At 65.0% G+C, this 57078-nt stretch carries 55 protein-coding genes (2 of these 55 only partly in view); 24 read left to right on the top strand and 31 right to left on the bottom strand.

The features are described 5' to 3' along the window. A protein-coding gene (locus tag M2432_RS07180; protein ID WP_348536295.1) for an RND family transporter crosses the window boundary here: on the bottom strand, positions 1 to 1806 show its 5' portion. 1089 nt of this gene lie to the left of the window's left edge; the window shows 1806 of its 2895 coding nt (coding positions 1-1806); it begins with the start codon at positions 1804 to 1806; the stop codon falls past the left edge of the window. A gap of 134 nt (positions 1807 to 1940) precedes the next feature. Here M2432_RS07180 and M2432_RS07175 point away from each other — a divergent pair, with 134 nt between their 5' ends. Both M2432_RS07175 and M2432_RS07170 read left to right on the top strand, forming a co-directional pair. Next, the gene (locus tag M2432_RS07175; protein ID WP_280826063.1) at positions 1941 to 3167 is read left to right on the top strand and encodes a histidine kinase; all 1227 of its coding nucleotides are present in this window, start codon (positions 1941 to 1943) and stop codon (positions 3165 to 3167) included. Continuing rightward, a complete protein-coding gene (locus M2432_RS07170; RefSeq protein ID WP_280826062.1) occupies positions 3160 to 3810 on the top strand; it encodes a response regulator transcription factor in 651 nt (216 codons plus the stop codon). The genes M2432_RS07175 and M2432_RS07170 overlap by 8 nt, the downstream gene beginning before the upstream one ends. 26 nt (positions 3811 to 3836) lie before the next feature. Here M2432_RS07170 and M2432_RS07165 read toward each other — a convergent pair whose 3' ends face one another. Continuing rightward, positions 3837 to 4664, bottom strand: a complete 828-nt coding sequence (locus M2432_RS07165; RefSeq protein WP_280826184.1) for an SDR family oxidoreductase — start codon at positions 4662 to 4664, stop codon at positions 3837 to 3839. Between the two features lie 285 nt (positions 4665 to 4949). Between M2432_RS07165 and M2432_RS07160 the strand changes: the two genes are divergently transcribed. From M2432_RS07160 to M2432_RS07150, 3 genes are read left to right on the top strand one after another with little or no spacing between them, the layout of a single operon-like run. After that, positions 4950 to 5294, top strand: coding sequence for an intersectin-EH binding protein Ibp1 (locus tag M2432_RS07160; protein ID WP_280826061.1), 345 nt, complete (start codon positions 4950 to 4952; stop codon positions 5292 to 5294). Between the two features lie 46 nt (positions 5295 to 5340). Then, the gene (locus M2432_RS07155; protein WP_280826060.1) at positions 5341 to 5505 is read left to right on the top strand and encodes a hypothetical protein; all 165 of its coding nucleotides are present in this window, start codon (positions 5341 to 5343) and stop codon (positions 5503 to 5505) included. Continuing rightward, positions 5502 to 6947, top strand: coding sequence for a trehalose-6-phosphate synthase (locus tag M2432_RS07150; protein ID WP_280826059.1), 1446 nt, complete (start codon positions 5502 to 5504; stop codon positions 6945 to 6947). Before M2432_RS07155 ends, M2432_RS07150 begins: the two co-directional genes overlap by 4 nt. 23 nt (positions 6948 to 6970) lie before the next feature. Here the strand turns inward: M2432_RS07150 and M2432_RS07145 are convergent, their stop codons facing one another. The 12 genes from M2432_RS07145 to M2432_RS07090 all read right to left on the bottom strand — a co-directional run bounded on the left by M2432_RS07145 (position 6971) and on the right by M2432_RS07090 (position 18888). Continuing rightward, positions 6971 to 7453, bottom strand: coding sequence for a mammalian cell entry protein (locus M2432_RS07145; protein ID WP_280826058.1), 483 nt, complete (start codon positions 7451 to 7453; stop codon positions 6971 to 6973). An 11-nt stretch (positions 7454 to 7464) separates the two neighbouring features. Continuing rightward, the gene (locus M2432_RS07140; protein ID WP_280826057.1) at positions 7465 to 8178 is read right to left on the bottom strand and encodes a mammalian cell entry protein; all 714 of its coding nucleotides are present in this window, start codon (positions 8176 to 8178) and stop codon (positions 7465 to 7467) included. After that, positions 8178 to 9830, bottom strand: coding sequence for an MCE family protein (locus M2432_RS07135; protein WP_280826056.1), 1653 nt, complete (start codon positions 9828 to 9830; stop codon positions 8178 to 8180). Before M2432_RS07135 ends, M2432_RS07140 begins: the two co-directional genes overlap by 1 nt. Beyond that, a complete protein-coding gene (locus tag M2432_RS07130) occupies positions 9830 to 11023 on the bottom strand; it encodes an MCE family protein (protein ID WP_280826055.1) in 1194 nt (397 codons plus the stop codon). Before M2432_RS07130 ends, M2432_RS07135 begins: the two co-directional genes overlap by 1 nt. Beyond that, complete coding sequence (locus M2432_RS07125) at positions 11023 to 12495, bottom strand: MCE family protein (RefSeq protein ID WP_280826054.1); 1473 nt, start codon at positions 12493 to 12495, stop codon at positions 11023 to 11025. The genes M2432_RS07130 and M2432_RS07125 overlap by 1 nt, the downstream gene beginning before the upstream one ends. Continuing rightward, entirely contained in the window at positions 12492 to 13547 is a 1056-nt protein-coding gene (locus M2432_RS07120) for an MCE family protein (protein WP_280826053.1), read from the bottom strand. The genes M2432_RS07125 and M2432_RS07120 overlap by 4 nt, the downstream gene beginning before the upstream one ends. Next, a complete protein-coding gene (locus M2432_RS07115; RefSeq protein ID WP_280826052.1) occupies positions 13540 to 14574 on the bottom strand; it encodes an MCE family protein in 1035 nt (344 codons plus the stop codon). Before M2432_RS07115 ends, M2432_RS07120 begins: the two co-directional genes overlap by 8 nt. A gap of 25 nt (positions 14575 to 14599) precedes the next feature. After that, complete coding sequence (locus M2432_RS07110) at positions 14600 to 15811, bottom strand: MCE family protein (protein ID WP_280826051.1); 1212 nt, start codon at positions 15809 to 15811, stop codon at positions 14600 to 14602. 13 nt (positions 15812 to 15824) lie between these two features. Then, positions 15825 to 16667 carry an ABC transporter permease gene (locus tag M2432_RS07105; RefSeq protein WP_280826050.1) on the bottom strand — a complete coding sequence of 281 codons (843 nt, stop codon included), beginning with the start codon at positions 16665 to 16667 and terminating at the stop codon, positions 15825 to 15827. Positions 16668 to 16674: 7 nt separating this feature from the next. Continuing rightward, positions 16675 to 17439, bottom strand: a complete 765-nt coding sequence (locus tag M2432_RS07100; RefSeq protein WP_280826049.1) for an ABC transporter permease — start codon at positions 17437 to 17439, stop codon at positions 16675 to 16677. Positions 17440 to 17730: 291 nt separating this feature from the next. Next, positions 17731 to 18657 carry a 3-oxoacyl-ACP reductase gene (locus tag M2432_RS07095; protein WP_280826048.1) on the bottom strand — a complete coding sequence of 309 codons (927 nt, stop codon included), beginning with the start codon at positions 18655 to 18657 and terminating at the stop codon, positions 17731 to 17733. A gap of 39 nt (positions 18658 to 18696) precedes the next feature. Next, entirely contained in the window at positions 18697 to 18888 is a 192-nt protein-coding gene (locus M2432_RS07090) for a ferredoxin (RefSeq protein WP_280826047.1), read from the bottom strand. A gap of 196 nt (positions 18889 to 19084) precedes the next feature. Here M2432_RS07090 and M2432_RS07085 point away from each other — a divergent pair, with 196 nt between their 5' ends. The 6 genes from M2432_RS07085 to M2432_RS07060 all read left to right on the top strand — a co-directional run bounded on the left by M2432_RS07085 (position 19085) and on the right by M2432_RS07060 (position 25845). Beyond that, positions 19085 to 20266 carry an acyl-CoA dehydrogenase family protein gene (locus tag M2432_RS07085; protein ID WP_280826046.1) on the top strand — a complete coding sequence of 394 codons (1182 nt, stop codon included), beginning with the start codon at positions 19085 to 19087 and terminating at the stop codon, positions 20264 to 20266. Between the two features lie 14 nt (positions 20267 to 20280). Continuing rightward, positions 20281 to 21381, top strand: a complete 1101-nt coding sequence (locus tag M2432_RS07080) for an acyl-CoA dehydrogenase family protein (protein WP_280826045.1) — start codon at positions 20281 to 20283, stop codon at positions 21379 to 21381. A gap of 8 nt (positions 21382 to 21389) precedes the next feature. Further along, entirely contained in the window at positions 21390 to 22931 is a 1542-nt protein-coding gene (gene fadD17 / locus M2432_RS07075) for a long-chain-fatty-acid--CoA ligase FadD17 (protein ID WP_280826044.1), read from the top strand. A gap of 26 nt (positions 22932 to 22957) precedes the next feature. Continuing rightward, a complete protein-coding gene (locus M2432_RS07070) occupies positions 22958 to 23767 on the top strand; it encodes an SDR family oxidoreductase (RefSeq protein WP_280826043.1) in 810 nt (269 codons plus the stop codon). A gap of 68 nt (positions 23768 to 23835) precedes the next feature. After that, a complete protein-coding gene (locus M2432_RS07065; RefSeq protein WP_280826042.1) occupies positions 23836 to 24516 on the top strand; it encodes an LpqN/LpqT family lipoprotein in 681 nt (226 codons plus the stop codon). 60 nt (positions 24517 to 24576) lie between these two features. Continuing rightward, positions 24577 to 25845: a helix-turn-helix domain-containing protein gene (locus M2432_RS07060; protein ID WP_280826041.1), complete on the top strand. Its 1269-nt coding sequence runs from the start codon at positions 24577 to 24579 to the stop codon at positions 25843 to 25845. Here M2432_RS07060 and M2432_RS07055 read toward each other — a convergent pair. The 3 genes from M2432_RS07055 to M2432_RS07045 form a co-directional block, all read right to left on the bottom strand. Beyond that, entirely contained in the window at positions 25807 to 27801 is a 1995-nt protein-coding gene (locus M2432_RS07055) for a GMC family oxidoreductase N-terminal domain-containing protein (protein ID WP_280826040.1), read from the bottom strand. The two genes, M2432_RS07060 and M2432_RS07055, sit on opposite strands and share 39 nt — an antisense overlap. A 185-nt stretch (positions 27802 to 27986) precedes the next feature. Then, complete coding sequence (locus M2432_RS07050) at positions 27987 to 29108, bottom strand: nitronate monooxygenase family protein (protein ID WP_280826039.1); 1122 nt, start codon at positions 29106 to 29108, stop codon at positions 27987 to 27989. 13 nt (positions 29109 to 29121) lie between these two features. After that, entirely contained in the window at positions 29122 to 30774 is a 1653-nt protein-coding gene (locus M2432_RS07045; RefSeq protein ID WP_280826038.1) for an acyl-CoA synthetase, read from the bottom strand. Positions 30775 to 30844: 70 nt separating this feature from the next. Here M2432_RS07045 and M2432_RS07040 point away from each other — a divergent pair, with 70 nt between their 5' ends. The 3 genes from M2432_RS07040 to M2432_RS07030 all read left to right on the top strand — a co-directional run bounded on the left by M2432_RS07040 (position 30845) and on the right by M2432_RS07030 (position 33947). Beyond that, positions 30845 to 31645 carry a crotonase/enoyl-CoA hydratase family protein gene (locus M2432_RS07040; RefSeq protein WP_280826037.1) on the top strand — a complete coding sequence of 267 codons (801 nt, stop codon included), beginning with the start codon at positions 30845 to 30847 and terminating at the stop codon, positions 31643 to 31645. After that, complete coding sequence (locus M2432_RS07035; protein WP_280826036.1) at positions 31645 to 32613, top strand: NAD-dependent epimerase/dehydratase family protein; 969 nt, start codon at positions 31645 to 31647, stop codon at positions 32611 to 32613. Before M2432_RS07040 ends, M2432_RS07035 begins: the two co-directional genes overlap by 1 nt. An 86-nt stretch (positions 32614 to 32699) precedes the next feature. Next, entirely contained in the window at positions 32700 to 33947 is a 1248-nt protein-coding gene (locus M2432_RS07030; protein WP_280826035.1) for an ATP-binding protein, read from the top strand. A gap of 26 nt (positions 33948 to 33973) precedes the next feature. On the opposite strand, the gene M2432_RS07025 is transcribed toward M2432_RS07030, so the two are convergent. The 4 genes from M2432_RS07025 to M2432_RS07010 form a co-directional block, all read right to left on the bottom strand. Further along, positions 33974 to 34876: a hypothetical protein gene (locus tag M2432_RS07025; protein ID WP_348536297.1), complete on the bottom strand. Its 903-nt coding sequence runs from the start codon at positions 34874 to 34876 to the stop codon at positions 33974 to 33976. Positions 34877 to 34969: 93 nt separating this feature from the next. Continuing rightward, a complete protein-coding gene (locus M2432_RS07020) occupies positions 34970 to 35611 on the bottom strand; it encodes a vWA domain-containing protein (protein ID WP_280826034.1) in 642 nt (213 codons plus the stop codon). A 21-nt stretch (positions 35612 to 35632) separates the two neighbouring features. Further along, positions 35633 to 36013 carry a hypothetical protein gene (locus tag M2432_RS07015; protein WP_280826033.1) on the bottom strand — a complete coding sequence of 127 codons (381 nt, stop codon included), beginning with the start codon at positions 36011 to 36013 and terminating at the stop codon, positions 35633 to 35635. A gap of 503 nt (positions 36014 to 36516) precedes the next feature. Next, entirely contained in the window at positions 36517 to 37722 is a 1206-nt protein-coding gene (locus M2432_RS07010; protein WP_280826032.1) for a cytochrome P450, read from the bottom strand. A 41-nt stretch (positions 37723 to 37763) separates the two neighbouring features. Here M2432_RS07010 and M2432_RS07005 point away from each other — a divergent pair, with 41 nt between their 5' ends. Then, on the top strand, positions 37764 to 38486 hold the full coding sequence (locus M2432_RS07005) for an acetoacetate decarboxylase family protein (protein ID WP_280826031.1): 723 nt from the start codon (positions 37764 to 37766) through the stop codon (positions 38484 to 38486). An 86-nt stretch (positions 38487 to 38572) separates the two neighbouring features. On the opposite strand, the gene M2432_RS07000 is transcribed toward M2432_RS07005, so the two are convergent. Beyond that, complete coding sequence (locus M2432_RS07000; RefSeq protein WP_280826030.1) at positions 38573 to 39604, bottom strand: LLM class F420-dependent oxidoreductase; 1032 nt, start codon at positions 39602 to 39604, stop codon at positions 38573 to 38575. A 71-nt stretch (positions 39605 to 39675) separates the two neighbouring features. Here M2432_RS07000 and M2432_RS06995 point away from each other — a divergent pair, with 71 nt between their 5' ends. From M2432_RS06995 to M2432_RS06975, 5 genes are read left to right on the top strand one after another with little or no spacing between them, the layout of a single operon-like run. Next, on the top strand, positions 39676 to 40686 hold the full coding sequence (locus tag M2432_RS06995; protein ID WP_280826029.1) for an OB-fold nucleic acid binding domain-containing protein: 1011 nt from the start codon (positions 39676 to 39678) through the stop codon (positions 40684 to 40686). A 10-nt stretch (positions 40687 to 40696) separates the two neighbouring features. Continuing rightward, positions 40697 to 41758 carry a thiolase domain-containing protein gene (locus M2432_RS06990; protein ID WP_280826028.1) on the top strand — a complete coding sequence of 354 codons (1062 nt, stop codon included), beginning with the start codon at positions 40697 to 40699 and terminating at the stop codon, positions 41756 to 41758. Then, entirely contained in the window at positions 41758 to 42930 is a 1173-nt protein-coding gene (locus M2432_RS06985) for a thiolase domain-containing protein (protein ID WP_280826027.1), read from the top strand. The genes M2432_RS06990 and M2432_RS06985 overlap by 1 nt, the downstream gene beginning before the upstream one ends. Before the next feature lie 13 nt (positions 42931 to 42943). Then, positions 42944 to 43822 carry a TIGR03619 family F420-dependent LLM class oxidoreductase gene (locus M2432_RS06980; protein WP_280826182.1) on the top strand — a complete coding sequence of 293 codons (879 nt, stop codon included), beginning with the start codon at positions 42944 to 42946 and terminating at the stop codon, positions 43820 to 43822. Position 43823: 1 nt separating this feature from the next. Next, a complete protein-coding gene (locus M2432_RS06975) occupies positions 43824 to 44219 on the top strand; it encodes a nuclear transport factor 2 family protein (RefSeq protein ID WP_280826026.1) in 396 nt (131 codons plus the stop codon). A gap of 82 nt (positions 44220 to 44301) precedes the next feature. Here M2432_RS06975 and M2432_RS06970 read toward each other — a convergent pair whose 3' ends face one another. Then, complete coding sequence (locus M2432_RS06970) at positions 44302 to 44823, bottom strand: hypothetical protein (protein WP_280826025.1); 522 nt, start codon at positions 44821 to 44823, stop codon at positions 44302 to 44304. Between the two features lie 191 nt (positions 44824 to 45014). Between M2432_RS06970 and M2432_RS06965 the strand changes: the two genes are divergently transcribed. Then, positions 45015 to 46169 (top strand): Rieske 2Fe-2S domain-containing protein, encoded by a 1155-nt coding sequence (locus M2432_RS06965; RefSeq protein ID WP_280826024.1) that lies wholly within the window; start codon positions 45015 to 45017, stop codon positions 46167 to 46169. Beyond that, on the top strand, positions 46169 to 46648 hold the full coding sequence (locus M2432_RS06960; protein WP_280826023.1) for a hypothetical protein: 480 nt from the start codon (positions 46169 to 46171) through the stop codon (positions 46646 to 46648). Before M2432_RS06965 ends, M2432_RS06960 begins: the two co-directional genes overlap by 1 nt. Before the next feature lie 91 nt (positions 46649 to 46739). On the opposite strand, the gene M2432_RS06955 is transcribed toward M2432_RS06960, so the two are convergent. The 3 genes from M2432_RS06955 to M2432_RS06945 are packed head-to-tail and all read right to left on the bottom strand — an operon-like array spanning position 46740 to position 49826. Continuing rightward, on the bottom strand, positions 46740 to 47888 hold the full coding sequence (locus M2432_RS06955) for a sulfotransferase (protein WP_280826022.1): 1149 nt from the start codon (positions 47886 to 47888) through the stop codon (positions 46740 to 46742). Between the two features lie 25 nt (positions 47889 to 47913). Beyond that, positions 47914 to 48696, bottom strand: a complete 783-nt coding sequence (locus M2432_RS06950; RefSeq protein WP_280826021.1) for an SDR family oxidoreductase — start codon at positions 48694 to 48696, stop codon at positions 47914 to 47916. 2 nt (positions 48697 to 48698) lie between these two features. Then, entirely contained in the window at positions 48699 to 49826 is a 1128-nt protein-coding gene (locus M2432_RS06945) for a hypothetical protein (RefSeq protein WP_280826020.1), read from the bottom strand. A gap of 118 nt (positions 49827 to 49944) precedes the next feature. Here M2432_RS06945 and M2432_RS06940 point away from each other — a divergent pair, with 118 nt between their 5' ends. Beyond that, complete coding sequence (locus M2432_RS06940) at positions 49945 to 50868, top strand: helix-turn-helix domain-containing protein (RefSeq protein ID WP_280826019.1); 924 nt, start codon at positions 49945 to 49947, stop codon at positions 50866 to 50868. Here M2432_RS06940 and M2432_RS06935 read toward each other — a convergent pair. The 5 genes from M2432_RS06935 to M2432_RS06915 all read right to left on the bottom strand — a co-directional run bounded on the left by M2432_RS06935 (position 50861) and on the right by M2432_RS06915 (position 56412). Continuing rightward, positions 50861 to 52969, bottom strand: a complete 2109-nt coding sequence (locus M2432_RS06935) for a RecQ family ATP-dependent DNA helicase (protein WP_280826018.1) — start codon at positions 52967 to 52969, stop codon at positions 50861 to 50863. The two genes, M2432_RS06940 and M2432_RS06935, sit on opposite strands and share 8 nt — an antisense overlap. Continuing rightward, positions 52959 to 53624, bottom strand: coding sequence for a TIGR03943 family protein (locus tag M2432_RS06930; RefSeq protein WP_280826017.1), 666 nt, complete (start codon positions 53622 to 53624; stop codon positions 52959 to 52961). The genes M2432_RS06935 and M2432_RS06930 overlap by 11 nt, the downstream gene beginning before the upstream one ends. Further along, the gene (locus M2432_RS06925; protein WP_280826016.1) at positions 53621 to 54607 is read right to left on the bottom strand and encodes a permease; all 987 of its coding nucleotides are present in this window, start codon (positions 54605 to 54607) and stop codon (positions 53621 to 53623) included. The genes M2432_RS06930 and M2432_RS06925 overlap by 4 nt, the downstream gene beginning before the upstream one ends. A 75-nt stretch (positions 54608 to 54682) precedes the next feature. After that, entirely contained in the window at positions 54683 to 55480 is a 798-nt protein-coding gene (locus M2432_RS06920; protein ID WP_280826015.1) for an SDR family NAD(P)-dependent oxidoreductase, read from the bottom strand. Then, positions 55471 to 56412, bottom strand: coding sequence for an alpha/beta hydrolase (locus M2432_RS06915; protein WP_280826014.1), 942 nt, complete (start codon positions 56410 to 56412; stop codon positions 55471 to 55473). The genes M2432_RS06920 and M2432_RS06915 overlap by 10 nt, the downstream gene beginning before the upstream one ends. Before the next feature lie 101 nt (positions 56413 to 56513). Here M2432_RS06915 and M2432_RS06910 point away from each other — a divergent pair, with 101 nt between their 5' ends. Then, positions 56514 to 57078 carry the beginning of a wax ester/triacylglycerol synthase family O-acyltransferase gene (locus M2432_RS06910; RefSeq protein WP_280826013.1) on the top strand. 851 nt of this gene lie beyond the right edge of the window, so only the first 565 of its 1416 coding nucleotides appear in the window; its start codon is at positions 56514 to 56516; the stop codon falls past the right edge of the window.

The following is a 57078-nucleotide window of genomic DNA, read 5'->3' as shown; positions in this document are numbered from 1 at the left end:
GCTGTTGGTCAACGCCGTTGTCGCTGCCACCACCGAGTCCACGGGCTGCACCACCTTGAGCACCAGCGAGCAGATGCCGTCGCCGGCGCAGTTCGGGTTGGCGTTGGTGAAGTTGCGCAGCGGGTCCAAGTACTGCGACACCTGAGCCACGTTGTCCTGCAACTGCTGCATGCCACCGTGCATGACGTCGATACCGGAACCCAACTGCCCCAAGCCATTCACGCTGCCACCCAGACCCTTTTGCAACTGGGTTATCGCTGCGGAGAACTGGTCCACGGTGCCCGACAGCTGACGCACCACACCCAGACGCGCACTCAGCTGGGCCATGCCGCCGTCAAGCTGGTCGGCAATGGTGCCGGCCTGATCGGTCAGCGCCGCTTGTTGTGGCAATGATCCCGCAGGCCGTGACGCCGACTGAACCATTCGAATCCCGTAGATTTCCATGATCTTTCGGCTCACCCGCTCGATCGCGATGACGCCCGCGGGGTTCCGCAGGTCATGATCGGTCTCGACGGAGATGATCTCCGGGAGCAGCCGGTTTGCCGGGAAATGACGATCCATCGCCTGATAGCCGCGATTGGCGTGGGTGGTAACCGGTTGCGCGGCAAGCTCATCGAATCCGAGCCGCAGGCCCACCACCGGAATCGCGAAGACCGCCAGCGCCAGCGCCGAAGTCACCAGTATCGGTCCGGGCCAACGGACCACCATAGTGCCGACCCGCCGCCAGCCCCGCCCCGAGCTCCGGCGACTGTCTCTAGGCTGCGCCAGTCCGTACCGGCCGGCCAGACCGATCAACGCCGGCAGCACCGTCAGCGAAGCTGCCATGCCGGTCAGAATGCCGATGGCACAGGGCAATCCGGCGCTACGCAGCATGCCGACCCGTGCGAACAGCAGGCAGGACAGCGCCGCGGCGATGGTCAGCGCCGAGGCCGCGATCACCGGAGCCACACTGCGGTACGCGAGGACCACGGCGTCTTCGTGCGACACATCGTCGCGGCGTTTCTCGTGGTAGCGCCCCAACAGGAAGATGCCGTAATCGGTTGCAGCGCCGAGCACCATCGCGGCCAGCAGGGACACCGAGAAAATCGACACCTCGATCAGGTTGCGCTCGCCGAGATACGCCACGATCGCCCGGGCCACTCCCAATCCCAGTCCCACTGTGATCAGCGGGATCGCCGAAGTGATCGCCGACCGGTACACGACGAACAACAGCAGGGCGATCAAAACCACTGTGACGCCGGTGATCACCAGCATCTGTTTGTCGATGGCGGTGAGCTCGTCGGCAATGGTGGCGCCGGGTCCGGTGACATAGGTCTGCACGCCCGGTGGCGCAGGCACTGCGGCGACCACCCGCCTGACAGAGTCCAAGGCCGCGTTGGCTTTGGCCGCTCCGAGCTCACCGCGCAGTCGCAGCATGGTGTACACGGCCTTGCCGTCGGTGCTCTGCGCGCCCGACGCGGTCACCGGATCGGACCACAGGTCCATCAGCGAATCCAGGTCTGCGGTGTCGGTACGCAACGCGGCCACCATGTGGTCGTAATAGGCCCGCTCCGGTGCGCCCAGCTGATGGTCGCTCTCCAACACCAGGTAGTTGAGGTTGCCGCCGGTGCCGTCGTGGAATTGCTGGTCCATCTTGACGCCGGCCACGTTGACCGGGGCATCGGCGGGCAGGAATCCCCTGGCGTGGTTGTGCGCGGTGCTTTCCAGTTGCGGCACCAGCAGATTGCCGGCCGCGGCGGCCAGCACCCACAACCCGATGACGACTACCGCGTACCGACTACAGAATCTCGCGACGGAGTCCCACATGGCAGCTGAAACTACGAGCTCACGGCCCGATCAGGCGTCGTACCGGAGGTGAGACCTCGCCTCCTACCGTGGTAGGACACGCGGGCCTGCCCAAGCATGATGTACTCCGGTGGCACCACCTTTACGCTGGCAATATGGACAGGCTCCGGGATATCGCCATGCGCAGGCGAGCCCTGGTGCCCTTCGACTTCCCGTTCACCGTGCCGGTGGTGATGTACACCGGCACTCTGCTGCTCGCCGGCACCGCCATGGTGCAGCGCGGTTTCACCCACCCCTGGCTGCTTGCCCTGGCCTTCCTGCTGTCCATCGGGCCGATAGTGGTGTTCGCCGTCATCGGAGTGAAGCCGGTGCCGTTGTTGGCGGCAGCTTCTCTGCTGACCGCGGTGGGGATATTCCTGTCCTGGCCGCCGGTAACAAACGATGCCGCACCGTTCCTGCTGATGTTCATGCTCGGCGAGGTCTTCGCACTCGGGTCGGTGCTGCACGGAGCGATTGCCACCGCAGCGGCGGCGGCACTGTTGACTACGGCGTCCCGGCTGGGCCACCTCGGCATACCGGTGGCGTACCTGCTGTTCTTCCTTGCCATCGCCGCAATGATCGGGCGCATCCTGCAACTGCAACAGCGGTTGGTGTTGCAGGAGCGCGACCAACAGGCCCATCTGGCCGAGCGGGCCGCCGCAGACGAGCGCCGCCGCATCGCCCGCGAAGTGCACGACGTGATCGCGCATTCGCTGTCGGTGACCATGCTGCACCTGACCGGTGCCCGCCGGGCGCTGCAGGAGGACAACGACGTCGATGACGCGGTAGACGGCCTGCTGGACGCTGAACGCCTTGGTCGACAGGCCATGTCGGATATCCGCCGTACTGTCGGCCTGCTTGGTACCGAGCCGCGGGACGCTACGCCGGCCCGACTGACGCCAGAACCGGGCATGGCCGACATCCCCGAATTGGTCGCCAGCTTCGCCGCCGCCGGCCTGCGGATCGACTCGCACATCGACCCGGCACCCGACACCGTGACCGCCGGAATCGGCCTGGCCCTCTACCGGGTGACGCAGGAATCGTTGGCCAACATCGCCAAACACGCACCGCAGTCCGACGCCAGCCTGCAACTCACCGTCGGTGCCGGTGTGGCCACCCTGTGCGTTCACAACGTCCTGCCACCCGGGCTTGTGCACGCGCCCCAGTCCGGTTCGGGCCTGGCCGGCATGCGGCAACGCATCGAGGTGCTCGACGGACAGTTCCGCGCAGGTCCTGGACCACACGGCTGGACGGTGCAGGCGACCGTACCCGTCACCACTCCGGGCCTGCCCTGCGCGAAGGTGCGAAATCGGTTACTCCGTAACGAGACCAATCATGATTGACATCGCGGTGCTGCTGGTTGACGACCAGGAGCTGGTGCGCTCGGGCTTGCGCCGGATTCTGCGCCGCAAGGACGGGTTTCATGTGGTCGGTGAATGCTCCGACGGCGACGAGGTGCCCGGCGCGGTGCGGCAGCACAGTCCTGACGTGATTGTGATGGACCTGCGGATGAAGCGGGTCAGCGGCGTCGACAGCATCCGGACCCTGCACGAGGCCGGCGGGCCTCCGGCCTTGGCGCTCACCACCTTTGACGACGACGAGTTGTTATCGGGCGCGCTGCGCGCCGGCGCGTCGGGGTTCATCCTGAAGGACTCACCCGCCGAGGAACTGATCCGCGCCGTGCAGGCGGTCGCCCGTGGCGAGGCGTATCTGGACCCCGCGGTGACCGCCCGAGTGCTCAGCGACTACCGCCGCGCACCCGGCGCGGTATCCCCCGATGCCGCAGACAAACTCACCGCCCGCGAGCTCGACGTGCTGCAGTTGATCGGTTCGGGCGCGACCAACTCCGAAATCGCCGGACGGCTGGTCATCTCAGAGGTGACGGTGAAGAGCCACATCGGGCGGATCTTCACCAAGCTCGACCTCCGCGACCGCGCCGCCGCCATCGTATATGCCTACGATCACGGCGTTGTCACTCCCAAATAGTCAGCGGCGCAACACTATTCAGCACCTTATTCTGCGACCACGCCACGCATGGCATCAGCACCGAACATCGGCTCCATCATGGCCGAGAAATCCGGGCCGCGGCGCAGCATGTGCCCACCGTCGACGTTGATCAGCTGGCCGGTGATCCATTGCGAGGCATCGCTGAGCAGGAACAGCGCGAGGTTCGCAACGTCCTCGACCTCGCCTGCCCGCGGCAGCGGGGTAATCCGCGCGTAATCCTCACGCAGCGGCTCGAACTCGAAGACGCTGGCCGCCACCAGATCGGTGCGGATCAGGCCGGGACGGATGCTGTTGACCCGCACCCATGAGGGGCCGAGCTCATCGGCGGCCAACTGCACCAAATGATCCAGCGCCGACTTGGTGACGCCGTACGGCCCGAACCAGCGGTGGGTGTTGCTGGCCGCGATGGACGAGATGCCGACGAACGAACCGCCGCCACCACGCACCATTTCACGCGCAGCGTGCTTGATGACGTACATGCTGCCGTTGACGTTCAGGTCGACGGTCTGCCGCCACATCTCAGAGTCCAGGTGGGTGACCGGCCCGACGGTCAGCGATCCACCGGCGCAGTGCACCGTGCCGGACAGTTTGCCGTTCCATGCCGCGGCGGCCGCCACGGCCCGGGCGACATCGTCCTCGTTGGTGACGTCAGCGGTCTGGTAGCGCACCTCGCCGGAGCCACCGGCGCCGTTGATCTCATCAGCTGCAGCTTTCAGGGTGGCCTCGGTACGGCCGACGATCATGGCATTTCCGCCGGCGTCCACCACCGATGCGGCGATGCCTTTGCCGATACCGCTGCCGCCGCCCGTGATGAGGACGGTTCGGTCCGTCATCGACAGCTGATCTGTTAGGTGCACCCTTACTCCTCATTACAGGACGACTGGAATACGTCTTGTATACAACTTTTAAAAAGTGTTCACAACAGCCGGGGCCCAAACCGACTCGCGCGAAAATAACGCGCTCCATGAGTGTTTCCTGCGAGTACGCTGAAATCAGCAGATCGCCACAGGAGTTGGCCGCGGGCACCGGTCCGATCACAATGCGGTCGGTTAGGGCTCAACGGGCATTCCCCACGACGCTCCAGCCCCCGAACGGTCCCCGATGAAAGCTGGATGACCATGGCTCCCACATCAATTCGCAGAATGCTCGTCGCAGGCGGATTCACCATCGTCACCGCCGCCGCGCCAGTGCTGTTCGCGCTCAGCGGCCCTGCCGCGACGTCGTGGCAGGGCAAGACGAACTGCCCGCCGGGGACCACCGTGGACACCATCAGCGGCCAGTGCTTCCAAGTCGGTGCGCAACAGAATGCCGCCCCACAGGTTCAACCGCCGCAAGAGCCCGGTCCGTTTGGTTCGATCGATGGCATCCCGTGCAACGGCCAGAACACCGGCACGTGCCTGGCGCTGAGCGAGAACCAGCCACCGGTTGTCCAGCCGCATTCGACGGTCAGTTCGAGCCCATAACCACGGTGGATACGGCCGAGTCGACCCCGTCACCTAGAGTTATGGGATGGTAGCCAAGACTGACCCCGCCGACATCGGCGATGTCGAACCCCTCGCCGATAGCACCGCCCGTCAGGCCCGTCGCGTAGTCGCAACGTACGCCACCGACGCAGACGAGTGCCGCATGTTCCTGTCCATGTTGGGTATCGGGCCGGCGAAACTCGACGCGTGACCCCAAGCCACACCGGGCGCGCGGTAGGTGACTGTGACTTCGTCGTGGTGGCCAACCGGCTGCCGGTCGACATGGACCGCCAACCTGACGGCACTGTCACCTGGAAGCGAAGCCCCGGCGGCCTGGTCACCGCATTGGAGCCCCTGCTGCGCAAGCAGCGCGGCGCCTGGATCGGCTGGTCCGGCATCCCAGACAGCGACGAGGACCCCATCGTCCAGGACGAACTGACGCTGCGCCCCGTCCGGTTGTCCACCCAGGAGGTAGCCGAGTATTACGAAGGCTTCTCCAACGCCACGCTGTGGCCGCTGTACCACGACGTCATCGTCAAGCCGACCTATCACCGGCATTGGTGGGACTCCTACGTCGAGGTGAACCGGCGCTTCGCCGAAGCCACGGCGCAGACAGCCGCGCGCGGGGCCACTGTCTGGATTCAGGACTACCAGCTGCAACTGGTCCCCAAGATGCTGCGGATGCTGCGGCCCGATCTGGTCATCGGCTTCTTCATGCACATCCCGTTCCCGCCGGTGGAACTGTTCATGCAGATGCCGTGGCGCAGCGAGATCATCGAGGGGCTGCTGGGCGCCGATCTGGTCGGCTTCCACCTGCCAGGCGGTGCCCAGAACTTCCTGGTGCTCGCACGCCGCCTCCTCGGTGCCAACACTTCCCGGGCTTCGGTGGGTGTGCGCTCCCGGTTCGGCGAGGTCAACTTCGGCCCCCGCACCATCAAGGTCGGTTCATTCCCCATCTCGATCGACTCGGCTGCCCTCGACGCGCAGTCCCGCAGCCGCAGCGTGCGGCAGCGGGCCCGGCAGATCCGTGCCGAACTGGGTAACCCGCGCAAGATCATTCTCGGGGTCGACCGCCTGGACTACACCAAGGGCATCGACGTCCGGCTGCACGCGTTTGACGAACTGCTGGCCGAGGGTCGGGCCAACCGGCACGACACCGTAATGGTTCAGCTGGCCACTCCCAGCCGCGAGCGCGTCGAGAGCTACAAGGCCATGCGCGAGGACATCGAGCGCCAGGTCGGCCACATCAACGGCGAATACGGCGAGGTTGGCCATTCGGTGGTGCAGTACGTGCACCGATCGATCCCACGTGAAGACCTCATCGCGTTCTACGTGGCCGCCGACGTCATGCTGGTGACTCCGCTACGCGACGGCATGAACCTGGTGGCCAAGGAGTACGTGGCCTGCCGCAGCGATCTGGGCGGGGCGCTGGTGCTCAGCGAATTCACCGGCGCCGCGGAGGAATTGCGTCAGGCCTACCTGATCAACCCGCACCATCTCGACGGGATCAAGGACGCGATCGCCGCGGCGCTGACCCAGTCACCCGAGGAGGGCCGACGACGGATGCGTGCCATGCGCCGACAGGTGCTGGCGCATGATGTCGACCGCTGGGCCCGAGCGTTCCTCGACGCCCTGGACCACACCCGCTCCTGAGCAGATGTAGTCCCCTGGGGTCGTCAGACCGGGCTGATGCTGTTGATCAGCCACTTGCCGTCGATCTTCTGATAGTCGACGCGCAAACGGCTGCCGTCATAGGCGGGCTGCTTGGATTTGTCGGTGATGACCCGGTTGACGAAAACCAGCACCGAACCCGAATCACGTTGTGCTGACTCAACTCCCGCGCCAACCACGGTTACCTGGCTGACCACCTGACGCTGCCGCGCCTCGGGAATGATCTTGCTGCCCGTCTGGTCCTCATACTGCTTGCGGAACGACGGCGTCATCAGGGTGTAGGCGTCGACCCGGCTGCGCTCGACGGTCTGGTAATCAAAACCGAGGATCTTCGGGATCGCGTCCTTGGCCAGCGCCGGCAGGTCAGCAGCCGACTGCTGCTCACCGGCCAACCGCACGTGCTGCCAATACGTAGCACCGCCAAGGCCACCGACCACCACCACAGCGGCAGCCAGCACCGCTCCCAGCGCCGTCGTCACGATTGTCATCGCCCGGCTCATCAGTTGCCTCCGTCCGGCCACTTGATGTCGTACGCCGTCATGTGTCCGTTGTCGTCCTCATGCACGATGAGGCGCTGCCGGTACGCCTTGGACGGCTGGTTGACGCCGTTCAAGTCCGTCATGGTCACCCGCACCGAGATCAGCACCTTGGCGTTGCCCGAGGTGTCGTCGATGCTCTCCAGCCCGGCGCCGGTGATGACGGCCTCCGAACTGGCCTGGGTGTCACGCCACAGGAACTTCAGGTTGTCGGCGTTGTTGCCCTGGCTCATCATGTCCCGCAGCGGACCGCTGGTGCCGTCGATAAACCGCTTGACGCTCTCTTCAAGCGTGTTCTGGGTGAAGGTGAACATGTTCACCACGGTCTGCTTCGCCGTGTCGACGAACTGCTGCTCGCGGGGCTGCTTGGCCTCGATCTGGCGGTTGCCGTGCCAAAGCAGTCCCGTGCCCAGCGCCAGCACTGCGACCAGCACCCCGACAACACCGATGCCGACCGCGGCCACCAGTCCACCGTGCGGCCGTCGGCGCGGCTGCACCAGCGGCCGGGCTGACACCGAGTCAGCCTTGGTCGAGGCCGGAATGGCCACATCGATTGCCACGCCTGGTGACGCATCGGTGAGCTCGATAGGACCAGCCGGCCTCGAGGCCCGCCTGCGCACGCCACGTCCGACCGGCAGCTCCGACGTCTCGTCCGTCGCAGCCGGTACGTCAGTCATCAAACCTGCCTTGGATCTTTCATCAGGTCGACCCACGTCTCTGCGCAGTCCGCCTTGTTCGTACCGGCGGCCAGTACTCCGGTGCCGCCAGCAGGGTCAGCGAAGACCCCTGTATTCGGATCGTACGTTGTCACATTCAGCCCAGCCGCTTGCGGCTGACCGTCCGCCGCCGGAGCAGGAGGCGGATTGTTCTGCGCGTACGGCGGAACAATCTGGTCCGGTGGCGCGAAGAACGGCCACGGCGGCGGATTCACGCCCGGCTTGTTGGGCGGAACCGGAAGCGGGAACGGAGCGTTCGGCGCTGGGCCCGGCCCGGCAGGCACACCGTCCGGTAGATGCACCGACGGCGGTCCCGGGTCATAGTCTGCTCCCGGCGGGATGTTCGGGAACTTGTTGGCCGGGGTGATGTTCCGCGGATCGACCACCGGAGTGTCGTACGGCACCGGCGGACCACGCCACGGGTTGCTGCCGATGGGCACATAACCACGCGGGTCACGGCACAGCTGCACCGTGGGTGCGCGCTTGCCGGGGAACTCCTGGCACGGGTAGTTACGCGCACCGCGGACAGTGCTGGGGTCGTTCTGCGCGGTCTTGCAGTACAGGTCGCCGGGGAGCTCACGCACCGTCGTATCGGCCGGTGTGCGCGCCAACGGCGGCGGAATGAAGCCCACCATGCACGGCGGCGCATCACCCAGGTCGACCTTGAAGTCCAGCTTGCCACCTTCGTCAATTGGCACGCCGCCGGCGTCGGTCAACAGTGCCGCGATCAGCGCCGGGAAGATGACCAGGGCCTGCTCGATCGACTTGTGGTAGATCACGCCGATCCGGCCGAAATTGGCCAGGTTGGCGGCCAGCATCGGGAAGGTCGGCCGGATACCGTCGAACGTTTCGTTGGCCGCCTGCGCCGCTCCGGGCACGGTGCGCAGCACCGACCGCACCTGAGGATCGGCCTTGGCCGCCTCGGCGGTCAGCCGGCCCAGGCTGTTGGCGATGGTCTTGATGGCGTCGCCGCTGCGGATCTGCGACTGCAACAGCGGACCGGCCTGATCCAGCAGCTGGTTGATCTGGTCGGCGTTGGCATTCGCCTCGTCCACCAGTAGCCGCGACGAGTGGAGCATCCGGGACAGTTCCGGACCAGACCCGTTGAATGCCTTGAAGGTCTCCCGGAGCAAGTCCTGCAACCTGGTGTTGCTGACGCTGGTGACCAGCGCCTGCGCCTGGTTGAGCAGGTCGGAGATGTCCTGGCCAACAGCCGTGCGGTCCGGACCGATGAACGCACCGTCCCGCAGCATCTTCTGCGAAGCCGTCGCCGGCGGGACCAGATCGATGTACTGCTCACCGATAGCCGACACGCTCTTGACGGTCGCCGTCACGTTGTCGGGTACCTCGGTGTCGCTGTTCAGCCGCATCTCGGTGATCACGCCGCCGTCGGTCAAACCCACCGACAGCACCCGCCCGATGGTCACGCCCCGGTAGGTGACGTTGGCGTTCTGGTAGATACCGCCGCCGGTGACGAACTTCGCGTTGATCTTGTAGGAGCCCAGCCCGACCGCGGCCGGCAGATGCAGGTACGACGTCGTGATCAGGGCAAGGCAGACCACGGTGACGATGGCGAACACCGTCAGCTGAAATCGCGTAAGGCGAGTCAACATTACGGCTTCCCTCCATCCTGTTTCGCGTCGTGTTGTGTCGCCGTGCCCGGCGGGATCTTGAACGGATCGGCGGCTTGTCCGGACAGGTTCGCCATGGCGCCGAGCAGGAAGTCCGGCGGGTTGACCACTTCGCTCATGCGCTTCATGTTCGGGTCCAGGCCCGCCGACGTGGTGAAGATGGTTTCACCGGTCCGGCGCAGGGTCAGGTCGAACGTCACGAACACGTTCAGGTAGTCACCGCGGACCGCGTTCCGCAGGTACTTGTAGTCGAACGGGAACGTCGGCAGGAATTCCAGGTCTTTGATGAAGTCGTCAGCGACGTCGTTGATGGACTTGACCACCGGGAACAGGTCCTTCATGTCCGCGGCGAAGTCATCTTTGGTCTGCGCCAGCACTCGGGCGCCGACAGCGGCGAACTTTTGCAGCGCGGTGAAGGCCTCGACGATGTGCTCTCGGTTGTCGTTGAGCACCTTGATCGCACCGGGCAGCGTGTCCAGCGTGCGGCCCAGGCTGTCCTTGCTGCGCGCGAGGATGGCGGCGAATCGGTTCAGGCCGTCCATGGCCGAGATGATGTCGCCGGTCTGCTGGTCCAGCGACTTGGTCAGCTCACCGAGCCGCGGGATCAGCTCGGCGAACTGCCCGGCCCGGCCCGCCACGGCGGCGTAGGTCTCATCGGTGATGTCCTGGATCGCGCCGAGGTTGCCCTTGTTGACCACCATGCCCAGCGACGACAGCACCTCTTCGGTGGTCGGGTAGCGACCGGTGCGCTCCAGTGGAATCTCGGAGCCCTGCTTGAGCCGACCCGTGGGCGCCTCGCCGACCGGCGGTGCCAGTTCGATGTGCTGCGATCCCAGCAGCGACGTCTGCGCGACCTTCGCGGTCGCGTTGGCCGGCAGCTTGACGTCACCGTTGAGGGAGAGCTTGACCGCCGCATAGAAAGTGCCGTCGGCACGCTGCACGGCGTCCAGACCCGACACGCTGCCCACCGTGACGTCGTTCACCATCACCGGTGAGTTCTGCGGCAGTGCCGCCACATTCGGCAGCTCCAACGTGATGTCATAGGCACCGCTGCCGTGGCCCTGGGTACCGGGCATGTTCAGCGAATTCAGGCCGCCGAACTGGCAGCCTGCCAGCAACACCACACCCGACCCCAGCGCCACGGCCTTGCCGGCCCGTACGGGGATCCCGCTCATCAGTTGTGACCTCCGGCTTCGGCGGGCAAGGGGGCACCGGCCGACTCAGGACCGCCGGCAGCGGGAGTAGCACCTGGAGGCGGGCCCGGCAGGGGTCCAGCGCCATCCATCGGATTCGCACCCTGCGGCGGGGTGGCCGGCGAGACCTGTCCCAACTCCGCCGGCGGCGGCAGCAGCAGGTCGCTCAGTCGACCATCCGGACCGATCTTCGGCGGTACCACACCGGGGGCCGCCTGCCACTGCAGATCCGGCAGCGGAGTCTCGGACTTCGCCTCGGTTTGCGGGGTGTCGTAGATGATCTGACCCTTGTACGCGGTGATGCTGTTGATCGGGTGGAACAGCACCGGCGGGTAGTTCATCGCGATCCGGCGCAGTACCGGCGCCATGCGCTGGCGGCAGATCTCCGCACGCTTGTAGTTGTCCGGCGTCGCGCCGACGTCGAAGTTACCGCCGCAGATGAACTGCACCGGGTTCGAGAAGTTGGGCAGTGACAGCAGACCGTCGAGCGAGCCCTGGGCCGGGTTGTAGATGTTGTAGAAGTTGGCCAGCCCGTTCGGGGTCACGTGCAGGACCTGCTCGATGTCGTCGCTGTGGTCGGTCATGATCTTGGTGAAATCGGCCAGCTTGCCGACCTGCTCGATCAATGCCTTGTTGTTGTCCTTCAGCAGGCCCTTGACGTCGGACAGCGCCTGATTGAGCGTCCCGAGCGTCTGATCGAGACCGGAGGAGCTGTCAGCCAGTACCTGCGACACCGACGCCACATGGTTGGAGAACTGCACAATCTGCTCGTTGCTGTTGGACAGCGCGTTGACCAGAACCTGCAGGTTCTTCACCGTGCCGAACAGATCTCCGCGCGAATCACCAAGGCGCCCAGCGGTTTGCGACAGTTCGCGCAGTGCGTTGCGGAACGAGTCACCCTTGCCGTCGAAGGTGTCGGCGGCCTGGTTGACGAACGCGGCCAGCGGACCCTGCTCCGCACCGACCTGCGGCCCGAGCTGCGCGCTGAGCTGGGTCAGCTGCTTCTTGACGTCGTCCCATTCGACCGGCACACCCGTGCGCTCCAACGGCACCTCGGCACCGTCGGCCAGGGCAGGACCGCTGGTGTATGCCGGCGTGAACTGAATGAACCTGGCGGACACCAGGTTCGGCGAAATGATCAGCGCCCGAGCGTCGGCCGGAATCTTGACGCCATCCTGCAGCGTCATGGTGACCTTGACGTCGTGGGCCTGCGGCTCGACCGAATCGATCCTGCCGATCGGCACCCCGACCACCCGGACCTCATCCCCGGGGTACAGGCCCACGGCGTTGACGAAGTGTGCGACCACCTTGTGGCCGCCGCGCGACGGCCACACCAGGTACACCGCACCCGCGACCAAGACCGCCAGTGCGACCGCCACCGCGCCACGCACCCAGCGCGACTTGTGGCTCGGCTTTTGGTTCTCGTTGTCCGTCATGGCGACGTTCTCGGTCATGGTGACTTGGGCCTCACGGTCAGACGCTCCGAGATGTAACCGCGCAGCATGTCTGCGAGGCTGGCGGGCAGCTTGCCGGGCTGGAAGAACGCATCCATTGCGACCTCCGATATCGCGGCAGGCGGCAGGCCGTACAGGTTGATGTTGAAGCCCGGGCCGTTACCGACCACCTCGCCCAGCGCGGTGGCATAGCCGGGCAGCCGCTTGAGCGCTTCGCTGATGTGGTCGCGACGCTCGAGCAGGTTGCCCATCAACAGATTCAGCTGGGTCAATGCCGGCCCGAACTCCCGCTTGTTGTCCGCAACAAAACCCGAAAGTTGTTCGGACACACCGCGAATACCAGAGATCAAGGTGCTCAGCGCCTGACGCCGTTCATCAAGGGCGGCGAACAGCTGGTTGCCCTCGGTGACCAGCTGGTTCACCTGCCCAGCGCGCTGGGCCAGCGTGTCGGACACCTTCTTGGCGTGGCCGAGCAGCTGTTCGAGTGCCTGATCGCGGGCGTTGAGGCTCCGTGACAGATTTGCCACACCCTCGAGCGCACCACGCAACTGCGGGGTGGCGTCGTGCAGCGAGTCGGTGAGCACGTGCAGCGCCTGCTCCAGCCGCGGCTTGTCCAGCTCACTGGCGTTCTGGCCGAGATCCTGCAGCGCAGTGTTCAGCGTGTAAGGAGTTGTGGTGCGGCCCAACGGAATAACCGTGGACTCGCCGCCACCCTGCGGGGTCACCGCAAGCGACTTCTGGCCCAGCACGGTGTCGGTCTTGATGGCCGCGAGTGACTGGTCGCCGACCCGGATCTTGCGGTCGACGGTGAAGTTCACCTTGGCGGAGGTTCCGGCCAACTCCACCGAGCTGACCTTGCCGACCTTCATACCCGAGACGCTGACGTCACTACTCGGCGTAATACCGCCGGCGTCGTTGAAGTACGCCGTGTAGCTCTTACCCTGCGGCCAGAACGGCAGCGACGTGTAGCCGAACGAGATCAGCACCAAACTGGCCACCACGAAGATGCCCAGGATGCCGGTGCGTACCGGATCCTTTTCTGGCTTAGCCATGTTCGGAGCACCTACCCTTCGACGGGTCCGGTGGGCCACCGAACGGAATGAGAATGTCGCTACCGGCCGGGCCGCTGAACTTCATCTTCACCGAGCAGTAATAGATGTTGAAGAACGCGCCATAGGCACCAAGTGCATTGAGCCGCAGGTAGTTCTCACCGAGGTTCTCAATGATCGGGTCGACTTCACCACGACGGTCATACAACCGCTGCACCAGTGGACGGGTGTTCTCCAGCACGCCCTGCAGCGGACGCCGCCCCTGCTTGAGCATGTCGGTCAGGTCCGCCTCGGCCGAAGACAGCGGCCCGACGGCCCCCGCAATCGGGTCGCGCCCCTTGGCCAGCCCGCTGATCAGCTGCTGCAGCTGGTCGATACTGGTGTTGAACTGAGCGCCCTTGGCGTCGACGGTCCCCAGGACGGTGTTCAGGTTGTTGATGGCGTCGCCGATCAGATGATCACGCGAAGCGAGCGTTTCGGTGAACGAGCCTGTGCTGGAAAGCATGTCGGCCAACGCCCCACCCTGACCCTGCAACGCCTCGATCACCGCATTGCTTATCTCGTTGACCTTCTGGCCGTCGAGCCCCTTGAGCACGGGACGCAACCCGCCGAGCAGCGCATCCAGGTCCAGGGCCGGCTGCGTGTTGGCCTTGACGATGGTGCCACCGGGCGGCAGCTTGCGCAGATCTCCTGGGCCCGAGGTGATTTCCAGGTAACGGTCGCCGACCAGGTTCTGGTAGCGCACGACCGCGCGGCTGGAGGTGTACAGCTGGAATCGCTTGTCCAGGTTGAATTTGACGTCAATAGTGTTGTCGCCCTTGAGCTTTACGCTCTGGACCGAGCCGACCTGCACACCCGCGATACGGACGTCCTGGCCGGCCTTGAGCCGCGAGGCGTCGGCGAAGTTCGCGTGATAGCTGTTGCTGGCCGAGAACCGGAACTGGCCGAAGACCACGACCAGACCGGCGCCGACCAACAGCATCACCACGGTGAACACCGAGACGTTGATCATCGTGCGTCTGTGGTTCATGAGCGAACCCACTGAGTGGAGTGCATCAGAAGCGGTCCTTCTCTGCGAAAGCACCGTTGAACAGGAACTGCAGGGTCGACGGCGCGTCGAATTGCAGTTCGGTGTTCGGCTGGAACGGTACGTAGGCGTTGTCGGTGACCAGGAATGGCGTGTGGTACCAGGACCCGCCGTATTGCTTGGACGGCACGTTCGGCAATCCTCGGCAGTTCGGACCGCCGGAGGCATTCACATACGGCAGGCTCTCCGGGTAGGTGTAGGCCGGCGCGCCGGGGATGAAGCTCGACGACACGAACAGGCCGGGTCGGACACCGCCCAGCAGTGGCGCGAATCGATCGGTCGCCGACGCCAGACCCGTGAACAGGCAGCCGAATTCAGGCGAGTAGTCACCCAGCACCTTCAGCGGCGCCCGCAGCCGCTGGACGGCGGCGATGTAGTCGTCGGCGGCCGGAGCCAGGGTCTGGTAGCCGTTGTTGGCCAGCCCGGTGGTGGCCAGCAGGGCTGCGTTCAGGTCCTTCTTCTCATCGACCAGGGTCTTGCTGACCGTCGGCGCGTTGTCGAAGACCTTCACCAAATCCGGTGCCGCATCTGCATAGATGTTGCCGACGGCCGCGGTGCGCTGGAAGTCCTTCTGCAGCGTCGGCAGTTCCGGGTTGAACTTGCCCAGGAACGTGCTGAGTCCGGCGATAGTGGCGCCCAGGTTGTCACCGTTACCGCGAAGGCCTTCACCCAGCGCGGTGATGGTGGCATTGAGGTTGACGGGGTCGATCTTGGACAGCAGATCGGTCAGCGTCTGGAACACCGTGTTCAGCTCCAGCTGCACGTCGGGCGTGGCCACTTGGGCACCCGGCCGCAAGGATTCGCCGCTGGGTTGCGGCGGCGGCAGGAATTCGACCGACTTGGCACCGAACACCGTGTTGCTGGCGATTCGGACCTTCGCGTTCTTAGGGATGAAGCGCATCTCGTCGCTCAGGATCGCCAACGACAGCTTGGCGTTGTCGCCGGCGTACTCGATGTCCCTGACCTTGCCGATCTGGATACCGCGGTACTTGACCTTGGCGTCGCGGTCCATCACCAGACCGGCCCGGGGTGCGAACACGGTCACGGTGTCGGTCGGGGTGAACGCGGCGGTATACGACAGGTAGGTGAAGACCGTCGCTATGGCCACGATTCCGATGAGGATCGTGGCGGCCAGGCGCACATGTCTCTTCCGGGTCTTGGCCCTGGATTTAGTGGACATCGTCGTGCACCCCCTATCCGGAGAGGTTGAAGTTGCCGGACGCGCCGTACACGGCCAGCGAGATGAACAGGACGATGGTGACGACGACGATCAGCGAGGTACGCACCGCCTGGCCGACGGCAATGCCGACGCCGACCGGGCCGCCACTGGCGTTGTAGCCGTAGTAGGTGTGCACCAACATGACCGCCACCGACATGACGATGGCTTGCAGGAAGGACCACAACAGGTCGGTGGGCACCATGAAGGTGCTGAAGTAGTGGTCGTACAGACCGGCCGACTGACCGTTGATGAACACCGTGGTAAACCGGGCCGCGAAGAACGAGGCCAGCACCGACAGCGCATACAGCGGCACGACGGCGATCAGGCCCGCAATGATGCGCGTGGACACCAGATACGAAACCGAGTGCACGGCCATCGATTCGACGGCATCGATCTCCTCGGCCACTCGCATGGCGCCGAGCTGGGCGGTCGTGCCGGCACCGATGGTGGCGGCCAGCGCGATACCCGCGATGACCGGCGCAACGATGCGCACGTTGAGGAACGCGGACAGGAAGCCGGTCAGCGCCTCGATGCCGATGTTGCCCAGTGACGAGTAGCCCTGCACGGCGATGACGCCACCGGAGGCCAGGGTCATGAACGCGGCCACACCGACGGTGCCGCCGATCATCACCAGGGCACCGGTGCCCATGGTCATCTCGGCGATCAGCCGGATGGTCTCGCGGCGGTAGCGAGTCAGCGCGTTCGGGATGTACCGGAACGACTCGCCGTAGAACAGCGCCTGTTCGCCGATGTCGTCGAAAACACCGGGCACTTTTCGGAATATGCGCTTGACCCGCAGGGTCAGGTCGTAACTCATCGCCACATCACCTTGCCAACACTCGGACACCGATGGCGGTCATGATGACGTTGATGACGAACAGACAGATGAAGGCGTAGACCACGGTCTCATTCACGGCGATACCGACGCCCTTGGGACCGCCCCGGACAGTCAGGCCGCGATAGCAGCCCACCAACCCGGCGACCACGCCGAACAGCAGCGCCTTGACTTCGGCGAGCATCAGCTCGCCCAGGCCGGTCAGCACTGTCAGGCCATTGATGAAAGCACCGGGGTTGACACCCTGCAGGAACACCGAGAAGACATAGCCGCCGGCCAGGCCGATGAGGCATACCAGGTTGTTGAGCAGCAGCGCGACAAAGGTCGACGCCAGCACACGTGGCACCACCAGGCGATGGATCGGATCGATGCCCAGCACCTTCATGGCGTCGATCTCTTCACGGATGGTGCGGGCACCCAGGTCGGCGCAGATGGCGGTGGCGCCGGCGCCGGCGACCACCAGCACTGTGACGACCGGGCCCAGCTGCGTGATGGTGCCGAACGCGGTGCCGGCACCCGACAGGTCGGCAGCGCCGATCTCCCGAAGGAGGATGTTGAGGGTGAACGCCACCAGCACTGTGAACGGGATGGCCACGAGCAGGGTCGGCACGAGCGATACGCGGGCGATCATCCAGGTTTGTTCGAGGAACTCCCGGAGCTGAAATGGTCTCCGCCAGACCTTGACGACGGTGTCGAGGGCCATTTCGAAGAACCCACCCACGGCCCGAGCCGGGACCGCAAGCTGTTCGATCAACCTTCGGCTCCATTCTCAGTCGGGAATCTCTGCCGGGTTCGTTCGATTACGGCGAAGAATTCCATTCACGCTCTTCGCAGTGCCGACCGCTCCCAGTGTTTAAGCGCGGCTCTTAGTGAGCCGGATCATACTAACTAGAACACGTTCGACGTAGCAAACGAACCGTAAGATTGGCGAAATCTGAGGTAAACCCGCAGTTCAGGCCGTATCAATGGTTGCGCAACTAGAACGTGTTCTAGTTTGCTGATACGGCACTTAGCAGTGCCGTATCAGCCGTGCAATTCGAGACGGTTAGTCTCGCGACTCCATTAGCGCAGTCGCCGAAAAATTCCGTTCCGGATCGCGGTCAGCAAAGTATCCGCTCAGCGTGGAACTTAGTTCTGTCATGTCCCACTCAGCGGACGACGCAGTGAAGTGGCTTTCCACCGTCGGCGCTGCAACCAGGGTCACGGTCGGACCATAAACGATGAACAACTGGGCATTGACTTTTTCGGACGCAGGTGAGGCAAGGAAACGCACCAGTTTGACAACATGCTCGGGCGACAGCGGATCGACCTCACCAGCCTCAGGAGCCGCACCGAACACATCGGCGGTCATCGCGGTACGCGCCCGCGGGGCAATCGCATTGGCCCGCACGCCATAGCGCTCCAAACCGCGGGCGGCAGTAAGGGTGAGGGCCGTGATGCCGGCCTTGGCCGCACCGTAATTGGCCTGACCGACCGGACCGGCCAACCCGGCCTCCGAAGAGGTGTTGATGATCCGGCCATACACAGTGCCTTTTCCGTCGTCACCTCCGTCCTTGGCCTTGGCCCGCCAGTAAGTAGCGGCGTTACGGGTCAGCAGGAAGTGACCGCGCAGGTGCACCGCGATGACCGCGTCCCAGTCCTCGTCGGTCATGTTGAAGAGCATCTTGTCGCGGGTGATGCCGGCGTTGTTGACCACGATGGACAAACCACCCACGCTGTCTGCGGTGGCCACCAGTTCGTCCGCGGTGCTGCGGGCGCTGATATCCCCTGCCACCGCAATGCCTTTGGCGCCGACAGCGGCGATCTCGGCCAGCACATCCGACTTGTCCAGAGCGGCGGCGATGTCGTTCACCACGACCGTCGCACCGGCTTGCGCCAAGCCGATCGCTTCGGCGCGGCCCAGACCGGCGGCGGCCCCGGTCACCACGGCGACCTTGCCGGAAAGGTCGGTTGGGTCCAGTTCGTGTGTCATCTCGCTCCTCGCGTCCGCGGTGTCATTTTATGAATACCTCTAGTCTTTACGCAGGAGGGCGGCACGGGGGCATTCCGCGATGGACTGCTCAGCCAGGGCTTCCTGGTCGGTGGGTACCGGATCGGCCTTCACGACGGCGTAGTCGTCGTCATCAAGATCGAACAGGTCCGGCGCAATTCCCACGCAAACCGCATTTCCTTCGCAGCGGTCGTGATCAACTTCAACCCGCATGACACTCCTCCAGAGCCGGGACTTCTACGGAGACGCCAGAATACGACCCCGTCATGGCGCTGCCAGTCTGGCACGCTCTGGACCCCAAGACTAGAACGTGTTACAACCAGGGGTAGGCGCGGGCCGCACGAAGCGGCTCGACAGGTTGACTCAAGTGCCCTTAAACCGACTGGTACCGACTGGTAAGGAAGATTCGATGCGGATCGGCTATACGCCCGAGCAGGAGGAGTTGAGGCGCGAACTGCGTTCGTACTTCACCAAACTCATGACCCCCGAACGCGCCGAGGCGCTGGCGTCCAACGACGGCGAGATGGGGCGCGGCACCGTCTACCGCGACACCGTCGAGCAGATGGGCAAGGACGGCTGGCTGACGCTGAGCTGGCCCAAGGAGTACGGCGGCCAGGCCCGTCCGCCGATGGACGGCCTGATCTTCAACGACGAGGCCGCCATCGCCAACGTTCCGGTGCCGTTCCTGACCATCAACTCGGTGGCGCCCACGATCATGCACTTCGGCACCGAGGAGCAGAAAAAGTTCTTCCTGCCGAAGATCGCAGCCGGTCAGCTGCACTTCTCCATCGGCTATTCCGAGCCGGGCGCCGGCACCGACCTGGCCTCGCTGCGCACCACCGCGGTGCGCGACGGCGATGATTACGTGATCAACGGCCAGAAGATGTGGACCTCGCTGATCGCCTACGCCGACTACGTCTGGCTGGCCGCCCGCACCAATCCGGAAGCCAAGAAGCACCGCGGCATTTCCATGCTGATCGTGCCGACCACCGCCGAAGGCTTCTCCTGGACGCCTGTGCACACCATGTCCGGCGTGGACACCAGCGCCACCTACTACCAGGACGTCCGTGTCCCTGCCACCAGCCTGGTGGGCGAGGAGCACGGCGGCTGGAAACTGGTCACCAATCAGCTCAACCACGAGCGTGTCGCGCTGTCTTCGGCTCAGCCCATATTCCTTGCGCTGGACGGGGTGCGCGAATGGGCCCAGAACACCAAGGATGCCCACGGCAAGCGGCTGATCGACTCCGAGTGGGTGCAGCTGAACCTGGCTCGGGTGCACGCCAAGGCCGAAGTACTCAAGCTGATCAACTGGGAGTTGGCGTCGGCGACCGACTCGGCCCCCTCCCCCGCTGATGCGTCGGCGGCCAAGGTGTACGGCACCGAGTTGGCCACCGAGGCCTACCGCCTGCTGATGGAGGTGCTGGGCACCTCGGCGACGCTGCGCACCGATAGCCCGGGTGCACTGCTGCGCGGCCGGGTCGAGCGAATGCACCGCTCGTGCCTGATCCTGACCTTCGGCGGCGGCACCAACGAGATTCAGCGCGACATCATCGGCATGGTTGCGCTCGGCCTGCCCCGAGTGAATCGCTAAGGGAGAACAGCGAAATGGACTTCAAGACAACCGAAGCATCTGACGACCTCGGCGGCCTGGTCCGCTCGATCACCGAATCGGTGGTCACCCCGGAGCGGCAGAAGGAACTGGACAAGCAGGACCAGCGGTTCGACCGCGAACTGTGGGCCAAGTTGATCGACTCGGACATCCTGTCCACTACCGCGCCGGAATCGGTGGGCGGTGGTGGATTCGGTGCGCTGGAGCAGGTTTCGGTGCTGACCGCGCTGGGCCGCCAGCTCTCGGCGGTGCCGTACCTGGAGTCGACCATCCTGGGTGCCGGTGCCATCGAATCGTTCGGATCGGCTGAGCTCCAGTCAGAATGGGCCGCTCCGGCGGTCGCCGGCAGCAAGATCGTGGTGCCGGCCCTCGATGGCGAGATGGGCCAGGGCCCGGTGCAGGCCACCGGCTCGGATGCGGCCGGGTACACGTTGACCGGTTCGCGCGCCCAGGTCGCCTACGGCCCGGTCGCCGACGCCTTCCTGGTACCGGCCGAAACCGGTTCCGGTGTCAAGGTTTTCCTGGTAGCCGCGGATGCCGCCGGCTTGACCGTCACCTCGCTCAACACCACCGGACACGGCAGCGTGGCGCACCTGGACCTCCAAGGCGTGAGCGTCCCTGCCGACCGTATCGTCGGTGGCGCAGAGGTGGCGGATTGGCTGACGCTGCACGGCACGTTGGGCCGCAGCGCATTTCAGCTCGGGGTACTGGAGCGAGCGCTGGAGCTCACCTCGCAGTACGCCCGCGAGCGCGAACAGTTCGACCGTCCGATCGGTAGCTTCCAGGCTGTGTCGTCGCGGCTGGCCGACGGCTACATCGACATCAAGGCGCTGCGCTTGACTCTGACCCAGGCCGCGTGGCGGGTATCCGAGGGCCTGCCGGCCGAGGTGGACGTCAACACCACGGCATTCTGGGCCGCCGAGGCCGGGCACCGGGTGGCACACACCACCGTGCACGTTCACGGCGGAGTCGGCATCGACATGGATCACCCGGTGCACCGGTACTTCCTGGCGGCCAAGCAGACCGAGTTCGCAGTCGGCGGAGCCACCGGGCAGCTGCTGCGCATCGGGCGCGAACTGGCTGATACGCCAGTCTAATCTGATTCATGACCCAACCGACTGTCAGCGACCTGCTGCGCCCACTGGTCGGGGTCACCGACCGTGGGTTGTACGACTGCACGTCAGATGATGTCGACGGCGGCCCAGCTGGCATGACCAGCTGGGCCGACCACATCTGCGCCGGTGCGCAGTTGGCCGCAGCACTAAAAGCGCGGCTCGATCCCGAGAAGCCACCGCATGTCGGTGTGCTGCTGGGCAATACGACGTTCTTCTCGTCGCTGCTGGTGGCGTCCGCGATGTCCGGGCTTGTTCCGGTCGGGCTCAACCCCACCCGCCGTGGTGCAGCTCTGGTCGGCGACATCCAGCGCGCCGACTGCCAATTGGTGCTGGCCGACAATCTCGACCTGGTGCCCGACGGCCTGGACGCCGCCGGTATCGGCGTCATCGACGTCGAATCTGATTCGTGGGCAACGGAACTCGCCGGATTCGCGGGCACACCGGTGCAGTTCGTCGACGCCGATCCCGACGACCTGTTCATGCTGATCTTCACTTCGGGCACCAGCGGTGACCCGAAGGCGGTGCGCGTCACGCATGACAAGGTCGCGTACCCGGGCCAGATGCTGGCCAACCGGTTCAGGCTCAGCCGCGACGACACCTTCTATCTGTCCATGCCGCTGTTCCATTCCAACGCGGTGATGGCGGGCTGGGCCCCGGCCCTGGCAGCACAGGGGTCAATCGCGTTGCGGCGCAAGTTCTCCGCCTCTGGCTTCATACAGGACATCAGGCGCTATCGCGCCACCTACGCCAACTATGTCGGCAAACCGCTGTCGTACATCCTGGCCACCCCACCGCGAGACGACGACACCGACAACCCGCTGAAAATCATGTACGGCAACGAAGGTGCGCCGCGCGACCTGCCCGTGTTCGCCCGGCGGTTCGGCGTCATCGTGGTCGACGGCTTCGGTTCGTCCGAAGGCGGCGTGGCGATCGCGCGCACTCCCGATACTCCCCCGGGCGCACTGGGGCCACTGACCCCTGAGGTCGACATCGTCGACGTCGACACCGGACTTCCTTGTCCCCCAGGGGTTGTCGGCGAGCTGGTGAACCCGACCGGCCGGGGCTGGTTCCGTGGTTACTACAACAACACCGAGGCCGAGGCGCAGCGGATGGCCGGCGGTGTCTACCACACCGGCGACCTGGCTTACCGGGATGCCGAGGGGTTTGCTTATTTCGCTGGGCGCCTTGGTGATTGGATGCGGGTCGACGGCGAGAACCTGGGCACTGCGCCGATCGAGCGGGTATTGATGCGCTTTCCCGACGTGGTGGAGGCTGTGGTGTATCCGATCCCGGACCCTGCGGTCGGTGATCAGGTGATGGCGGCGCTGCTGCTCGCCGACGGCACGGAGTTCTCCGTGGACACCTTTACCGAGTTCCTGCATGCGCAGGAAGATCTGGGCCCCAAGCAGTGGCCACGTTTCGTCCGCCTCGCGACGACGCTACCCCGCACCGAGACCTTCAAGGTGATCAAACGACAGCTGTCGGCCGAGGGCACCTCGTGTGCCGATCCGGTGCACCCCATCGCGCGCTGACGCGAGCCGGCGCTAAAGTCCGAAAGATGGCGATCGACCCGTCCTACATCCTGCTCACCGACCGCGTTGCGGTGGTGACCGGCGGCGGGACCGGCATCGGCCGCGGCATCGCCGAAGGCCTCACCGCGTTCGGCGCCAAGGTCGCCATCTGGGAGCGCGACGCCGACTCCTGTGCGGCGGCGGCAGAGGCTGGTGATGCGCTGGGGATCACCGTCGATGTCCGGGACTCCGCCGCAGTGGACGACGCAATGACCCGCACCATCGCAAAACTCGGCGTCCCCACCATCCTGGTCAACAACGCCGGCGGCACCTTCAGTTCACCGCTGCTGGAGACCACCGAAAACGGTTGGGACACCCTGTACCGCACCAACCTCAAGCAGGTCCTGCTGTGCACCCAGCGGGCGGCCCGAGCCATGGTCGCGCACCGGGTGCCGGGCAGCGTCATCAACATCACCTCGATCGAAGGCACGCGCGCCGCCCCTGGTTATGCGGCTTATGCCGCCGCCAAGGCGGGCGTCATCAACTACACCAAGACCGCGGCATTGGAGCTGGCACCGCACGGCATCCGCGTGAACGCCCTGGCGCCGGATTTCACCATGACCGAGGGGCTGGCGCGGCTCGCCGACGCCGGCGGCATGCTGGCATCCAAGGACGACATGATCCCGCTGTCCCGGGCCGGTCACGTCGATGAGATGGCCGCTGCAGCAATCTTTCTGGCATCGAGCATGGCCGCGTACATCACCGGGCAGACCATTCACGTCGACGGTGGCACCGCAGCCGCCGGCGGCTGGTACCACCGGCCGGGCTCCGGCGAATACGTCCTGGGACCTGCCTGAGCGACACGTTCAACGCGCTCCTGTGACCCGCATAGGGACGGCCAGCTTCGCCCGCTAACCTCACCGGCATGAGAACGTCCGCACTGACCGGCATCACCGTCGCCGCGACCGCTCTGGGCCTGCTGCTATCCGGCTGCAACTCCGATTCCAAGCCTGCTGCGGCCCCTCACACCAGTGCCAAGCTGGCCAAGCCCGCCGCGCCCGACGGCCCACACCCGACCATCGCCGATTACCTCCGGGACCACAAGATCACCGAAGCCCACGTGCACCGCGGCGATCCAGGTACCCCGAAAGTCGAGCTGCCTACCTTCGACGGCTGGAAGTCCGCAGGCGACGACACCCCTGACTGGGCCTACGACGCGATCATTCCGAGCGGGCCCGGCGACCCCAAGGACCAGGGCTACACCCCGAGTGTGACTGCACTGCTGGCCAAGCTGACCGGAACCGTCAGCCCCGAGGCACTACTTGAGGCGGCACCCGGCGAGCTGCAGAACCTGCCCGAGTTCAAGGCACCCGGCCCCGGCAGCGCCACGACGATGGGCCACTACCCGGCATATCAGATCGCCGGCACCTGGGTATCGGACGGCAAGACCAAGTTCGTCGCGCAGCGGACGGTCGTCATCCCGGCCGGCGATACCACCTATGTGCTGCAACTGAATTCGGACGGCCTGGCAGATCAGGCCGCTGCTGTGCAGGCCGCCACCGCGGCGGTCGGTCAACAGACCAAGATCACCCTGCCGAAGCCCTGAGCCAAGGCCGGAGCGGGCAAACACACGCGACCAGCCGGACACCGGCCTACGCTGCCAGGCATGGAGCGTCGAGCACAGGTCGCCGCGACGAACGCCGAATCAGCCGCGCTGATCGTCGCGCGACTCGGCGAACGACTCGACGGCGTCAGTGAAGCGGTGCTGCAACATCTGCTGACCGAGATCGACGAGTTGGCCGAGGAAGTGGCCCTGCTGGGCGTGCTGCGCGAGAGCGTCCAGCAGAACGTGCACACCGTCTTCTCAGCCATTCAGCACGAAATACCGGTCGTGGAACTGGAGGCGCCGCCCGCAGCCCTTGAGCACGCCCGGGAACTCGCCCGTCGCGGCGCTCCGGTCGACACCCTGATCCGCGCCTACCGCCTCGGCCATCAGGCCCTGCTGGAAATCGTGCTGGACGAGGTGCGCCAGCTTGAGCTGCCCGCCGAGCAGTCGCTCGACGTGTTCCAGCTGATCGCGACCATCACCTTCAAGTACATCGACCAGATCTCCCACCAGGTCACCGTGACCTACCAGGTGGTGCGCGACCAGTGCCTGGCTGCAGCCAACACCGCACGGGGGCTGCGCGTGCGTGAGTTGCTCAACCAAGAATCATCCGACATCGACGCGATGAGCGCTGAGATCGGTTATCCGCTACGCAGAGTGCACCTGGCGGTGGTGTTCAGCTATCACGAAATCCCCCGCGGCCAGGAACTTGTGCACCTCGAACGGTTCGCCCGGGCGCTGGCCGAGGCGCTTGACAGCCCGGGCGCTCCGTTGTTGATCGCCGACGACCGATTGACGGGTTGGGCATGGATTCCGTTGCCCACCAAAGGGATAGAGCATGCAGTCCAGCAGGCTCGCGCATTTGTGGCCAACCAGCCCAACCCGCCGTTGCTCGCGGTCGGCGATCCGCTGCCAGGGATGGACGGGTTCCGGCGGTCGCACCGTCAGGCTCTTGGGGCCCGGTCGGTAGCCCTGGTCGGGGGCCGCGAGCTACAGGTGATCGCGAACAGCGACCCTGGTGTGGCCGCGGCCGCGCTGCACGCCGCGAATCTGCCCGCCGCCCGTGAATGGGTGGAAGAGGTTCTCGGCCCGCTGGGCGAGCCGACCGAGGCCGACGAGCGACTGCGCGACACCTTGCGGGTGTTCCTCCAGTGCGCATCGAGCTACAAGGCCGCCGCCACCGAGCTGAACATGCACTTCAACACGGTGCGTTACCGCGTGCAGCGGGCAGAGGAGCGGTTGGGCCGGCCGATCACCGGCGCCGACCGCCTCGATGTCGAGATCGCGCTCCTACTGTGCCACTGGCTGCAAGGCGCGGTCCTGTCCTAGAACCCCTGCCGCCTGGGCGATCACCTCGGCAGTGCGGTGCGCCATGGCCATCGTGGAGAGCATCGGATTGACCCCGGTCGCGGTCGGCAGCGCACTGGCGTCTCCGATGTAAACCCCTGCGACGTCGTGCAATTCGCCCACCGGGTTGGCCACCGAGGTCTGCGGGTCGGTTCCCATGCGGCAGCTGCTCATCTGGTGTGCGGAGAACACCCGGTGCCCACCGACGCCCAGCGGGACGTTCTTCATGGTCTCGATGAACTCCTCGAGGTCATCGCCCTTGCGCCAGCGCAGCGCGGTGCCGGCGAATGGGACGATCTCGCGGGCGCCACTGGCGGCGTGCAGGCGGATCTGCGCCTCGATCGAGCGCTGCTCATTGCGCACATCGACCTCGTCGGTGACGTCATAGGTGACCACCGAGTTGCCCGCTTCGTCGATACTGACTCGGCCGCAACCGCGGTCGCGCGGGATACCGACGAACCAGACGGCGTTCTCCAACTGGGCCATGGTCTCCTTGAGTTCGCGGTTCGACGAGCGCGACATGCCACCCGCGATAAGCGAATTCGACCACTGCACGCCCTGGATCAGAAAGCCGTACCCGTCCTCGACGTCGGCAAACTCGTCGACCATCGCGGTCATCGGGGCGCCCCACCATCCGCGCTGCGGCTCGTCATGCAAGGCCAGGGTCGCAACCACGGGGTGCAGGTGCAGGTTCTGTCCGACAGCCGGTCCGCCGATTCCCGAACGCAGCAGCAGCGCAGGCGATTCCAGCGATCCACACGACACCACGACGCGCGGTGCACGGACGGTCACTTCGGTTGCCTCGCCCGTTGTGGGGTCGACGAACGACGCCGATACCCCTGCGGCACTGTCATTTTCAGTGAGTACCCGCTGCGCGGTGCAGCGCACGATCACCCGGGCGCCCGCGGTCACTGCGTCGGTCAGGTAGGTACGACGGACGTCGAGCTTGGCACCGGAGCGATCACCCAGGCCGAGGTAGCCGGCGGTGTCCGCCGAATACGCTTCCGGCGCAGCGTTGCGCCTGAGTTTGGTGAAGTTCCAACCGAGTTCGGCTGCGCCGTCACGCATCCGCTGGTGCGGGCCATTGAGGTCCGAGCAGTCCGGGTTGACGCCGAGCCGCTCCGAGACCGCATCGAGGTGCCGGTCGAAGTCAGGGCCGTCCACGCCCTGCAGGCCGAATTCGTCCGCCCACTGCCGACGCACGTGCGCGGGGGTGCGCAGGCAGTTGGACCAGTTGACGGTCGGTCCGCCACCCACGGTCGATCCGGCCAGCAGCGTGACGTTGAAGTCGGCGGTCGGAGTGGGGCCACCCTTCCAGAACAGCTGTTGGAATGCCGGCAGTTCCAGCCCGGTGAAGTCGGCTTCGTGGTGGTTGCCGCCGGCTTCCAGCACCACGACGTCCAGTCCGGCACCGGCCAGTATGCCGGCGATCAGGCCGCCGCCGGCGCCCGAACCGACCACGCAGACGTCGGCCTCGATGACCGGAGCGTCGGGCACGAAGGCTTCGAAGCCGCCGTCGCCGCCGGGCTCGATGTTGAGCGCGCCCGGGTAGCCGAAGCCGGCCCACATCGGGTTGGAGCCGGTCTGCGGGTTCGGTCCGGCGTATCCGAAAGCCAGCGCCAGCGACACCAGCGCATTCATCGCGCCGGCGGCCTGCGGCCCGAGCAGGCCGACACCGTCGATGATCTGCTCGCGGACCTCCGCGGTGGCATCCACGAAACCATTGGCATGCAGAGCGTCGATCAGGCCGAGCAGGCCGGCACGCTGGGCGTCGGGCATGGCCGACAGCGCCATCTCGAGCGCAGCGTCGACCTTGAGGTCGGTGCCACTGATCGCCCAGAAACCGGTGGGGTCGTCCGTGCGCTCGATAGCCGGCACAACGGTGTCGGCCAGGGCCCGTAGGACCTCACGGTGGGTGGCGGTGATCGACGCGCTCATGGTTCTCCTCGACTCGCAGGTGGTGAGGAAAATCTATGTCGCGGGTCGCTTGCGGCCCATGTCACAGCGCAACCGAGTCCGGTGCTCTGGTTGTATCGCGGATACAACCTGTAGATGCGTTGATCCTGTACTCCGGGCGCTACCTACTCGAACTTCTGCGCCTTGGGTACAGGATCAACGGACAATCAGTTGTCGCGGATGGCGTCCAACCGCTTGCTGGCCGCCTCGAAGCCGCTGACCAGTTCACCGATGATGTCGGCCACCGGGCGGATTTCGTTCATCCGGCCGACGATCTGGCCGACCGGCATAGCGACAGCAGTCGGATCGGCGGATTCGCTCATCCGCTGATGGGCCTCGCTGACCAGGATGTTCTGCAGCGGCATCGGCAGCGGCTCGGGTGCACCTTCAGCGTCCCAGGCGTCGGTCCAGCGGCTCTTGAGCAGTCGGGCCGGCTTGCCGGTGTAGATCCTGCGGCGCACGGTGTCGGCCGAGGTGGCCTTGAGCATGGCCTCCTGCACGACCGAGACGCCCGACTCCAGGCGCACGCCCAGGTCGTACTCGGCCGCAGTCAGAAACGCCGAGCCCATCCAGACGCCCTGGGCGCCGAGAGCCAGCGCCGCTGCCATCTGACGTCCGCTGCCGATGCCGCCGGCGGCCAGTACCGGAGCCTTATCGCCGAGAGCATCAACGATTTCTGGCCACAGCACCATGGAGCCGATCTCACCGGTGTGACCACCGGCCTCGTGGCCCTGGGCCACCACGATGTCCACGCCGTTCTCGACGTGCCGCAGCGCGTGCTTGGCACTGCCGGCCAGTGCGGCGACCGGAACCCCGGCGGCGTGCACCTGGTCGATGACGTCCTTCGGTGGTGAGCCGAGCGCGTTGGCGATCAGCTTGATCGGGTGTTTGAGCGCTACTTCAACATGGGAGCGTGCTACGGAATGCAGCCAGCCCAGCACCCCCTCGTTGCGCTCCTCATCCTCCGGAAGCTGCGGAACACCAAGATCGGCGAGGGTTTTGGCGACAAAGTCCTTGTGCCCCTGCGGAATCAGTTTGTTGATGTCGACCGATGTGCCCTCGGTGGGAATCTTGGCCGGCATCACCACGTCGACGCCGTAGGGCTTGCCGTCAGTGTTGGCGTCCATCCACTGCAGGACATTCTCCAGGTCATCCGCGTCGTTGAACCGCACACAGCCCAGCACGCCCATGCCGCCGGCGCGGGTCACCGCAGCAGCCACCTTCTCCGAAGGGGTGAAGACGAAGATGGGGTACTGGATGCCGAAGCGATCGCAGAGTTCGGTTTTCATGATGTTTCCCTGACTAGGATTGCGTTGCAGCGTGTTTCGCGTGCACTTCGTCGGCCGGCCGGGCCTCGGTCTGGTCCTTGGCCCACCGGTAGTCGGGCTTGCCCGCCGGCGAGCGCATCACCTCGTCGACCAGCCAAAGGCTGCGCGGCACTTTGTATCCGGCGATCTCGCTGCGCACAAACGCATCGAGCTCCGCCAGCGTCGGGCGGGCACCCTCACGGGGCTGCACGACGGCCGCGACGTGCTGGCCGAAGCGCGGGTCCGGAACACCGACCACCAAGGCGTCGAACACATCTGGGTGGCCCTTGAGTGCGGCCTCGACCTCTTCGGGGTAGATCTTCTCGCCACCGGAGTTGATCGACACCGAGCCGCGGCCCAGCATGGTCACACTGCCGTCGGCCTCGACCTCGGCGTAGTCGCCCGGAATCGCGTACCGCACGCCGTTGAAGGTCCGGAAGGTTTCCGCGGTCTTCTTCTCGTCCTTGAAGTAGCCGACCGGGATGTGACCGCACTTGGCGATGATGCCGCGCACTCCCGAGCCCGGAACCACCTCGTTGCCGTCCTCGTCGAGCACCTTGGTGTTCTTGTCGATGGTGACGCGCGGGCCACCAATGTGGCTCTGCCCCTTGGCCACCACGGAGGTACCACCGAAGCCAGTCTCCGAGGAGCCGATCGAGTCGGTGATGATCCGGTTGGGCAGCAACTCGAGGAACTTCTCCTTGAGGCTGGTGGAGAACAGAGCCGCGGTGCTGGCCAGCAGGAACAGGCTCGACAGGTCGTACTCGTTGCCCGCGTCCTGGTGGGCGAGCAGCGCATCGAGCAGCGGCCGGGCCATCGCGTCGCCGGTGAAGAACAGCAGATTGACCTTGTGCTCGTGGATCATTCGCCACGCCGCGTCGGCGTCGAACTCCGGCATCAGCACCACGGTGTGGCCGGTGAACAGTGCCATCCAGGTAGCCGACTGGGTCGCGCCGTGGATCATCGGCGGGATGGGGAGCCGAATCATCGGCGGGTTGGCGGCGGCCTGCTTGGACAGGTCGTACTCGTCGGCAACGGGCTCACCGGTGGCAAAGTCGGTGCCGCCGAACAGAACTCGGTAGATGTCCTCGTGGCGCCACATGACGCCCTTGGGGAATCCGGTGGTGCCGCCGGTGTACAGCAGATAGATGTCGTCCTCGCTGCGCGGACCGAAGTCGCGCTCGGGCGAGCTGTCGGCGATGGCCGAGTAGAACTCCACGCCGCCGTAGCGCTGGAAGTCGTCGTCCGACCCGTCTTCCACCACCAGAATCGTCTTGAGCAGCGGCAGATCAGGCAGCACGTTGGCAACCCGGTCCGAGTACTGGCGCTCGTGGATCAGCGCGACCATGTCGGAGTTGTCGAACAGGTAGCGCAGCTCGCCCTCGACATAGCGGAAGTTGACGTTGACCAAGATCGCGCCGGCCTTGACGATGCCGAGCATGCCGATCACGATCTCGATGCGGTTGCGGCAATACAGCCCAACCTTGTCGTCCTTCTTGACTCCCTGGGACTGGAGGTAGTGGGCCAGGCGATTGGCCTTCTCCTCCAACCCGGCGTAGGTCAGTTGTTCGTCGCCACAGATCAGGGCGACGCGGTCAGGCACAGCATCGATGGCGTGCTCGGCGAGATCGGCGATATTCAGGGCCACGATTACCTAAACTAGAACGTGTTACATTTCGTGACAAGTCTGTGGCCCTAGAGCCTGAAGGAAGGTACCCGTGAGCGAGTCCGACAAAGGCCCCGACGCCCTCATTGAGCAGCGCGGACACACCCTGATCGTCACCCTGAACCGGCCCGAGGCACGCAACGCACTTTCCACCGAGATGCTCTCGATAATGGTCGAGGCATGGGACCGGGTAGACAACGATCCGGAGATCCGGACCTGCATCCTGACCGGTGCCGGCGGCTACTTCTGTGCAGGTATGGACCTCAAGGGCGCAACCAAGAAGCCGCCGGGCGACTCGTTCAAGGACGGCAGCTACGACCCGTCGCGCATCGACGGCCTGCTCAAGGGTCGCCGCCTGACCAAGCCGCTGATCGCGGCGGTCGAGGGCCCGGCCATTGCCGGCGGCACCGAGATTCTGCAGGGCACGGACATCAGGGTGGCCGGCGAGAGCGCCAAGTTCGGTATCTCCGAGGCCAGGTGGAGCTTGTACCCGATGGGTGGCTCGGCAGTGCGCCTGGTGCGCCAGATTCCCTACACCATCGCCTGCGACATGTTGCTGACCGGACGGCACATCACCGCGGCCCAGGCCCTGGAGTACGGGCTGATCGGCCATGTGGTGCCGGACGGCACCGCGCTGGAGAAGGCCCTCGAGATCGCCGAGGTGATCAACAACAACGGCCCGCTGGCGGTGCAGGCCATCCTGAAGACCATCCGCGAGACCGAGGGCATGCACGAGCTCGACGCGTTCAAGCCCGACACCGCCAACGGCATTCCGGTGTTCCTGTCCGATGACGCTAAAGAAGGCCCGTTGGCCTTCAAGGAGAAGCGCGCACCTCAGTTCAAGATGCGCTGATGCTCGTCGCAGTCACCGGTGGTACCGGGTATCTCGGTGCTCACACGGTGCGCGCGTTGCTGGGCGCGGGACATTCGGTCCGGCTACTTGTCGTGCCCGGCGGCGCCGACGATGCAGTCATCAAGGAACTGCAGACACTCGGGTCGCTCGAGGTACGGGCTGGCGATATCCGTGATGCCACAACAGTTTCCGAGCTGTTGTCCGGCTGCGATGCGGTGTTGCACGCCGCCGGTGTAGTTGGCACCGACAGCCGTCGCACGCAGTTGATGTGGGACATCAACGCCTACGCAACCGAGTCTTTGTTGACCCGGGCGTGCGAGTTGGGGTTGGACCCTGTCGTGTCGGTGTCGTCGTACAGCTCGCTGTTTCCGCCACCGGACGGTGTCATCGGTCCAGATACTCCCCCGGTACCCGGCCGCAGCGACTACGCCCGCACCAAGGCCTACGCAGATACGGCAGCGCGCCGACTGCAGGCTACCGGCGCACCCGTTGTGGTCACGTATCCGTCGTCGGTGGTCGGACCGGCATTCCACACGGCTGTCGGTGTTACACAACGTGGTTGGGACCCCATCGTACGATTCCGGGTGGCGCCTCGGTTGCGCGGCGGGATGCAGATGATCGACGTCGGTGACGTGGCGCGGGTGCACACGGCATTGATGGTTCCCGGCCGCGGGCCCAAACGCTATGTCTGCGGCGGCGAGATGCTGACGTTCGATCAGATGGTTGACGCCTTGGAGGCCGCACTTGGTCGGCCGATCCGACGAATTCCGATGTCACCCGGCCTGTTTCGAGGGGTCGGCCGGGTAGCGGATTTCGCGGAGCGATGGCTGCCACTGCCCGAAGGGCTGAGTTATGAGGCGGCGATGCTGTTGACGGCCGCGGTACCGACTGACGATTCGTTGACACTGTCGGATCTCGGCCTGACCTGGCGCGACCCCCGCGAGTCGATCATCGAGTCGTTCGCCTAGCCCGCGATTTCTCCCCGCCAACTGTCCTCATCGCGGCCCTGACCAGCCCTATACTCGTGCCAACTGTGCCGGGACGGGAGTCGGGCATGTCTGAACGCGATGCAGCGTCGGTGTCTGTACCGACCGTCGCTACCTCGGTACGTCGCGGCCTGCTATTGCAACTCGCCCTGCGGACGCTCATGGCGATGTTCATCGGTGCTGCCCTGCTCTTGCAGCCGCCGGACGCCAACCTGTGGCTACACTGGGCGATTTTCGCCGGCTACGTCGCGACGGTCTCGGTGTGGAGCTGGTGGGCACTGCGCTCTGTCGGTCAATTCGGCGGGGGCACCCGGCGGTCGGTGGCACTGCTCATGCTGTGCGTGGATCTCATTGCAGTAGCGGTCATTTCAGTGCAGACCGGAATCAGTTCCCCAGAAACCTGGACGTCCGACGTGGTGCAGCACGGGCTGTTCCTGATCCCCTTGATCGCGGCAGCCCAGCTCGATCCTGTCGTCAGCGCCACGATCGCTGTCCCCACGGTGGTCACTTTTTTCGTGGTGAGCTGGGTCAACAAGGCCGCCAACGGCAACGAGCCCTGGGGCTCGATTCTGTCGCGGACCGCGGTGCTGTTCGGCTTGGCCGCTGGGTCGGTCGCGTTGTCGTGGATTCAGCAATCCAGAACCAGGACCATCGTCAGCCTGGCCCAGGAGCGAACCCGCCTGCTCGAAGAGGTGATCAGTCTGGAGAAGCGCGAACGCCAATCGCTGTCCGAACGCCTGCATGACGGCGCGCTCCAGTACGTGCTGGTGGCCCGGCGCGACATGGAGGAGGTCCGGGACGGATCGGTCGACGGGATGGACCGCGTTGACTTCGCACTGGCGGAGTCCTCTCGGCTACTGCGCGACGTGGTCCGCGAACTACACCCCGAGGTGTTGGCCCGCGCCGGCCTCAAGGCTGCGATGGCATCACTTGCCGACGGCATCGCTGCTCGCACCGACCTCGCGGTCCATTTCGATGCCGACAGCTGGCCCGACGACCTGCGCACCGACGCCGATCACCTGATCTACAGTGCAGCCCGGGAATTCTCGACGAACGCGATCAAGCACGCGCAGGCCGATAATCTGCGGTTCACGCTGGGATACAACGGCATTCACGCTGCACTGCGCATCGCAGACGATGGCGTCGGCATCCCATCAGAGCGTCTTGCGCAAAGCGTCGAAGATGGTCACATCGGGTTCGCTTCGATTTGCACCAAGGTTCTGGCCGCGGGCGGCACATTCGCGGTCACGGGTTCACCGGGAACGACCGTGTCGATCTCGGTGCCGGCGACCAGCACGACGGACGCCACGGTCTGACTCCGCGCCAGCTCGAATGCCTTCGACTAATGGCTCAGCCAACCTCCTCCTCCTGCCCCGGCGGCCTCGGTGATGGTGAGCCGGTGCAGATCGACCAGTGTCTCCTGGCTGAGCTTGGAGCTGACGTATCCGCCGGCCAGCACGAAAGCCACTGGCAGGTTCCGCTGACGGCACCAATGGAATACCAGCTGCTCACGTCTTGCGAGAACCTCGCTGGTGATACCCCGGATCCCACCGGTCACACATCCCTCATGCGGGTCCATGCCGGCGTTGTAGAGACATATGTCGAACGGTCCGGCGGTTTCAGCCTCCTTGAGCGCCTGCTGTATGACCGGCAGGTAGTGCTGAGCATCGTCGACGTAATTGCTCCGGTTGAATACCGGATAGGTATCAAAATCGCTCACCGCAACATCGGTGTGCCAAATACGCGAATCACCGTCGACCAGTTGCGCCGTGCCTCCGCCACAGTGCGCGTCAAGGTCCAGGATCAGCACCGAGAACACCTCACCGGCCGCCAACAAGGTCTTGGCCGTGATGACCAGGCCGTTGAAGGTGCAATAGCCTGCACCTTCGTCATATCGGGCATGGTGCAGTCCTGACGACAACGAACCGGCCGCACCATCGGTGAGCGCCGAACGGGCTGCGGCGAGCACTCCCCCGTTGGACGCAAGCACCATCGGCCACATTGCCGCGTCCCACTGGAATCCTTGCGACTCCGCGAGCCAACTCGGCGATCCGGTACGGACTGCATTGACGTATTCGCCACTGTGGGCATGCAGTAAATCAGAGCGAGTCAGTGGGGCAGGAGCGACAATTTCCACACCCTTGATCGAACGAGTTGCCAGAGAGTCCGCGATCCACTGTGCTTTGCGGGTGGTGTCGAAACTGTATGCCGCGCAGACGTACTCGGGGCTGTAGTAGAGTTTGATGCAGGTCCTTCCGATGGCTTGGACGAGGAACTAAACCGTGTAGCACGTGTCGGCGCTCCGGTTAATCGTTGTGGTGCAACAACAATCAGATGACTAGTCGTCCGACACCTCTGCGCGTTGTTTGGTGGTGAATGCGGGCATTGCCGCCCCAATGTCGCCGCGCTTGGCGTCGCGGTAGCCGCGGACATTTCCCGACGCCGCGATCATTGCTTCACGTGATTTGCCTCGGGCGTAGGTGATGGACTGCTCGGCCTTGACACCCAACTCTTTGCCTACCTCGACCGCGTCCTGATCGGCACCCATGTACAGGAACTCCCACCCGGCCGAGGTTTGTTGTTCCACAAGGGCTTTGATGGCCGGTCGGCTCCATTCCTGGCTGGAGTTCTCCATACCGTCGGTCATGATCGCCACCACGACCGTCCCAGGCTTGTCATCCTCGGCGAGTGCGTTGATCTGCGTGGCTGTGTCGGTGACGAGCTTGCCCATCGCGTCCAGTAGTGCGGTACCTCCACGCGGCTGCAGATCCAACGGCGGGACGTCACTCAGTGGAATGCCTTGGTAGACAACCTCGTATTCCCGGTCGAACTGCGCGAGCGTCGCGGTGCACTCACCATCGCCCGAGCGCTGTTCGGTCAGGAACGCATCGAACCCGCCGATGACGTCGGACTTGATCGACTGCATCGATCCGGATCGGTCGAGCAGGAAGACCAGGTGGGTGAGGTTCTGGTTGGCCATGAGCGGTTCCTTTCGTCGGGGTTACGTGGGCTTGCTGGAGCGGCGTGGCTTGAACCGCATCGGCTCGGACGGTGCTGCGTGCGGCAGCGGCTTGTTGGCCTGCTTGTCGTAGCGGGCACGCTTGACGTCTTCGGCGCTGACACGGCCCTCGGTGGTGGCGTACGGGGCAAGCCTGGGGGTGTTGGCCAGGCGTGGCCCGACCGCGTTCTCGGTGAGGCCGGCGTTTTTCCCTGCCGCCGCCAACGACATTTCGTCATCGACAACGGCACGGGCCAGTTGCTCATCGAGTAGTTGACTTACCTCCGTCAGCACGGACCGGAGTTCTTGGAGGGCTTGGGCTGCGGACTCGGCGGATTCCGCTTGAGCGAGATATTGGCGAATCCGTTCGTATCGGTTGGACATAAATAGTTATACCGCAGAAACTGCGGCTCCGCAATAACTGCGGACGACTAGAGAAAGCCCCTGATAGCCGCGCACCAGTCGCAGGGCACACCGGTGCGCATCCAAATCAGTCGGCTATACGATGTCATCGCACCCCCGCTCAGTCATTTACGCACACGCGCGCCAACGACTGTTGTACGGCAAGGCACCGACAAGGACGCGAAACGTAGCCTTGCGAGGATCGGGCTCAATGCCTCGCGCCAGGGCCGGTCGACCCATGCCGACCAATCCAGATCGCGCGCGCCAAACGGGCGACCGAAACAAAGCGCGCCGAAGTCACAGCCACACGGGCCACATCAACACCGTCCACATCAACACCGCCGCCAAGTTAAGTCCCGATTGCCCGCGTCTGTGCGACAACTTTTGCAGCAAGCTTTTGTCGCACAGAGGCGGGCAATTCCACCCAACCCCGTCAGCTAGGGGCGCGTGGGGCAAATGTGACTGACTGGACAGGCGGCCGAATCTCAGAGCACCCGAGCAGTCGGGGTGAACACCACTGGCATGGACTCAGGACCGCTGACGAAGTTCGCGGCGCGCAGCGGAACCGTCGCTCCGTCGGCCAACCGCAGGTCGGGCAGGCGCTGCATCAGCTTCTGCGTCATCAGGCGCAGCTCCAGACGGGCCAGCTGATTACCGAGGCAGAAGTGGGTGCCAAAACCAAAGGCCATGTGGCTGTTGGGGTTCCGGTCGATCCGGAATTCGTCGGGGTTCTCGAACTGATCCTCGTCGAAGTTGGCCGACTCGAACATCAGCATGATCTTCTCGTCTTTTTTCAGCTCGGTGCCATGGAAGACGGTGTCCGCGGTCAGGGTCCGGCACATGTTCTTCACCGGTGAGGTCCAGCGCAGCATCTCCTCGATGGCGCCGGGCATCAACTCCCGGTCGGCGATGAGCCGCTCCCATTGATCACGATGGCGCAGCAGCTGTTCGGTGCCGCCGGACAGCGTGTGCCGGGTGGTCTCGTCGCCGCCGATCAGGATCAGCAGCGTCTCCATGACGATCTCGGCGTCCTCCATCCGCTGACCGTCGACCTCGGAGTTCACCAAGATTGAGAACAGGTCATCAGTGGGGCTGGCACGACGGTCAGCGATCACCTCCATGGTGAAAGCGGTATATGCGCCAAAGGTTTCCATCAGGAACTGGGCTGCCGACTCGTCCAGGTGCGAGGACAACCCGCACACCAGATCGTCGGACCACTTCAGCAGCTTGTCGCGCTCCGCGGGCAGCACGCCGAGCATGTCGCCGATGACGGCCATCGGCAGCGGCGCGGCGATGTCCCGGACGAAGTCGGCCTCGCCCTTCTCGCAGACGTTGTCGATCAGGGTGTCGCACAGCTTCTCGATCGACGGCACCTTGTCCATCACGCGCTTGCGGGTGAAACCGGCGTTGACCAGCTTGCGTCGCACCAGGTGGGCGGGGTCGTCCATGTCGATCATGTACGGCATGCCCGGCTGCTCGGGGCGAATACCACCGGCGTTGGAGAACAATTCGGGGTTGCGTTCGGCGTCCAGCACCGCCTGATAGCTGGCTGCCGCGGCCTGGCCGTTGCGGTCCCGGAAGACCGGCTCGTTGGCCCGCATCCAGCGGTATGCCTCACGCGCTGCCGTGCCGTCGGCGTAGAACCGGCCGTCGGTCAGATCGACATCGGGCTTGGTCATCATCGACGTCATGTACTACTCCCCTTCTGGTTAACGGGTTTACAGTGACCCGCATGTCTGTTTCTCAGCACACCATCGCCGGCACGGTGCTGACCATGCCGGTCCAAATCCGCAAGGCCGACGTGCACACCGCGATGTTCTCGGTCGACGCTGCAGCCGCGCAGCGGATGATCGACTACAGCGGTCTGCGGGTTTGCCAGTACCGGCCGGGCAAGGCCGTGGTCAACCTGATGCTCGCCCGCTACATCGACGGCGACCTGGGTACCTACCACGAGTTCGGTACCTGCGTGATGGTCAATCCGCCGGGATCGAATGCGAGTGGCCCCAAGGCGCTGGGTGATGCTGCGGCCTTCATCCACCACCTGCCGGTCGATCAGGAGTTCACGCTGGAAGCCGGCCGCAAGATCTGGGGATTCCCAAAGATCATGGCGGACTTCACCGTTCGCGAAGGCGCCCAATTCGGCTTCGACGTTGCCGTGGAGGGCAGCGGCATCGTGCGCATGGATTTCGCGCCGGGTCTGCCGATCCCGTCGAAGCTGACGTCCAAGCCCCAGGTGCTCAACACCTACACCTATGCCGAGGGCACCACCCGCGAAGTGCCTTGGGAGATGCGCAATTCCAATGTGCGCTTCCGCCCGGGCGGTGCCACACTGCGCCTCGGCAATCACCCGTACGCCAAAGAGTTGGCGGCGCTGGGGTTGCCGAAGCGCGCCATGGTTTCGGGAAGCGTCGGTCATCTCGAGATGACGTTCGGCGACGCTCACCCGATCGGCTGACCATGTGGTCCGGGTCACCCGGACAATCTAGATCCAGGACTAGACACATTGCAAGAAGTGTCTAGTCCAGGATGGTCGATTTCTGACTAGACCAACTCAGCCAGCTGGTTGATCTGCTCGACCGAGCGTGCCCCGACCACCATCATGGTGACGCCGGAGGCCTCCCAGGCCTTGATCTGTTCCTTCACATAGTCGAGGTTGCCGACGATCGCGGAGTCGTCGACCAACTCATCCGGGATGACCTTGGCGGCCTCGTCCTTGCGGTCGCTGCGGAACAGCGTGGTCACGTCGTCGACCACCTCGGAGTAACCCATCCGCCGGTAGACCTCGGCATGGAAGTTGGTGTCCTCCGAGCCCATTCCGCCCATGTAGAGCGCCAGGTGCGGCTTCATCATCTCCATGATGGCCGGACGGTCATCGGTGACGACAATCTGTGCGGTGGCGCAGATTTCGAACGTCTCGCGACTGCGACGGGCGCCGGCGCGGGCGAAGCCCTCATCGAGCCATTCGTTGTACATGCCGGAGATCCGCGGCGAGTAGAAGATCGGTAGCCAGCCGTCGGCGATCTCGGCGGCCAGCGCGACGTTCTTGGGCCCTTCGGCGCCGAGCATTACCGGGATATCGGCCCGCAGCGGGTGGGTGATCGGCTTGAGCGGCTTACCCAGACCGGTGGTGCCCTCACCCGTCAGCGGCAGTGGGTAGTGCGGGCCGGCACTGGTCACCGGGGCTTCGCGCGCCCAGACCTGGCGCAGGATGTCGACGTACTCCCGGGTGCGGGCCAGCGGCTTCGGGAACTTGGCGCCGTACCAGCCTTCGACGACCTGCGGACCCGAGACGCCCAGACCCAGGATGTGCCGCCCACCGGAAAGGTGATCGAGGGTCAGGGCCGCCATCGCACACGCAGTGGGCGTGCGCGCCGACATCTGGATGACCGAGGTACCCAGCCGCATGCGCTTGGTCTCCCGCCCCCACCAGGACAGCGGTGTGTAGGCGTCCGAGCCCCACGCCTCGGCGGTGAAGACGGTGTCGAAACCGGCTTCCTCTGCGGCCGCCACCAACGTGGCGTGATCTGTAGGGGGCTTGGCACCCCAGTAACCGAGCTGCAGACCGAGCTTCATTGACGACTGCCTTTCTCGCGAGTCCGGGTCGGACCTTGCCACGATTGTTAGAACCTGTTCTACTCGATGCCGTGAGCGCTAGCCAAAGCAGCCCGGCCCAGTTGGAAGCCCATGAGCGGCCCCTTTCAGCTCCGCTGAAACTGTCATTCGACTACACCCGTTCAGTCGGTCCGGTCCTCAGCCAATTCTTCACCGCACTACGTGGACGACGCATTGTCGGCACCCGCGGATCAGATGGCCGGGTACACGTACCTCCCGCCGAGTATGACCCGGTCACTTACGACGCCCTGACCGAGGTCGTTCCGGTTTCCAGCGTGGGCACCGTGGTGTCCTGGACCTGGCAGCCCGATCCCTTGGAGGGCCAACCGCTGCAGCGTCCGTTCGCCTGGGCGCTGATCAAGCTGGACGGCGCCGACACCCCCCTTTTGCACGCGGTCGATGCGCCGGAAGGTTCACTCAAGTCCGGCGACCGGGTGCGTGCACACTGGGTTGACGAGCCCGTCGGGGCGATCACGGACATCGCGTACTTCGTACCCGGTGACGAAGAAGAGCCGGCCGTCGAGTCCGCCAGTTCCGACGACCGCGACCCGGTGACCATGCTGGTCGTGCCGTCGTCCATCGAAATCCAGCACACCGCTTCGCATCCCGAGACGGTGTTCCTGCGCGGTCTGCAGGAGGGCAAGCTGCTGGGCGGTCGGACCAAGGTCGGACGCGACGGCAAGCCGGGCCCGGTGTACTTCCCGCCCAAGGAGGCCGACCCGGCCACCGGCATGGAGCTCGACGAGTTCATCGAACTGCCCGACCGCGGCACGGTGACGACGTTCGCGATCATCAACATCCCGTTCCCCGGCCAGCGCATCAAGCCGCCTTATGTGGCCGCATACGTGCTGCTCGACGGCGCCGATATCCCGTTCCTGCACTTGGTCACCGAGATTGATGCGGCCGACGTCCGGATGGGCATGCGAGTCCAGGCGGTCTGGAAGCCCCGCGACGAATGGGGCCTGGGCATCGACAACATCTCGCACTTCCGGCCCAGCGGCGAACCGGACGCCGACTACGACTCGTACAAGCACCACCTGTAAAGGGACTTGAATGACTTCCAATGACGTTGCCGTAGTCGGCTTCGCACACGCCCCACATGTGCGCCGCACCGACGGCACCACCAACGGCGTCGAAATGCTGATGCCGTGTTTCGCAAAGCTGTTCGCCGAGTTGGGCCTGCAGCAGACCGATATCGGCTTCTGGTGCTCCGGATCGTCGGATTACCTTGCCGGCCGGGCGTTTTCGTTCATCTCGGCCATCGACTCGATCGGCGCGGTGCCGCCGATCAACGAGTCGCACGTCGAGATGGACGCAGCCTGGGCGCTGTATGAGGCCTACTTGAAGATCCTGACCGGTGAGGTCGACACCGCACTGGTGTACGGCTTCGGCAAGGGCAGCGCCGGCAACCTGCGCCGGGTCCTGGCCCTGCAGACCGACCCGTATACGGTTGCGCCACTGTGGCCGGACGCTGTTTCGATGGCGGGCCTGCAGGCCCGCTTCGGGCTGGACTCGGGCAAGTGGACCACCGAGCAGATGGCTCAGGTGGCACTGGATTCGTTCGCCGCGTCCCCTCGCGTCGACCGGGTCGAGGCCGCCTCGAGCGTGGGTGAGTTGCTGGACCGGCCGTTCTTCGCCGACCCGCTGCGTCGGCACGACATCGCACCCATCACCGACGGCGCTGCCGCGATCGTGCTGGCCTCGGCCGACAAGGCTCGTGAGCTGCGCGAAAACCCGGCCTGGATAACCGGTTTCGAGCACCGCATCGAAACCCCGATCCTGGGTGCGCGTGACCTGACCGTCTCGACCTCGACCGCTGCGTCTGCTTCAGCCGCGACCGGTGGCGACACCGACTCGATCGAGATCGCTGAACTGCACGCGCCGTTCAGCCACCAGCAGCTGATCCTCACCGAGGCAATCGGATTGGGCGCATCGACCAAGATCAACCCATCCGGTGGCGCGCTGGCCGCCAACCCGATGTTCTCGGCCGGCCTGGAGCGCATCGGCTTCGCCGCCGAACACATCTTCAACGGAACCGCGAACCGGGTGCTGGCACATGCCACGAGTGGTCCTGCCCTGCAACAGAATCTGATTGCCGTCCTGGAGGGCAAATAATGTCGAACAAAGCCGCCGTACTCGGTACCGGGCAGACCAAGTACGTCGCCAAGCGCACCGACGTCTCGATGAACGGCCTGGTCCGTGAGGCCATAGACCGGGCGCTCGCCGACTCCGGGTGCACCATGGCCGACATCGACGCCGTCGTGGTCGGTAAGGCACCGGACTTCTTCGAGGGCGTCATGATGCCCGAGTTGTTTATGGCCGATGCCACCGGAGCCACCAACAAGCCGCTGATCCGCGTGCACACCGCCGGTTCGGTGGGTGGCTCGACCGCGATCGTCGCGGCCAGCCTGGTCAAGTCGGGCAAGTACCGCCGAGTGCTGACCATGGCTTGGGAGAAGCAGTCCGAGTCGAATGCCATGTGGGCGTTGTCCATTCCCGTGCCGTTCACCAAACCGGTGGGCGCGGGCGCGGGTGGCTACTTCGCGCCGCACGTACGGGCCTACATCCGCCGCTCTGGTGCGCCGAACAACATCGGCGCCATGGTCGCAGTGAAGGACAGGCTCAACGGCGCCAAGAACCCGCTCGCTCACCTGCACCAGCCGGACATCACGCTCGAGAAGGTGATGGCGTCCCAGATGCTGTGGGATCCCATCCGTTTCGATGAGACGTGCCCGTCTTCGGACGGTGCCGCCGCAATGGTCATCGGCAACGAGGAAGTCGCCGACGCTCGCGTTGCCGAGGGACATCCCGTGGCCTGGATTCACGCCACCTCGCTGCGCACCGAACCACTGGCCTACTCCGGCCGCGACCAGGTGAATCCGCAGGCGGGCCGCGACGCAGCGGCGGCGCTGTGGAAGGCCGCCGGCATCACCAGCCCGATCGACGAAATCGATTGCGCCGAGGTGTATGTGCCGTTCTCCTGGTACGAGCCCATGTGGCTGGAGAACCTGGGCTTCGCGCCCGAGGGCGAAGGCTGGAAGCTGACGCAGGCCGGCGAGACCGCGATCGGTGGCAAGATCCCGTTCAATGCCTCCGGCGGAGTGCTGAGTTCTAACCCGATCGGCGCATCCGGCATGATCCGGTTCGCCGAGTCCGCAATCCAGGTGATGGGCAAGGCCGGCGACCACCAGGTCGAGGGCGCCCGCAAGGCCCTGGGCCACGCGTATGGCGGTGGCGCGCAGTACTACTCGATGTGGGTGGTCTGCAGCGACAAGCCGGCCGGGTAACGCCATGACCAAGATGAAGTACACCGTCAGTGTGGCGATGGGTCCGATCGAGGACATCATCGAGATCGCCAAGACCGCAGAGGAAGTCGGCTTCGACGCGGTCGCGCTGCCGGACTCGCTGTTCTACATGGAGAAGCAGGCCGCGGACTATCCGTACACACCGGATGGTTCGCGGATGTGGAATGCCGAGACCCCGTGGGCCGATCCGCTCATCGCCGCCGCGGCGATGGGCGCGGTGACCAGCAAGATCCGCTTCTACACCAACGTGATGAAGCTAGGTTCACGCAACCCGCTGCTGCTGGCCCGACAGGTTGGCTCGGTAGCCAACCTGACCGGCAACCGCTTCGGCTTTGGTGTCGGAATCGGCTGGGCTCCTGAAGAATTCGAGTGGTGCGGCCAGCCGTACGCCAAGCGCGGCGCTCGGGTCGACGAGATGATCGAGGTCATCAAGCTCGTTCTGGGCGGCGGAATGGTCGAATTCCATGGCAAGTTCTACGATTTCGAGCGCCTGCAGATGAGTCCGGCACCGTCGCAGCCGGTTCCGTTCTATGTCGGTGGGCACACCGACGTAGCGCTCAAGCGGGCCGCCAAGGTCAGTGACGGCTGGACCAGCGCCATGATGACGTGCGCCCAGCTCGCCGACACCGTCACCCAGCTGGACAAGCTGCGTACCGAATACGGCCGGGCTGACGTGCCTTTCGAGATCCAGGCGGTCTGCATCGACAAGTTCGGCGTGGACGGGCACCGCGAGCTGGCAGCGGCCGGTGTCACGGACAACATCGTCATCCCATGGATCTTCGACGGCCTGGCGTTCGATGCGCCGGTCGAGAAGAAGAAGGATTCGCTCAAGCGGTACGCCGACGTCCACATTCACTCCGGCTGGCAGGACTGACATGAGCGTCACCGATCCGGACCACCCAGCTCACCTGGCCGGCAAGCGATCTCGCGACGCAGTGGCGGCGCGAGACAAAGAGGCCTGGCTGGCGGTTTTCGCCGACGACGCCGTCGTGCAGGACCCGATCGGACCGTCCTTTCTGGATCCTGAGGGCAAAGGCCACCGGGGCAAGGAGGCCATCGCGGCCTTCTGGGACAAGGCGATTGCCCCGACCGACAAGCTCGAGTTCAACTTCCTGACCACCTACCAGTGCGGTGACGAGGAAGCCAACGTCGGCAATATCGTCATCACCTTCGGTGAGCACCAGGTCGTCACCGAAGGGGTGTTCACCTATCGGGTGAACGAGGCCGGGCAGATGCTGGCACTGCGCGCCTACTGGGAACCCCCGCGCTAACTTCCGCCCAAACGCGGACAAACGGGCCGAAAGTACGAGTAAGAGCGGCCAAGACGTCGATCTCGGCGCGCTGAGGGAACCGTCAGAACGTCCAGGACCCCGAGGGTTGCAGGACGAATCCGTGACCGCCGTTGGTGCTGTCGATACAGGCGGTGACATTGCCTTCCGCGACGCCGCAAATGGTCGTCGCCAGCCGCACCTTCTGTCCCGGCGCCAGCGGCGCGGCGTCCGCGAGGTCGTCCGGGCAGTCACCGCGGTAGTTGCTCAGCACACCGGGGTTGGCCGAGCGTAGCTGCGCCATGCCGAAATCGCAGGAAGACTTGGCGTTGGCATCGGTGGTGACCGGGACGTCCTGGAGGCCAGGCACCGGGCCGTAACAACGCACCGTCGGCCCCACCCCACCCAGCGCGCGGATGCCGCAGCGCACACCGTCCGGGGTCGAGAACGTCACCATTTGTTGGATACCGCTCTGAAACGTGTCCTGGTGCGACGCGGTCACGACGACGAAATTCTGCAAGTCCGGGAAGTTTGGCGGTGCCGCTTGAGCCACCGCGCCACCGCTGGCGGCCAGAACCGCCGCGACCGCACAGACCGTGAGCTTCATGCGCCCAGTGTTGGCCGAAGGTGCGCATGTGTGTCAGAGATCGGCGAAAATTGGTGCACAAGGCAGTCTCGGCGCTGCTCTCGTAGTGAGAATGAGCCTGATATGTCGCAGGTAGAGACGTTTGCGTTGCGCGTCAGGCCCCAAAAACTGTAACGTGTTCTAGTTAGTAGGCACAGATTTGGGAGGCCATGGTGAGCACCGAAACCGCGGGAGTTCGCGAGATTGATACCGGCGCGCTGCCGGACCGGTATGCCCGTGGCTGGCACTGCCTGGGCCCGGTGCAGGACTTCCTGGACGGCAAGCCGCACTCGATCCAGGCATTCGGCACCAAGCTGGTGGTGTTCGCCGACTCGCAGGGCGAAGTGAAGATCCTCGACGGTTACTGCCGGCACATGGGCGGCGATCTGTCGCAGGGCACCATCAAAGGTGACGAGGTCGCCTGCCCGTTCCACGACTGGCGCTGGGGCGGTGACGGCAAGTGCAAGCTGGTGCCGTACGCCAAGCGCACCCCACGCCTGGCCCGCACGCGCGCCTGGCACACCGACGTTCGCGGCGGACTGCTGTTTGTCTGGCACGACCACGAGGGCAACGAGCCGCAGCCCGAGGTTCGGATTCCGGAGATCCCAGAGTCGGCCAGTGACGAGTGGACCGAGTGGCGGTGGAACTCGCTGCTGATCGAGGGCAGCAACTGCCGCGAGATCATCGACAACGTCACCGACATGGCGCACTTCTTCTACATCCACTTCGGTCTGCCGACGTACTTCAAGAACGTCTTCGAGGGTCACATCGCCTCGCAGTACCTGCATAACGTGGGCCGCCAGGACATCGGCGGCATGGGCACGCAGTACGGCGAATCGCACCTGGATTCCGAGGCGTCGTACTTCGGCCCGTCGTTCATGATCAACTGGCTCCACAACAACTACAGCGGTTTCAAGGCCGAGTCGATCCTGATCAACTGCCACTACCCGGTGGATCAGAACTCGTTCATGCTGCAGTGGGGCGTCATCGTCGAAAAGCCGAAGGGCATGGACGAGAAGACCACCGACAAGCTCTCCAAGGCCTTCACCGAGGGCGTGTCCATGGGCTTCCTGCAGGACGTCGAGATCTGGAAGCACAAGACCCGCATCGACAACCCGCTTCTGGTGGAAGAGGACGGCGCCGTCTACCAGATGCGCCGCTGGTACCAGCAGTTCTACGTCGACGTCGCGGACGTCACCCCGGACATGACCGACCGGTTCGAGCTGGAGATCGACACCACCGCGGCCAACGAGAAGTGGCACGTCGAGGTCGAGCAGAACCTGCAGCGGCAAGCTGAAGAGAAAGAATCTGCGGAGCAGTCCAGCTGATGACCCAGCATGACGAGCGGGCCCAGACGCCAGATGCCGAGCGTCTGGCCCGCTCGATGCTGCAGCTGTTGGGGCATGCCGAGGACGACGGGGTGCACGACCACGTTGTGTCAGACACCCCGACTTCGGGATCATGGTCCAAGGCACCAGATTTCGCTTCCGAACCAGCACGGGCAGCCGCAGTGCACGCTGCTACCGAGGCTGATCGCACTCGCTATCTGACCGCCGGCCTGGCACCGGTGTCCTGCCGGTTCTGCCATGGCACGGTTTCGGTGAAGAAGTTGGGGCCCGAACATACTGCGGTGCAATGGAATTCATCTGCGATGGACCGCTGCGCGTACTTCGGCGAGATCCGGGCCAGCGGTGGCGATCCCAGTCGTAGCCGGTCCTGCCCACGGATGTCTGACAGCATCAAGCATGCGGTCGCCGAGGGGTGTCTGGAGGAGTTCTCCAGTACCCCCTCCCCTGGCGACGGCTGAGTTTTCGCGAGCTGGGGCACCACCCCTCGCGAACAGACACATATGTCCCCGCACGCTCGGCGTGTCGGGGACATATGTGTCTGTTCAGCAACTACAAGTTGGCGAAGCGATCCTTGACCTGATCCTCGGTCAGGCCGTAGTCGGCCAACGAGTAGGTGTGCTTGGGCGCCCGCGGTCCCTCCTGGCTTGCGGTATGACTTTCCGAAATCGCCTGGCGCGCAGCGTCGGTGAATTCCAGATCGAACGTGCGGTAGATGCCCTCGACGGCACCGACCGGGTCCTTGATGAACTCGAAGTAGTCCACATCGCAGAACTGCTTGGGGTCATGATCGGCCCGTTCTGCATTGAACAACTCCAGCCCGCGCGACCAGGTCTCCAGCGAGTCTTCGCCGATCACCTTGCCGGAGAACGTGTTCGACCAACCTGCAGTGGTGTGCTGGGCCAGCGAACACATCGATGCCATGATGGTCTCGGCCGGCCGGTGGCATTGGACCACGAGCGCGTCAGGATACACCTGGAACAACGCATCCAGCGCGAACAGGTGGCTGGGATTTTTGAGCACCCAACGCTTTTCCGGCTCGTTCAACCCGATCAACTGCAGGTTTTTCCGGTGCCGCTGATACGACTTGGTCCAGTCCTGACGGGCCAACCACTGCGAATACGTGGGCACATGCGCAAGCGTTTCGTAGGACACCGAATGCAGGGACTGGCGCAGCAGCTGCCAGCATTCCTCGACCTCGTCGGCGGTCATGAAATGCAGGCCGGTGTAGTCCGGGTTCTCCTCGTGCGCCTGTTTGAAACGGGCATCGAGCGCACTGAAAACCGGGTTGTCCGGCCAGGTTTCGCGCGGCGGCCGCGGCTGCGGGAACTCCGCCAGCCACATCTCCAGGCCCTGATGTGCGGGATCGGCAGTGAGCAGCCGGTGGATCACCGTGGTGCCGGTGCGCGGCAGTCCGGTGACGAAGATCGGCCGCTCGATCGGCACGTCGGCATGCTGCGGGTACTGCTTGAATGCGGCGTTGGACACCAGTCGCGCCACCAGCGCGTTCCGGGTGAAGAACCGCTGCATCTTGCTTCCGAGCTCGGTCAGATCGGCGTCGCGCTGATAGGACTCCAGCAACACGCTCAGCGCTTCGATGTAGTTGTCGTCATCAGAGCCGAAATCGTCGAGACCACAGGCCTTCACCGCCGAGGCATGCAGATCCTCGACGGTGCCGACGTTGGTACGCGCCGCGCTCATCCGCGATCCACCTTCACTACTCGCGTCATGCTTTGTATTCTCCACAGTTGACATCCAAAGTCTGCCCCGTGATGCCGCTCGACAGATCACTGGCCATGAACAGGATGGCCGAGGCCACCTCGTCCTCGGTGGGCAGTCGCTTGAGGTCCGAGCCGGCTGCTGCGGCATCGTAGATCTGTTCGACGGTGGTGCCGTACTTGTCGGCCTGATGCTGGAAGTAGCTCTGCAGCGTGCCGCCCCAGATATATCCGGGCAGAACGGAATTCACCCGGATGCCCTTCTCACCCAGCTCGGTCGCCAGGGTCTGAGACATGGCCAGCAGCGCCGACTTGGCCATCTTGTAGGCGCCGTACTTGGCCTGCGAATGCCGAAGCACCATCGAATTCACGTTCACGACAGAGCCTTTGGAAGACTCCAGCGCCGGGGTGAAGCCCTGGATCATCCGAAGTGCACCGAACACCGTCAGTTCGATGGCATCCTTCATGTGCTCGTAGGTGGTGTTGGCGAACGGCTTCATCGAGGGCACCCGGAAGGCGTTGTTGATCAACACATCAACCTTGCCGAACTCGTCGACAGAGCGCTGCACCAGGTTGGCCACCTGCTCTTCGTCGGTGATATCGGTACCGACCGACAACGCCCGACGGCCCAGCCCGGTGATCTCCTTGGCAACATCGTCGAGGCGCTCAACCGTGCGGGCGGCCAGCACCAGGTCGGCACCGTTCTCCGCGCAACGACGAGCCAGCGTGGTGCCCAGTGCCGGGCCGACCCCGCTGATCACCACGACCTTGCCATCCAGCAGACCGGCCATGCTCAGCCCACCATCCTTTCATTGATCAGCTTCTGGCGCAGCGCAATTCGAGCCCGCCAGTCCTCGTCGGAAATCTTGTTGTGCTCGTGGTACGGCAACTTGCCGGCGACTTCGGAGAGATCGACGATCTCGCATGTCGGGCCGTCCTCGGCGGTCAATTCCCGCGACACTCGCTGCCAGCGGAACTGTAGGTAACCCTTGGCGTGGCCCAGAGTCTCGCACCAGTTGGTGACGCCGGGATTCGCCTCGGACACCACGATCCGGATGTTGCCGTCCGGATCCGGTTGAGCCTGAGTGCCGTTGAGCGAGGTCTGGTGGTTGATGTAGTCCAGCGAGATGTACCACAGGCTGCCCAGCTGGAAGCCCAGGTATGGCGCGTCGGACACCGGCAGCGTGATGACCATCGCCTGGCCCGGCGTCATATCGTAGTGGCCCACTGACGAGTACTGGGTGGCCAGACCACCCGGGGTCAGCCGCGGCGCGGTCAGCGTGTTGACCGGCAGGTTGTCGTAGAACCACTTGGGGAACTGCAACCAGGTCTTGACCCGCTGCACCAGCTGCTTACCCGCAACGGCGTAACGCTTTTCGATCAGTTCACGGGTCAACGGTTCGGGCGCGGTGCCGGCGGTGTCGGTGCGGGCGATCGCGAAGCTGCCGCGCTGCGCCGACCAGTCGTTGTAGACCTCGCGGATCACCAGCTGTGACGGGGTGGCCGGGGTGAACCGCCATTCGAAGGTGCCGTCGTCGGCGATGGTGAGCTTGCGGTCGTCGAAAGCGGTCTCGCTGTCGGGCACGTTCTCGTCGGTGTACTCGCCACCGAGCAGTTGGAAGCTGACGTCAGTGGTGGTGCCGCGGCGTCCGGTAACGACATACTCGTGGCCGGGCTGTACCCGGGTCCCGAAGTACATGGTGTCCGGGTTGTCCAGGCCCATCTTGGTGAATGGTCCGGTGCCGCTGTGCAGGAACGGGTGGTCCCTGTCGTAATCGAACGCGACATGAGTGCACGCGGCGATACAGCCGGCCAGGTACTGCAGCCCTTCGAGCAGATCGGCCTCGGACTCGATGAACGGGGCCTCCGAGACCAGACGCTCGGCCTCGGCGATCGCCTCGGCCAAGGGTTGTGAATACATCAACATCCTCCAGTCGTTCCAATATTGGAACGTAGTGGTAGAGTTTCCTACCTGACACTAGAACCTGTTCCAGTCGGCGTCAATGCACTCGGGCGTCAATGCACAAAGGAGGGCGACCATGGTCGATTCGGGCCGCGCGTCGCCGCCCACCGAGCGCGTGATCGCCGTACTGAACTTCCTGGCCCGGCACCCGCATGAGCAGTTCGGCCTCTCCGAACTGGCCCGGCGCCTTGACCTCAGCAAGCCCACCTGCCTGGGTATCGTCACCTCGTTGGCCGATGCGGGCTACCTGCTGCGCGACCCGAGCGATAAGACGTATCGCCTTGGACCGGAGCTGATTTCGCTCGGCCATACCGCACAGGAATCCCTGCGGGTAACCCCGGGCGCCACCGGAAAGCTACGCAGTCTGTCCGATGCCTGCGGTACCACCGTGGCGCTGTCCGCAGTGGTCGACGACCGGATTACCGTGCTGGAACTGGTCGGACCGCCTGGGGTCGATGTCGGGATCCGAGTAGGCCAGAGTTACCCGTTCGCGCCTCCGGTCGGGTTGATGTTCGTGTTGTGGGATGACTCCGCGCTGGCGGCATGGCTGCGCAAAGCGCCGACCATTCCGCTGCGCACCGAGACCGACAGACTCAACCGGGTGATCGCCGAATGTCGTTCGGCGGGCTATCTGGTCGAACGCCTGACCCCCGGAGGGCGGCGACTGTACGGCCTGATGGCCGGCATGTCGAGTAGTCTGCCGGACGAATTGCAGGCTCTGCTAAGGGAATTGGTGTCCGATATCGGTGAGCGGGTATATCTGCGCACTGAATTGCAGGCATCACCGACCTCGCGACAGCGCCACGACATCAGCGTGATCACCGCGCCCGTGTACGACCATCATCAGCATCAGGTGATGGCAGTGTCGCTGCACATCGGCAGCGCGCTGACCGACGCCGAGATCACCAAGCGGGCGCGCCTGCTGGTCGCCACCGCCGACACACTGACCGCCCAGCTAGGCGGCACAAAGCCGGACTGGCCTGCGCGCCAACTCAGCTGACTGACGCGATCGCGAACGGCAGCACCGCAGGCGCCCCAGCGGCTCGCACCACCCGAGCCGCCATGGTCAAGGTCCAGCCGGTGTCGGCCAGATCGTCGACCAGCAGCACCGGACCGGTCATATCCAGGGTCGGTATGTCCCACGAATCTGCCAGTGCGGCAACCCGATACGCCGAGTTGGCCGCGGTCACCGGCCGCCGTTGCGGCCGGTACTGCAAGGTGCCCAGGTTCTGCAGCCGCCCCAGTTCAGCCAGGCGGTCCACCAGCGACCGAATCAGCTGCGGATGTCCATCAGAGTCCAGCCCCATCACCGCCACCGGCCGGGTCTCCCAGCCCCAGGCCTTCAGTACCTGGACGGCAGCCTGCACCACCGCGTCCGGCACCTCGCCGTCCGTGGCCAGCAACGACCGCAGCCGAGCACCCCAGCCGATATCGGTCAGCCGGCCAATCACCCTGCCCGCCTCGGGACCATCACTGATCCGGCCGGACAGGTTCAGCCCCAGCTTGGTCATCCCGGACGGCCACTGCCGTCGCGGCGCGAGCTCCACACCGGGGCGCGACAGCCGTTCCCGGGTCGCCTGCACCTCGGCCTCGTCGACCGCCACGCCATAACGCGACCCACAGCAGTTATCGCACCGTCCACACTGCTCGCCGGCTTTCAGCTCTGGGTCGTCAAGTTGGCTGCGTAGGAACACCATTCGGCATTCGGATGTGCCCTGGTAGTCGAGCATTGCCTGTTGTTCGCGACGCCGCGCCTCATCCAACGCCCGGTAGCGGTCTGCGTCGTAAGCCCAGTCCTGGCCCGTGGCCAGCCAGCCGCCTTTGACGCGCCGCACCGCGCCGTCAACATCCAACACTTTGAGCACCATCTCCAGCCGGGACCGGTTCAGGTCGACCAGCGGCTCCAAAGCCGGTGTAGATAAAGGCTTTTCGGTATCGAGCGCCCGGATGACATTGCGCACCATGGCCTCCGAGGGGAACGCCACTGACGCGAAGTACCGCCAGATGTCGGCATCCTCCGGGCCCGGTAGCAGCACCACCTCGGCGCTGTCGGTCGCCCGGCCCGCACGGCCTACCTGCTGGTAGTAGGCGATCGGCGACGACGGGGCCCCAAGATGCACGACGAATCCGAGGTCCGGCTTGTCGAAGCCCATACCGAGTGCGGATGTGGCCACCAGCGCCTTGACCCGGTTGGCCAGTAGATCCGCTTCGAGTTGTTCGCGCTCTGCCGTGTCGGTCGATCCCGTATAGGCAGCGACCTGATGCCCATGCTCACGCAGCAGCGACGCCACGTCATGTGCCTGCGCGACGGTAAGGGTGTAGATGATGCCCGACCCTGGGAGCGAATCCAGTTGGGCGGCAAGCCAAGCTGCCCGCTGGGTTGCGGTACCGATCGATACCACCGACAACCGAAGCGACTCGCGGTCCAGCCCACCGCGCAAGACCAGGGTGTCGGCACCGTCACCCGTCCCACCGCCGACGCCCAATTGCTCGGCGACGTCGTTCACCACGCGATCGTTGGCGGTCGCAGTGGTGGCCAGAACCGGGATATCCGCGCCCAATTCCGCCACCAGGGTGCGAATCCGGCGGTAGTCGGGTCGGAAGTCGTGGCCCCAATCCGAGACGCAGTGCGCCTCGTCCACCACGACAAGCCCGGCATCTGCGGCCAGCGCGGGCAGCACGTTGTCACGGAAGTCCGGATTGTTCAATCTCTCGGGACTGACCAGCAAGACGTCCAACGCCCCGGCGCGAACCCGGGCGTGGATGTCGTCCCACTCGGTCACGTTGCCGGAGTTGATGGTTGCCGCATGCACCCCGGCCCGGTCTGCTGCGGCCACTTGGTTGCGCATGAGCGCCAGCAGCGGCGAAACGATCACGGTCGGGCCATAACCGGCCGCCCGCAACAACTTTGCCGCGATGAAGTACACCGCGGACTTGCCCCATCCGGTCCGCTGCACCACCAATGCTCGGCGACGTCCAACAACCAGCGCTTCGATGGCGGTCCACTGGTCGTCGCGCAGGACGGCGTCGGGGCCCGCGAGCTGTTGCAGGATGGCCTGGGCATCACCGCGGCCGAGCCGCAGCTCGTCATCAGTAGGCATAGGTGTTGCGGGGCTTGGGGATTGGGCTGGCACTGGTCACTTCCATGGTCGGAATGAAATTCGTGGCGGGACTCGACGATCCCGGAACCACCCGGCCCTGCACCTTGAGCCAGGTGTCATCCGGGTGCGTACCGACGTTGCCGGTCAGATGCATGCTCGCCAACTGCGCGTCGGCAGCGCAACACACGATCACCACCCGCGCCAGGTCAGAACCCCTGGTGAAGCCGGTCACGGTGATCAGCCGGCCGTCAAGGCTATTGGTGGAGTCCGCCGCGGCTCGCATCACCAGCTCCGGTAGCGGCACGATGCCATCGACCGGCAACGGCGGGAACGCACGTTTCGTCGGTGCCGCCACGGCCGAAACAGCCGTCGCCCCAACAGCACTCATCGGCGGCACCGAGACAAAGGCCGTCAGCGCCACCGGGATCAACAACAGCCAGGCCAGCATGCCCCGATGGTGGTGGCCGTGAGCGGCACCGCCACGCAAATCACGAATCAGGCTCACCAGCGCCAACGCAACCAGCAGCACCGCGGCGATCACCAGCCATGGGAACAGCGCCGGCTTGACGAAATTCAGGTAATTCCCTCGGACCGCAATCAATCCCATGCTCAGCCCGACCAGCAGCACCAGGGCGTTCTGCGTCTCCCTGCTCACGGCGCCCCCAACACCACAAGTCCTACGGCAGTGGCACACACCGTGGCCACCACCAGGGTCGCCGGTGCGAACCGGAGCGCGAACGCCCGGCCGAACACCCCGGTCTGCATGGCGAACAACTTGACGTCCACCGCGGGACCGACCACAAGAAACACCAGCCGTGGCAACAGCGGGATCATAGTCAAACTGGCGGCGACGAAAGCGTCTGCCTCCGAACACAATGCCAGCACCACGGCCAACAGGGCCATCACCACGATCCCGACCACCAGGTTGCCGGCGACGTGCGCGAAAACCCATTGCGGTACAACCGAACGCAATACAGCGGCCGCGCCGGCGCCGACTACCAGATACGACGCCGACTGCAGGAAGTCATGCCGGGCGGCCTCGGTGAACATGGTGAACCGTGACGCATCGTCGTCGTGATGGGCGGGCAGCGTCCGGGTTACCCATTCGGTTCGGCCCAGGCGCTGCCACAACAGGCCCATGACCACGGCGGTCAGCAGCGAAGCCACACATCGCCCCAGCACCATCTGCGGCTGACCCGGAAATGCCACCGCCGTCGCCACCAGAACGACAGGATTGATGGCCGGCGCCGACAACATGAACGTCAGCGCAGCCCCACCCGTGGCGCCGCTGAACAGCCGGCGGGCCACCGGCACCGAACCGCATTCACAGCCCGGCAGCGCAGCACCACCGACCCCGGCGACGGCCACTGCCAGGGCAGGGTTGGCGGGTAGCCAGCGTTCCAGCCGCTCATGGGTGACGTACGCCGCGACCAGACCGCTGACGATGACACCAAGCACCAGGAACGGCAGCGCCTGGACGAAAACCCCGCAGAACACCGTGGCAGCGGCGGCCAATCGGGCGTGATCAGCCAGTACACCGGTGACGAACGATCCGGACAGCGCCAAGCCGATGAGCGCCAGCAAGAGCAGCTCCATCGAGCCCGCACGATGCCTGCGCGCCGTCACCTCACCTGCCATGGCCCCCATCTTGCCGGGGAATTCTGACAATTCGGTGGCTGGCCGGCCACCACCCGTCGGGTGCGGGTCCTGGCGTTAGTCGGAGTCTTGGTCGATGCCGGTCAGCATCAACTCGGAGACCCGGCGTGGAAACTCGGTGAAGTTGGCCATGGCCGCGATGCGCTTGGGCAGGATGACGTGCTTGCGGTTGCGCTCGATGGCATCGGCGATGGCCTCGGCGACCACGTGGGGCTCGAGCGCCTCCGGCGGCAGCATGCCCCATTTGAGCGACCGTTCGATGGTCCGGCGGGCCGGGCCGAATTCCCGGATGTGGTCGATCATGTCGGTCTTGACCTCACCGATCTGCACCAGCGTGGTGTTGACCGGCTTGCCGCGCAGTTCAGAGCGGATGCCGGCAGTGAAGTGGCTCAGCCCAGCCTTGGAGGCACCGTAGAGAGTGACGCCCGGCCCCGTGGAGATGGCACCCATCGAGGACACGTTGACGATGTGCCCGCGACCGCGCTGCAGCAGCCGCGGCATCATCTGGCGGCACAGCTCCATCGGCGCAATCAGGTTGACCTGCAACAGGTCTCGCACCTCTTGGGCAGAGGCCTCGTAGAACCGGCCCACCCGGTCGACGCCCGCGTTGTTGATGATCACGTCGATGGGGCCGTCGGCCTCGACACGGTCCACCAATCCTTCGACGGCCACCGAATCCATCAGGTCTGTCGGATATGCCTTGCCGTCGAGGTCTTTGGCCAGCACTTCCAGCTGGTCACCGTTACGGGCCACCAGCGCAACCTGAGCGCCGCGCCGAGCTACCGACTCGGCGATGCTCTTGCCCAGGCCACGGCTGGCGCCGGTGACCAGGACCCGGCTGTTCCTCAGTTGCATTTCAGTACTCCGTTCAGGATTTCGCAGACATCGTCGGTGGCGTGCCGGGCGATCGGCAGGTGGTCAGACAGGTTGAAGAACCCGTGAAACATGTTGTCGTAGTTGGTGATCGTCACCGGGACACCGGCGTCGCGCAGCAGCTCGGCGTACCGCTCTTCTTCGGCACGTAGCGGGTCTTTCTCGCCGGTGACGATGTGCGCCGGCGGCAGTCCGGTGACGTCGCCGAGGATCGGAGACGCCAGCACGTCGCTGCGGTCGCAATCGGAACCTAGGTACTGCTGGGTGAACCAGCGCATGTGATCGCCGCTTAGCGCACTACCGGATTTCGAATACTCACTGCTGGCAGAAGACTTGCGGCGCTGATCGAGCACCGGGTAGATGAGCAGCTGGAATGCGATCGCCGGGGCGCCCTGATCACGCGCCATCATCGCCACCACCGCGGCCAGGTTTCCACCGGCACTGTCACCCGCCACCACCAAGCGCTGCGGGTCAACTCCGAGATCGGCGGCATGCTGGGAAACCCACTGCACCGCAGCCCAGGCGTCATCGACCGCAGCCGGGAAGGGGTTCTCCGGGGCCAGCCGATAGTCCACCGAAACCACAACGGCACCGATGCCATTGGATAGACGTCGGCAGCACGAATCGTGAGAATCCAAGTCGCACAGCACAAATCCGCCGCCATGGAAGTACACCAGCACCGGCAGCGGGCCTTCGGCTGCGCCGAGCGGCCGGTAGATGCGCACCGGGATCGTCTGCAGCCCCTCAGGACCGTCGATCCGCTGGTCGACGACGCCGGCCACCTCGACCGGCTTGGCCGGCTTGCGGCTGGCCTTCAGGCTGGCCCGCACGTCAGCGGCAGTGCCGGTGCCGTCGGCGATCGACGCGAAAGCCGCAGCCATCCGGTCGGCGGTTTCGACTCCTGCGCTTGTCATGGCTCGAAGGCTACGGCGAGACACACAGATCGGTCATCAGCAAGTCCCGATGACTGAGACAGCTTGTTCAATTCATCACACGAAACGAGTACAAGTGAGCCATGCGACGTTTATCAGGCGAGGACAACAGCTTCCTGGCATGGGAAAGCGACGTCCAGCCGCAGCAGACCATCAAGGCCGCAGTGCTGGACCCGGCGCAGGGTCACGTACCGCTGACCTTCGAGGCAGTGCGTGCCGCGGTGCCGGGCCTGGTCGACCGGGTGGAACCGCTGCAGTGGCAGTTGATGTCGCCGCGCGTCGGCGCAGGTCGGCCGTGGTGGATCACCCGGACCCGGGGCGACCTGGACTATCACGTCCGCCGCACCACTGCGGCGGCGCCCGGCGGCAGTCCCGAACTGGGTGCGGCCATCGCCCAACTCTTTGAGGAGCCGCTGGACCGCAACCGGCCGCTGTGGCAGCTCTGGTACATCGACGGCCTGGCAGACGGCCGGATTGCCCTGGTGCTCAAGCTGCATCACGCGCTGGCCGACGGCGTGGCCTCGAAGCACCTGCTCGAGCTGTTCTACAGCTCAGATCCGTCGGCAACGTTGCCGGAGCCGTCGCGGCAGCCAGCGCCCGACGAACACCGTCCCGCATCCCCGGTGTGGTTCAGCATGGTGGCCCGCA

It is taken from the genome of Mycobacterium sp. OTB74 (genome assembly GCF_029892685.1).
Classification (GTDB): Bacteria; Actinomycetota; Actinomycetes; order Mycobacteriales; family Mycobacteriaceae; genus Mycobacterium.
Note: the sequence above shows the minus strand (reverse complement) of the source record. Positions and strands in the feature narration are given on the sequence as shown.

Bases quoted from the DNA above. Each gene is read 5' to 3' on its own strand.
- M2432_RS07175 (WP_280826063.1), top strand. From the start codon at position 1,941: ATGGACAGGCTCCGGGATATCGCCATGCGCAGGCGAGCCCTGGTGCCC.
- M2432_RS07170 (WP_280826062.1), top strand. From the start codon at position 3,160: ATGATTGACATCGCGGTGCTGCTGGTTGACGACCAGGAGCTGGTGCGC.
- M2432_RS07165 (WP_280826184.1), bottom strand. From the start codon at position 4,664: ATGACGGACCGAACCGTCCTCATCACGGGCGGCGGCAGCGGTATCGGC.
- M2432_RS07160 (WP_280826061.1), top strand. From the start codon at position 4,950: ATGGCTCCCACATCAATTCGCAGAATGCTCGTCGCAGGCGGATTCACC.
- M2432_RS07155 (WP_280826060.1), top strand. From the start codon at position 5,341: ATGGTAGCCAAGACTGACCCCGCCGACATCGGCGATGTCGAACCCCTC.
- M2432_RS07145 (WP_280826058.1), bottom strand. From the start codon at position 7,453: ATGACAATCGTGACGACGGCGCTGGGAGCGGTGCTGGCTGCCGCTGTG.
- M2432_RS07140 (WP_280826057.1), bottom strand. From the start codon at position 8,178: ATGACTGACGTACCGGCTGCGACGGACGAGACGTCGGAGCTGCCGGTC.
- M2432_RS07135 (WP_280826056.1), bottom strand. From the start codon at position 9,830: ATGTTGACTCGCCTTACGCGATTTCAGCTGACGGTGTTCGCCATCGTC.
- M2432_RS07130 (WP_280826055.1), bottom strand. From the start codon at position 11,023: ATGAGCGGGATCCCCGTACGGGCCGGCAAGGCCGTGGCGCTGGGGTCG.
- M2432_RS07125 (WP_280826054.1), bottom strand. From the start codon at position 12,495: ATGACCGAGAACGTCGCCATGACGGACAACGAGAACCAAAAGCCGAGC.
- M2432_RS07120 (WP_280826053.1), bottom strand. From the start codon at position 13,547: ATGGCTAAGCCAGAAAAGGATCCGGTACGCACCGGCATCCTGGGCATC.
- M2432_RS07115 (WP_280826052.1), bottom strand. From the start codon at position 14,574: ATGAACCACAGACGCACGATGATCAACGTCTCGGTGTTCACCGTGGTG.
- M2432_RS07110 (WP_280826051.1), bottom strand. From the start codon at position 15,811: ATGTCCACTAAATCCAGGGCCAAGACCCGGAAGAGACATGTGCGCCTG.
- M2432_RS07105 (WP_280826050.1), bottom strand. From the start codon at position 16,667: ATGAGTTACGACCTGACCCTGCGGGTCAAGCGCATATTCCGAAAAGTG.
- M2432_RS07095 (WP_280826048.1), bottom strand. From the start codon at position 18,657: ATGACACACGAACTGGACCCAACCGACCTTTCCGGCAAGGTCGCCGTG.
- M2432_RS07090 (WP_280826047.1), bottom strand. From the start codon at position 18,888: ATGCGGGTTGAAGTTGATCACGACCGCTGCGAAGGAAATGCGGTTTGC.
- M2432_RS07085 (WP_280826046.1), top strand. From the start codon at position 19,085: ATGCGGATCGGCTATACGCCCGAGCAGGAGGAGTTGAGGCGCGAACTG.
- M2432_RS07080 (WP_280826045.1), top strand. From the start codon at position 20,281: ATGGACTTCAAGACAACCGAAGCATCTGACGACCTCGGCGGCCTGGTC.
- fadD17 (WP_280826044.1), top strand. From the start codon at position 21,390: ATGACCCAACCGACTGTCAGCGACCTGCTGCGCCCACTGGTCGGGGTC.
- M2432_RS07070 (WP_280826043.1), top strand. From the start codon at position 22,958: ATGGCGATCGACCCGTCCTACATCCTGCTCACCGACCGCGTTGCGGTG.
- M2432_RS07065 (WP_280826042.1), top strand. From the start codon at position 23,836: ATGAGAACGTCCGCACTGACCGGCATCACCGTCGCCGCGACCGCTCTG.
- M2432_RS07060 (WP_280826041.1), top strand. From the start codon at position 24,577: ATGGAGCGTCGAGCACAGGTCGCCGCGACGAACGCCGAATCAGCCGCG.
- M2432_RS07055 (WP_280826040.1), bottom strand. From the start codon at position 27,801: ATGAGCGCGTCGATCACCGCCACCCACCGTGAGGTCCTACGGGCCCTG.
- M2432_RS07050 (WP_280826039.1), bottom strand. From the start codon at position 29,108: ATGAAAACCGAACTCTGCGATCGCTTCGGCATCCAGTACCCCATCTTC.
- M2432_RS07035 (WP_280826036.1), top strand. From the start codon at position 31,645: ATGCTCGTCGCAGTCACCGGTGGTACCGGGTATCTCGGTGCTCACACG.
- M2432_RS07030 (WP_280826035.1), top strand. From the start codon at position 32,700: ATGTCTGAACGCGATGCAGCGTCGGTGTCTGTACCGACCGTCGCTACC.
- M2432_RS07020 (WP_280826034.1), bottom strand. From the start codon at position 35,611: ATGGCCAACCAGAACCTCACCCACCTGGTCTTCCTGCTCGACCGATCC.
- M2432_RS07015 (WP_280826033.1), bottom strand. From the start codon at position 36,013: ATGTCCAACCGATACGAACGGATTCGCCAATATCTCGCTCAAGCGGAA.
- M2432_RS07010 (WP_280826032.1), bottom strand. From the start codon at position 37,722: ATGACGTCGATGATGACCAAGCCCGATGTCGATCTGACCGACGGCCGG.
- M2432_RS07005 (WP_280826031.1), top strand. From the start codon at position 37,764: ATGTCTGTTTCTCAGCACACCATCGCCGGCACGGTGCTGACCATGCCG.
- M2432_RS07000 (WP_280826030.1), bottom strand. From the start codon at position 39,604: ATGAAGCTCGGTCTGCAGCTCGGTTACTGGGGTGCCAAGCCCCCTACA.
- M2432_RS06990 (WP_280826028.1), top strand. From the start codon at position 40,697: ATGACTTCCAATGACGTTGCCGTAGTCGGCTTCGCACACGCCCCACAT.
- M2432_RS06985 (WP_280826027.1), top strand. From the start codon at position 41,758: ATGTCGAACAAAGCCGCCGTACTCGGTACCGGGCAGACCAAGTACGTC.
- M2432_RS06980 (WP_280826182.1), top strand. From the start codon at position 42,944: ATGAAGTACACCGTCAGTGTGGCGATGGGTCCGATCGAGGACATCATC.
- M2432_RS06975 (WP_280826026.1), top strand. From the start codon at position 43,824: ATGAGCGTCACCGATCCGGACCACCCAGCTCACCTGGCCGGCAAGCGA.
- M2432_RS06970 (WP_280826025.1), bottom strand. From the start codon at position 44,823: ATGAAGCTCACGGTCTGTGCGGTCGCGGCGGTTCTGGCCGCCAGCGGT.
- M2432_RS06960 (WP_280826023.1), top strand. From the start codon at position 46,169: ATGACCCAGCATGACGAGCGGGCCCAGACGCCAGATGCCGAGCGTCTG.
- M2432_RS06955 (WP_280826022.1), bottom strand. From the start codon at position 47,888: ATGAGCGCGGCGCGTACCAACGTCGGCACCGTCGAGGATCTGCATGCC.
- M2432_RS06950 (WP_280826021.1), bottom strand. From the start codon at position 48,696: ATGGCCGGTCTGCTGGATGGCAAGGTCGTGGTGATCAGCGGGGTCGGC.
- M2432_RS06945 (WP_280826020.1), bottom strand. From the start codon at position 49,826: ATGTATTCACAACCCTTGGCCGAGGCGATCGCCGAGGCCGAGCGTCTG.
- M2432_RS06940 (WP_280826019.1), top strand. From the start codon at position 49,945: ATGGTCGATTCGGGCCGCGCGTCGCCGCCCACCGAGCGCGTGATCGCC.
- M2432_RS06935 (WP_280826018.1), bottom strand. From the start codon at position 52,969: ATGCCTACTGATGACGAGCTGCGGCTCGGCCGCGGTGATGCCCAGGCC.
- M2432_RS06925 (WP_280826016.1), bottom strand. From the start codon at position 54,607: ATGGCAGGTGAGGTGACGGCGCGCAGGCATCGTGCGGGCTCGATGGAG.
- M2432_RS06920 (WP_280826015.1), bottom strand. From the start codon at position 55,480: ATGCAACTGAGGAACAGCCGGGTCCTGGTCACCGGCGCCAGCCGTGGC.
- M2432_RS06915 (WP_280826014.1), bottom strand. From the start codon at position 56,412: ATGACAAGCGCAGGAGTCGAAACCGCCGACCGGATGGCTGCGGCTTTC.